Source organism: Nonomuraea sp. NPDC052129, from assembly GCF_040680095.1.
Classification (GTDB): domain Bacteria; phylum Actinomycetota; class Actinomycetes; order Streptosporangiales; family Streptosporangiaceae; genus Nonomuraea.
Map to the genome: position 1 here is coordinate 1 of NZ_JBFAVX010000057.1, position 40869 is coordinate 40869.

A 40869-nucleotide genomic window follows, 5' to 3' on the forward strand; every position below is an offset into this window, starting at 1 on the left:
GACAGCCGGGCCAACGCGCTGACCACACCCAGGAAATCAACCGCCAGCCGAACCGCTCAGCCGACCAAACGAAGATCGTGAAAGATCGAGGCTAGCGACGGCCGCGTCAGCGCGACAGGCTCGGCAAGAACCGGCTTAACAGCCCCGATACGACACCATTACCTGGCACGGCCAGGCATGAGGTATCGAGTTCGCCTCAGATCGCGAAGTCCTGGATTAATAATGGCCCATGACGAACGTCGACACGCATGGACCGAAGGACTGTGTTGACGTTCACGTCCATATAGAAGCATGACCCATTTGGTAATGTCTCTAGGGGTAACCCGCCTTGCCTGCGGGCACTCTCTCATTGCTGCCGTTGCGGAGTCCTCGAATAATTGATCATTAGAGAAGGGATGTATGAGTGGAATGCATGAAACTAGAGATCCCATGAGTGGGCGCACGATTAAGGAGCACCTTGACCAATTTGTCGTTGGACAGGAGGATCCTAAACTCCAATTGAGTACACTGCTTTCGATGCACCTAGACTGGTTCCAGCAGCCATCGGGCATTCATAGATCACCCAATGCACTACTGATTGGAGCGACTGGTACCGGTAAGACCCACACGATTAGATCTGCTAGCGAGATTCTTCGCATACCATTTATTGTTACAGATGCAACATCTCTTGTCCCCTCCGGATTTGTTGGCGAGCAGATTGAGGATGTGCTAAAGAATCTCGTGGGTGCTGCCCAGGAAGTTCTCCGATCATCTGGCGAGGAGCCTAGCGATCACGCGGATATCGAATTGGCGAGACGCGGAGTTCTCTTTATCGATGAATTTGACAAGCTAGCCGCTCCCGTGGAGCGCTATAGCGAGGAAGGCGCCTCTAAGAGAGTTGTGCAACGTCGTCTCTTGAAACTCATAGAGGGCTCAGTCCTACGCGTAGGAGTTAAGTATCACACGAGCGATCCTGATCGATTCATCGATACATCCGGGATTCTGGTGATCGCCAGTGGAGCGTTTACGGGCATAGATGCTCCAGAAATACGAGGGAAGCGTCCCCCGGTCCTGCTTGACGCGCTTTTGAATCCGAACGAAGTGATAACTGCGGACCTAATTTCGTATGGCTTTATCCCTGAGCTTGTGGCGCGGATGCCAGTGCTTATTAGATATGCGGAACTCGCGGCCGGCGAGCTTCTGGAAATTCTATCCAGGGCGGACATCAGTCCGCTCACAGTTTGGCGCGAATATTTCAGAAAAAGGAATAAAACGATTAGTGTTACGGATGAGGCCATGGCCGTCGTGGCAGATCAAGCATCCAAATTGAAGATGGGGGCACGAGGTCTTCAACAGATCTTGTTTCCAAGGCTTGCTCGCATTGCATATGAATTTGAAGTATCGGCCGAGGATACATATGTACTTACTGTCGATGACTTCGAGCGACCGCGACCCAAAATCGAAGAAGTCGACGGGTCATAGGAATCTGGCGAATAGCGGTAATCACTTCAACTGCCCGCGGGAGAGATAAAATGGACACCGACTTTGAGCAATACGCGAATCACCCTTTCTTTCGCTACCTAGACAATATCAACGAATTTGCTATTACGGCAGCAGTGCCCCCAGTCGGAGCTCCGTTGTGGAATGACCCAAAATTCATATCTGTCGTAACAGAGAAGGCCTACGATTATTTGCGTGAGGTAATTAAGGGGTCGGACTTCTATTACGAATCTGAATTGTCTCTCTATCGCGATGCCTCAGGATTTGGAGTTAGATATGCCGATGACGAGTACGGATTCCGAGTTCTGTTTCGTGAGGGCCAGATTCTGATCCGCCGTGCAGGGTCCAACTTCAGAACTTTTCATGACTGGTTTACGCGATTCATGTCGGCCGGGCAAGGTATCGTCACTAAAGCGACAGGTATATTGAGCGAAAGCTGTGAGAGGCGTATCGACGTACTACAAGCTTCGTTTGACTTCGAGTTTATTGTATATGACATCACTCCAGAGGGAAGCAATGCTAGCGTTCGTAATCCGGAGATCATGAAGACCCTTATTAAGACCTGGCCTGGCACGACTGGAGTCGTTAGTGACGATCTCGATGTCTTGAATACCGTAGCTCGAGCTGATTTTGCGGTTCATCGCTGGGCTGATGTGCGTGACATGAAGTGTCTAGAGAGATATTCCATTTCGGCCCCTGCAAACAATCGGTGGAACAGTCTTTGGTTTGAGTTTCAGCTTCGTGGTGAAAGTTATACGGATCCCGAAAACGGCAAGCGGACCGCATTCAACCCTACGGCCTTTCTGAATGCTTACGATGATGCCTATATTACCTTCCTGCGCGGTAAGGCAATACTCGGCTTTATGAACTCATTGCTGGCCGGGCATCGCTTTAAGAGCACTCCATCTTCCCTCCCGTAATATTGCGGAATTATAATGGAGAGGGGATGCTCTGTGTTGGAGTGGATCACTGCGGTCAGCACAATCGCTCTGGTGATCATCACGGCTCGGTATGTAATTCTAACTGGACGGATTAGCATATCAAATGCTGAGGTTGCGCAGGCTGCGGTCCGTCAACGCCTAGATGCGGTTCAACCATTGGTACTGCCTGTCCAGTGCGAGTGGGCAGTTGCAGCCAATCTGCCGAAGGTAGTTAGACTTACTGTCACGAATGCTGGGAGCGGTCCGGCACTTATGCCAAGAGCTGACCTATCGTTTGGCGATCTAAAATACTCTGGGCCGATCGATCAACACGCAGGTCGCGGCATGGATGCATGGGCGATGAGTGTCGCCCTACCTGCTGGTGCGACCGCCAGTTATGACCTCTCTATCGAAAGCAAAACTGTCGATCAGTCCAACAGCGTTTTTCTGTCAAATGCGAGCGGTTGGATTGAAATATCGTATGAAGATATTTTTGGTCGCATATTTGTCGTGAAAGTAAACGCCCTTGCCAAATCGGGTATACTCGATTTTAGTGGCAATCTAAATGTTTCCGTCGGTAAGCCAAGACTAGAGGCTTCGCCCGATGCAGACATTCTCCAGCGTCGGGGCTCGGCATCGGGTGACGATGTCTGAGATGACACAGCGCTGACAGCAACATTCACTTAGGTCAGCGTATTCGAGCTGCCATCCACATGGTTCTGACCGCAACCGCTTCTGGCGGGTCAACGGAACATGGGCTGATAAAGGGGAAGGGGTGGCCTTCCGCGCACCTCGTGATCCGTGTCTGCGTAGTCGCAGTTGTATTGCAATGCAGCGCTGTATCGTGCTGTTCCTGGTCGACCAGCCGTACGCGTTAGGCGAGGTTCGGCCTAGCGGGACGGGCAAACCTCGAGCTACTAATGCGGTTTGGCTCACTCTATGACACCGCCGTACAGACATGCCAGGCTTCCGATCGCCTAGCTGTGGCTGAGTCACCGTAGGGCGTCAGAGCCGATCGATGAGCAGGTGCCTCGTTCCTCGAGGCCAGCTCAACAGACAACCTGATTGCTCTGGAAGGGCAATCGAATTTAATCATGTGATCGTAGATGGCGGCACGTTTGCCGCATATAGACCGGATTCCAAGATCCGGGATATGCGCGGGATGCTTTTGACGTACGGACCTAAGATGGGTGACCATCGGCAGGTCGTAGGCATGAGTGCCGCTGTAACATCGATCCCCTGTAAAACCGTCGGCTCTCGGAGCGTGTTTCGGGGGTTGCAGTTTGGGCAGCCACTCACGGCTCGTATCTAGAAGCGCGCCTCAATTGAGGCCTCTGCCATCGTGCGATGGCTCAATTAGGCTGACCAGCGCCACCGGTCGAGCTCGGTCCACCTTGCTTCGAGGGCGGCGGCGAGTTGGCCACCGAAGGCGACTGTTCCCCCGTGGGAGGCGAACGCGATCCAGGTAAGCGTGTCATCGCTCCACACGCCCTCAGCGCCGGTGTACTGGGGTGCGAACACCTCTACATCTACGAGGTAGTCCGCGCCGTACTCGCGTAGCTCTGTCACGCGGCCGCCGCTCATGTCGCGCAGTGCGGCGCGCACCTGGGCGAGTCCCTGTTCGTCCCACATCGATGCCTCCGACAGCACAAGAACGTCGGGTGGAGTTGGCCCGGCGAGCATGGGGTGCCACGACCTGCCCTCCAGCCCCCACCGCTGCTCCAACTGTTTCTGTCGTTCGAACGACTCGGCGGGCATCAACACGCGTCGGTACGGCAGCGGTTCCACCGGAAGGTCGGCCCGCCTTACCCAGTCTCGCAAGGTCGACTGAAACAGCTGGCGCTCCTCAGCCATCGCCTTTGCCTCGGTCTCGTTCGATGCCGGTTGTGTGAACGGCGACTGGGCCGTGTCGGCAGCCTCGGATAGGGCGTCGACGAGGTCGGAGAACTCGGGCAGCCGGTCTGGATCGAGCCGCTCCACGTGTTCCAGGATCGCTGCGATCACGTTGTAGCGGGGGAAGATGCGCCAGGCTTCGGGACGGTAGTTGTACCCGAATGCGGACCGTCCCTCGTTGGGCAGTGCGGCGTACTTGTCGGTCAGCTCGTCGTACCGCTCCATCAGGTACCATCGTGCCGCCGTGTGCAGCGTTACCGAGTCCATGCCACAAACTCCCCATGATTCAGCCGCCGGCGCACTCTGATGCCTGGCAACGGACGTTTCAGTCCAGCACCTGGCCCAGGTTCATGAAGAGGTTATCGGCGACGGATGACCTGTCTGTCGACCAGTCACCGGTGAGGCCCTGACGATCGCCGGCCTCGGTTCCCGTAGTCGAGGGCCGGGGCGATTGCTGCAGCGGCCCTTCTTCGTCGCCTCCCGATGGCCATGGGAGAGGTGACAGCAGCGCTGACAGCAACGTCCCCACACGCCGACGCATCCGCGCCACCGTCCACACGCACCTGACCATGGTCTTGATCACTGGAGCAGGGTGGTTGTTCCGCCTGAAAAGCGGAAGGTCAGGTCGCCACACTGCTCTAATTATTGGGCAGCAAGCAGGCGTTTCGGTGTTGATCATCCGCGATCTAGAATAACGGCCATTGTCGCTGCTAAGGCAGATCCCGTTGCGCCCAGGCAAGACAGAGTCGCCATTGTGTCCTTGGGTGTCGCCCAGAGGCCTCGATTCAACCGGCGCCACCGCTCCCGCCCCAGCCGGCGAGCAAGGTTCTGCCGCTTGTGCTCGCGGACCTGGTTGCAACCGAATAGGAGGCCCTGAGCGTTATTTCTGCATGCACCTTGGCGTCCTGCGGCCCCACAAGTCCGGGGCACTCTGAAAAGGAAATAAATGATCGCAAGCACGGACGCTGCAATCAAGAGAGGGGCGACTTTTCCTTTGTCGTCTACGATCCACCAAGCAGCAGCGATAGCCGCAAGCAAACCGTAGCCCCAGTATTTTTTTATAATGCTCTTTTTTCCTCGCGCCACATCAGTAACGTAATGACCACATGAGTCGTCGGCTAGGGGAGACTTCCTTCTCTTCGGAGCACGTGAATCTGTATTGACGGGGTGTGCCGTTTCGGATAGGGCGGAAGACAGTCGGTTGTCATCGCCGTATCGGCCGAGCGTACGGCTTGGCTGCCACGGGGGTTCTACTCCTGGGCCTGTCGGCTCTCCGGTACGGCCTTCTCGCCATCAGATACCTGGGCTGGTCACCCTACTGCGTTGCTGTACAGCAGCGGGTACAGCAACGCCGTCTTACTCGATCGCACATCACCAGTCTTCATCTGCCGCTTGACCAGGTCGAAGACGTCTACACGTCATGACTGGCTCCCGTTTGCAAGCAGGAAGTCAGGAGTTCGAATCTCCTAGGCTCCACCATTTCCTTCGTGTAGGTGGGCCGGGTGGCACCTACCCGTTGCCCATCTGGGTGGTTAACCGTGGAAGCCCGCCCCGAGCGGTCCTCGCTATCGCTCGGGCTGTTCTTCCTGGGGCGCCTTCGGCGCACAACGGTCTTCTCGATGGGGTGCTTCGCGCATGAGGGGCTCAGGCGCTTCTTCCAGTCGGGCCGCAGCCCCGACCCCTGGAGGACTTCGCTCCGCTCAGACGCCTTATTTTATTGACACGCAGGCTTCGCCTGCGCGTTCTACGTGGTCGTTCATATGGAGTGAACTGGAAGGTGCCTCCTGGCGCTGCGGTTCCAGTTCTAGGAAAGCCAAATTGGTAGGTCAAGTGACTAGATGACAGTGGTCTAAGGCTGACTGACAGACGCTGCCACTCGTCATCATTTGCCACAATCACGCGTCAATCTAGCCAGGTAACGCGAACGATCAGCGCAAGGCGCAGATGCTCCGCGACGATGAAGTTGAGGAACCCGCGGCCGCCGAACAGATCGAGCGTTCGAAGACCTCCCCCATGCAACGGGCCTCTACCGGCGCGGACCGCATCCCTCCCGAGAACTGCGAGTTGGTCAGCAAGCCGCTCAACCTCAAGGATGACTGTCGGCGGGAGCCCGGCAATGACATGCTCGGCGTCGGGGTTGTACTCCCAGGTCCAGGCGTCACTCACCGACGACCTCTCGGCGCGCGGATGCCGTGATCTCATTGATTTCGGCCAAGGCCGAGTCCAACTTGACTCTGTCGGTCGCGGTGGCGACCTCTGTCTCCAACGCGTGCAGGCGGGCCGCTCGGGCGGGATAGCGCTGAATCGCCACGAACTCACCCCATTGCTGCAAGAAGTTCTGCAGAGGTGCCACCGTGCTCTGTCGCGCCGCCTGCTCTGTCGCCTGGTCGAGGTGGTCGACAAACTGGCTGAGGTAGGCCGGAGCGATCTGGGCAACTGCTGCCCTGAGGGCGGCGGTGGTCAGTGGCGGCTGAGGGATCAGCGACTCGCTGTCTTGATGCGGGGTGGACATCGTTGACCTCCAAGCTGTTACACCTCCACGCTACCGATACAACTGAACCCTTATCCACCTTGGAACCGCAGGTAAAAGCCCTGTGTCGGGCGGCTGGCGTCCTCGTGTCGCTGGCGGCGGATTCCGGAGCGCGTAATCGTCAGGATAGACCTCTGCTGGATGTCGAGTCCGGTCTTCGGCTCAGGCGTCACCACCGTGCCGCCGGACGATCGGCGCCCGGAAGTCATGACTTGTCATCCGTTCGGTGGGCGCTCCGTCTGGGACCTGTAGCCCTGGCTCGCGCCCCATGCGGATGGGTCAATGGCAGATGGGATGATCAGGCGGGCGGGTGCACGCCTCGCATGGAAGCGACCAGGTAACAGACATGATCGTCGTGCCATTAGCGTGCCATTAAGGGCGGCCAACAGCCGTCAGTCACGGTCACTCGCGGAGCATAGACGGCCCAGGTCGAGGCCGTTTCGCCTGGAGATCAGGCCGATTTGCAAGCAGGAAGTCAGGAGTTCGAATCTCCTGGCTCCACCACCCACCCTCTATCCAATTCGGTGGCTGCCCGTTTGATGCCCGCCCCTGCTCAAAGGGCCTCCGCTTCGCTCCGGGCTGTTCTTCCTTGGGCACACCTTCGGCGCGCCAGGTCTTCGCTGTGGGCGCTTCACGCATGAGGGGCTCAGGCGCTGCTTCCAGTCGGGCCGGAGCCCCGGCCCCTGCAGGCCCTCGCTTCGCTCGGACGCCTTCCCTGAGCGCAGGCTTCGCCTGCGCACCCTTAACCGGCCAGGTCCCAGCAGGGACGAGAACATTGCACAGCAACTTCTACGTTCTGAGCAAGGTTCCTCGGAACCGGCAGTAGAGGGCCGCCGCGTTGTCGACGGTCTCGCCGCGTGGCCAGCGGATGCCGTTCAGGTCGGAACAGTCAGAGCTCAAGCATCATCAGGATTTCGTCGCGATCATCGCCGCGCGCGAGCCGCAGCGCGCCAGGCCAACGGCCGATCTCTTTCCAGCCCTGCCGCCTATAGAAGTCTTCGAGCCCCACTCCGCCACGGGCGGCGAGGTGGAGTTGTTCGAGTCCCATCTCTTCGCGGGCCAGATGGCGTACGTGGTGCATCAGTGCGGCTCCGATCCCCCTACCGCGGAAGTCGGTGAGGGTTTGGACGTGATGGACCGTACCCCAGTGGGCGATCAATGGGTTGGTGTCTCTGCGCACGTTCAGCCAGCCAGCGAGCATCCCGTCGACGAGAGCCAAGAGGAAGCGGCTGCGGTGCGAGTCCAGGCTGGCGATGAGCTGATCAGCCACTTCCGCCACCTGATCGAAGGTGACAGGGGGAAACGGGAAACCGGCCGCGCCCCCGGCATTTGTCACCGTGACCCAGCACTCGACCAGCTCCCGCCGCAGTTCGGGCGGCATCTCGTCCTGGCTGGTGACCTGGAGAAACTCTGTGACTCCCTCATGCGGCATGGCCACAGCCTGGCAGACGGCTCCGACAGGAGGGAGAAAGGATCAGCTCCGGCGGGAGACTCCGGCTTCGGGATCCTCGCCAAGCGCCGGCGAGGTCGTAGGTGGCTGATGTGGACCGGATCTTCCCGTCGCAGTCGTCCCAGGACAAGCCGCCGTTAGTCTGAAGCCGGACGCTCTGCGAGGTTACGAGCGAGGTCGAGTAGGTGGGGCAGGCGCAGGGTTCGGCCGCCGCTGCCGGGTAGCGGGACGTGTAAGGGCTCGGTCCAGGTGGTTGGAATTGCTGCTGGCCCGTATATGGCTCCGGCCAGGCCGCCGGTGACCGCGGCAACGGTGTCGGTGTCGCCGCCCAGATCGATCGCGGCCCGGATGGCATCCTCAAAGCTGCGGGTGGTGCGCAGCGCCCATACGGCTGAGCCGAGGCATGGCCAGACGGCGCCGTTGAACTCGGTGGCGTGGTCGGGATGCCAGCTGGGGGCGAGGACAGCGGCGTAGCGTTGACGATGGTCGGGGTGGGCAACAGCGAGGGTCTGGGAGAGCTGGTTCAAGGGGTCCGCACCGTCCAGGGCGACACGTATCAGGTCGTGAAAGATCGCGGTGCCTTCCCACGCCGCCGGGTCGCCGTGGGTGAGGGCGGCGATGTGCCGGGCGGCGTCCATGGTGGCCTGCTGTCCATCGCGGGCGAAGTACACCGCCGACGGGGTGGCCCGCATCAGCGCGCCGTTACCTGCGGCTCGGTGGCTGCTTCGGTAATGGGCGGCGGCGGCCTGGTCCCAGGGCAGTCCGCGGGTCAGTACGTCTTCGGTCTGTAGGCCGATGTCCTTGGGATCATCGGCCGCCCACCGCTGGAAGCGGGCGAAGATATCCGGCAGGTCCAGGCCGCCATGCTCCAACAGCGACTCAGCTACGTGAAAGGCCATCTGCGTATCGTCGGTGGCCTCGCCCGCGTCCCAGCCGCCGCCTCCACTCATCTCGCCGCCGGCACTTGGTACCGGGAAGCGGGAGGAGAACGCTCCCGCCGGGCCGAACTCGAATGGCGCACCCAGCGCATCGCCGACAGCCGAGCCGACGACCGCGCCGACGGCACGCTGCACAAGATTCACTCCAGCAGGCTACCGAGCTGATCGAAGGAGAGGGCGAACGTCGCAATCAGGACGGGTCAGATTGCTGGACAGAGCGCCGTGTACAGCAACATCACCTCACACGAAAGGCTTGGTGCCTACATAGAGTGACGGCCACTGGTCAGGCTGGTACCTGCCGCATCGCGAGCACTTTCCATTCATGCCCTGGCCCACTGCGGACGGGTCACTGGGACCACGGCAAGCAGATGATCAAGTCCTTTGAAATCCCTGGTATTGCAGGTGTACAGAGGAAGCCGGTTCGCGATCGCCACGCAGGCGATCATCAGGTCCGCAGTGCGGGGGCGTGGTTTGCGCCCTGAGGCGATGACCGCCGTCCACAACTGGCCGTACTCGCGGGCTGCGGTGTCGTCGAAGGGGAGTGGGTCGAATTCGGGCTTCGGTGGTCTGAAGGATCTTCATTCGCTGGGCGAGTTCCTGCGGTCCCGTCGCCGCCAGGACGCCGGCCGAGAGCTCCGCGGTGGTGATGGCACTGATCATCATCTCATCGGGGAGTTCGTCGGGATCGAGGCCAGCACGCAGGATGAGGATGTCGGTGTCGAGCAGCCCCAGGGCGTGGGTCATCCCCCGTCCTCTGCGGATTCCCGCCTGCCGTATGCGCGATCGTAAGGGTTGTAGAGATCGTCGTTGGCGTGGCGGTCCATGTCCTCGCGATATTTGGAGTCGTCCAGTCGTGGCATGCCACACGACACAGCGGCGAACTCGGCGCGTGACACGGCCCGGCGCCGGCGGCGGAGAGGGACCAGATCGCCGATGTGATGGCCATTACGGGTAACGGCGTATCGCTCCCCACGTTCCAGACCATCCATGATCTCCGCTGACCGATTGCGCAGGTCGCGTTGAGAGATCTCATGGGAGTGGTCAGGCTCAGAAGTACTCACATCCGAAGTCTGCGGCGTAGTGCCATCTGGTGCTACAAGGTGCCACGATCGAACAGCTTCCTCTTCCGCAACCCCTGAGTACAGGACATGGAGATACTCGCGGTCACGCCGCTCACGTCTGACTCGTCCGTAAGCTGAGGGTGTGTCCCCCGCTCTGGTCCTGCTCGACGGCGTCCGCTGGCAGGGTGTGCCCGTAATCGGCGATCGCGCGCAGACCCTGCTGTCCATGCTCGCCATGCACGGGCGTGCAGGGGTCAGTGACGAGCGCCTGGTCGAGGAGCTGTGGCCCGACGAGGTGCCGGCCAATCCGACGAAGGCGCTGCAGGTGGTCGTCTCGCGGACCAGGGCGGCGACCTGTGCTGATGTCGTGGTGCGGATGTCGCGTGGTTACCGGCTTGGGCTGGCCGCCGATCAGGTGGACGCGCTGCTGGTCGGCGTGCTGGTGAAGGAGGCGCGGGCCGCGCTGGGCGAGGACGACGTGGCGCTCGCGCGTCGCCGCGCCGAAGAGGCAATGGCTCTCGTGGCCGGCGGCTCGGATGGTGCCACGGGCGGGCTCGCTGAGCTGAAGGGCTCGGATGGTGCCACGGGCGCGCTGGCTGAGCCGATGGGCTCGGATGGTGCGACGGGCGCGCTCGCTGAGCTGAGGGGCATGGCGGCGAAGTGGGTGGCCGAGGCGCGGCGGGTGGCGGCGATCGCGCGGGGCCGGAGCGGCGCTCACGAGGCCGCGCTGCCGCTGCTGGAGGAGGCCGCGGCCGATTGGCCGCACGACGAGGAGTTGCTGCTCTGCCTGCTGCGGAGCGAGGCCGCCGTACGAGGTGCCGCCGCCGCTCTGGAGCGCTACGAGCGGTATCGCGCGGGCCTGGTGGCGCGGCTCGGCACCGGACCAGGGCCTGAGCTCGCCCGCGTGTACGCCGAACTCCTCATCGCGGATCGGCCGGTGCGTACCGGCATCCTTTTCGACGGCTCCTCGTTGCTCGGCCGCGACGGCGACATCCGTGCGGTGCACGCCCTGTTACAGACCAACCGGGTGGTCTCCATCATCGGCCCTGGTGGGCTGGGCAAGACGCGGCTGGCTCATGTCGTCGGCAGAGACGTCGCGCAGCCCGTCGCTCACTTCGTCGAGCTCGTCGGCGTGTCCTCGCCCGAGGGCGTGGTGGGCGAGGTGGGCTCGGCGCTCGGGGTTCGGGATTCGGTCAGCGGGCGTCGTGTCCTGACCGCTGAGCAGCGCTCAGACGTTCGCGCCCGGATCGCCCAACATCTCGATCAGGCTCCGGCGCTGCTGATCCTGGACAACTGCGAGCACGTGATCGAGGCCGTCGCCGACCTGGTGGCGTTCCTGACCGTGACGACCCGCGACCTGCGGGTGCTCATCACCTCGCGCGCCCCCTTGTCGATCCCCGCCGAACGCGTCTACCTGCTCGGCGAGCTGCCCACGGGCGACGCGGTGGAGTTGTTCCGCCAGCGCGCCACGGCCGCCCGACCGGGTGTGCGGATCGACGAGGGAGTGGTCGAGGAGGTCGTCGCCCGCCTCGACGGGTTGCCGCTCGCGATCGAGCTGGCCGCGGCCAAAGCGCGGGTGATGTCGGTGGAGGAGATCGCGCGGCGCCTGGCGGACCGGTTCGCCCTACTGCGTGGAGGGAACCGTACGGCCCCCGACCGGCACCAGACGCTGCTCGCGGTAATCGACTGGTCATGGAATCTGCTGGAGGAGCCAGAACGGCGGGCGTTGCGGTGGTTGTCGCTGTTCGGCGATGGTTTCACGCTGGCGACGGCCGAGCACGTACTCGGCCCGGACACCCTGCGCGCCGTGGACGCGCTGACCGAGCAGTCGATGCTGAGCGTCCACGAGACGACATACGGCCTCCGCTACCGGATGCTGGAGACCGTCAGGGAGTTCGGGCGGATGCGGCTGAAGGAGGCCGGCGAGGAGGCGCCCGCCCGGGCGGCGCAGCGGGCCTGGGCGACGGCGTACGCCCTCGAACACGCCTCCGCCCTGTTCAGCCCTGCGCAGTTCGCGGCGGCCGACGCGTTGCACGCTGAGGAGGGCAACCTCGCCGAACTGCTCCGGCAGGCTCTCGGCGAGCCCGATCCCGTCACGATGGTCCAGTTGCTGGCCGGCGTCGGCGGGCTGTGGTCGATCCGTGGTGACCACTCCAGGGTGTTCGTTCACCGGGACGCGATCGCCCAGGTGATCACCGGCTGGGTGCCGCCGCCGTACCTCGTCGAGGTGACCAGGGGCGCCATGCTGATCACACTCGCGAACATCATGATCGTCACCGACCGCAGTGGCGATCCACTGCGCGATCTCCTCCGTACGCTGCCCACCAGTGACACGACGGATCCCCGCCTGGCGGCGATGGCCACGGTGGTGCTCGCGTGCGACGTGCCTGATGGCGCCGACGTGCGCCGCCGGCTGGCGGAGTTGTGCCGGAGTGCCGACCGTGACGTGGCCTTGGCGGCGATGCAGACGAGCGTCCACGTCTTGGAGAACGCGGGAGACGTGACCGGGGCGATCGAGGCCGCTGAGCGAACCCTGACGATGTTCCGCGAGGACGAGGGGCCGTGGTTCGCCGCGATCATGCACGCCCTGCTGGCCCACCTGGTCATGCAGCTCGGCGATCGCCGGCGGGCGGTCGGACACGCGCGGATCGCCATCCCGGTGCTGAGCCGGCTCGGCACCACAGACGATGAGAGCCAGCTCCGCTCGCTGCTGCTGGTCTCCGCGCTCGCCGACGGCGACCTCGACACCGCGGCGGCCGAGCTCGCCGAGATCACCCGGATCAACGACAACGAGGCAGTGCTCGGCGGGGTGGCGATCGTCTCGTTGTGCGCGGCCGAGCTCGCCCTCGCCCGCGGCGAGACGGCCGCCGCGCTCGCGGAATACCGCCTGGCCGTCCAGCGGGCGCGCGACTTGCGCCTGCCCGGTGTGGCGCACACGGAATTCATGCCGTGGACGCTGATGGCGGAGGCGGTCACCCTGACGGCGTACGCGTACCACGCCTCGCCGGAGGACGTCCGGTACGGCGAGGAACTGTTCTCCACCGCCCGAGGCTACGACCTGCTGGCCGCCGAAAACCCCATCCTCGACTACCCGATGTGCGGCTCGATGCTCTTCGGGCTCGGTGCCTGGGGGCTGCTGCGGGGAGCCATGGCCCCCCGCGACGCGATCAGGTTGCTGGTGCTGGCCGAGCGATTCGCGTACAGCGGCAACATGCCCTGCATGAGCTTCGAGCGGATCGAACCGTACGCGGAGCGGGCCGAGCCCGGACTGCTCGCGGCCGTGCGGGCCGAGTACGGCGATCGGCGCGGCTCCGACCTGCTCGACGAGGCGCGCGGTCTCGTCGAGCGGGTCTCCGGTCGTGACGGGCGCGGGTCACATGTGCCGCTTGTAGCTGCGTACCGACAGCGGCGCGAAGATCGCGATGACGATCAGGCACGCCAGGAGCGTCCAGGCCACCTCTGCGCTGACGAGGGCGCTGTTGGCGAGGTCGCGGGCGGCCGTGACCAGGTGTGAGACCGGGTTGATCCGTACGAACGCGGCCAGCCAGCCGGGCAGGGTCTCGACGGGGACGAACGCGTTCGACAGGAATGTCAGCGGGAACAAGATCATCATGGAGATGCTCTGGACGGCCTGGGCGCTCCGGGCGATGGTGCCGACCCACGTGAAGACCCAGGCCAGCGACCAGCCCGTGATGATCGCCAGCAGGATCGCGGCGAGCACGCCGCCCGCTCCGCCGCCCGGGCGGTAGCCCATCACCAGGCCCATGCCAAAGGTCAGAGTGGCCGCGATCGTGTAACGCAGCAGGTCGGCCACCATGGGGCCGGCGAGCGGCGCGATCCGGGCGATCGGCAACGACTTGAACCGGTCGAAGACGCCCTTCTCCATGTCCTCGCGGAGTTGCGTACCCGTGGCCATGCACGTCGTCAGTACGGTCTGGGCGAGGATGCCGGGGATCATCAGGGGGAGGTAGCTCTCCACGTCGCCGGCGATGGCGCCACCGAAGATGAAGGCGAACATCGCGGTGAACAGGATGGGCTGCAGCGCCACGTCGAAGAACTGCTCCGGGTTGCGGCGCATCTTCTTGAGCGCCCGCCACGCCATCGTCAGGGTCTGGACGATCGTCTCCCCCGTGGAGACGCGCCGCCGGGCGGCCGCCACGCGGTCGGCGGCCCGTACCGCCTCGCGGGCGGGTGCGGTCATGGTGCTCATCGGTTCTCCTTCGTGCCGGTCTCGTCCGTTCCTGTCTGGTCGTCCCTGTCCGTCTCGTGGCCGGTGAGGGCGAGGAACACCTCGTCCAGGCTGGGCTTGGCCACGCTCACCGAGGAGATCGACACCCCGGCGGTACGCAGTGCGATCAGTACATCCGCGGCCAGGTCGGCCTGGTCGAGAGCGACGTTGAGGCGGCCCTGCTCCGGGCTGAGCACCGGATCGGAGCCGAGGACGCGCCGCACGACCTCCACGGCCGCGGGCACCTCGCCCGGCTCGGCGAGCAGCAACTGGAGGGTGGAGTTGCCGACCGCTGTCTTCAACTCGTCGGGGGTGCCCTCGGCGACTTTGCGGCCGTGGTCGATGACGGCGACGCGATCGGCGAGCTGATCGGCCTCGTCCAGATATTGCGTGGTCAGCAGTACGGTGCAGCCCTCAGCGACCAGACCGCGGATGGTGTCCCACATCTGGCCGCGAGTGCGCGGATCGAGACCGGTGGTCGGCTCGTCGAGGAAGATCAGCGGTGGCCTGGTGATCAGGCTGGCCGCCAGGTCGAGGCGCCGGCGCATGCCACCGGAGAACTGCGCGATCGGTCTGTCGGCGGCCTCCTCCAGGTCGAACTGGCCCAGCAATTCGACGGCGATGCGCCGGGCGCGCGGCGCGGTGACGCCCTGCAGGCGACTGAAGAGCCAGAGGTTCTCGCGGGCGGTCAGGTTCTCGTCGACCGATGCGTACTGTCCGGTGACGCCGACCAGCTGGCGGATCATGTGCGGGTTGCCGGCCACGTCGACCCCGAAGATCTCGGCACGACCCGCGTCGATCTTCAACAGGGTGGCCAGCATCCGCAGCATGGTGGTCTTGCCGGCGCCGTTCGGGCCGAGGACGCCGAAGATCTCACCGGGGCGTACGTTCAGGTCGATCCCGTTGACGGCGCGGTGCTCGCCGAACGTCTTCACCAGCCCTTGCGCAAGTACGGCCAGATCGGTTCCTCCGCCGGAGGCCGGGCCGCCCCCGGTACGTCCGAGTTCTGTGATGCTCATGGCTCCACTCTCGGCGGTGCCGGTTTCACGGCACCCTCGGCCGGTTTCACCGGTTGCCGGGAGCGGCGTTTGTGGCAGCGGTAGACAGGCTGGCGGCGGCTTGATGTGCGCCTTCATCCCCCAGTTCGACAGGCGGAGGTCATCCACGATGGCGTAGTACCGGTCGTCGCTGGCGGATCTGTCGAGGCTGTCGTTCGGCTCGCGCCAGGTACTCCACGCTCTACGGACGAGTTGGTCGCCACCGATCCACAACCGCCAGGACACCTTCCAGGTGCCGTACTTGCCAGTGGGCTCGCTCCGGAAGCCGATGGGTAGGCCTGGATTCGCCTTGCCGGGCTGCGCGAAGGTGATGCTGCCCTGGTAGAGGGTGGTGCGCACCCCGTCCCTGTCCGTGGTGGTGGCCAGTCGCCGGTCTTGTGGGTCGCCCAGTCGGTGAACCTGCCAAGATGAAGCCCCATCCGCGATCAGTGCTGCGAGCGTGCGTGATGACCGATGTTCGGCCGGATGAGGCCGTACTGATCGGGGACTCGGCGTTCGACATGGAAGCCGCGATAAACGCGGGAGCCCGCAGCACGTCTGTGCAGGTCGATCAAGATCGGCAGCTGCAAAGTACAGCTACACGCTCAGCTGAGGTAGCACAGCAACCAATCAGTCCACGATCATGTGTACGTGGCGATGCTCCGGTTATTGGCGATCGGCCTTCTCAGCGGTGTCGTAGCGGTGCCGTTCTGGTCGGTGCCACGTGGCGACGGTTTCGAACACGCGCGGTTCGCCGTGCTCACGGCCCTGGGCATGGGCCAGTTCCTAACGGTTCCCGTCGGGTTGGCGGCCGGGTTCGTGCTGGCCGTCATGGGCTCGTGGACGCGCCCTCCTGGTCATGTCTTGGGTGCGATCACGGCTGCGTTCGGAGCGATCGTCGCCACCCAGGCATGGCCCACGATGAGCTGGATCGACGGACGACCGTCCGGACTCGGCGATCCAGACGGCGAGTCTGTCATTGCGTTTCTGGCCTTCGCTTCTGGTGCGATCACAATCCTCGTCGGTCTCTCCATCGTCTTGATTCGATGGTCTGGCTACGATCCGCAAGCCGCCCCGGTGCGTCAACGGGGTCCACGTAGATACGGTAGGAAGAGACGATCCGGCAGGACGAGTCGTCGGCGTTTGCCCCACGCCGAAGGCCATTCCCCGTGATCGAGGGAATGCCCTCGTTGACCTTCGCTGATGCTGGATCTACGACTCCAACTGATTACCGAGCTTCTGAGCGCTCGGCGCGTCTCTGCGGACGAGACTTCGCTGTACGCGTTCATGGTCACGGAAATCTGTGAGTGGCGGAGGATCTGCACGGCGACGCGCGGGTGGACGTCGAGGCATCGAAGGGTGGCGGCCTCAGGAGCGAGGTCCGTTCGCACGTGATCGCGCAAGCACTGGCTGGTATTTCAGTCGTGATCCAGGCACGCGATCAATAATGTGTCCCTCATGCGAGGCCGAATCGGGAGAAGTCGGAAGGCAGGCGTTGCGAGGCTGCGTCATCATGCGGACTTGGCTCCACTATCCCAAGGCGCGGAGCTGGTGAGTACGGCGGCAGGTCCCGAGGGAGAACTGGTCGTTGTGTGGGCCTCGCAGGAGAACGCTGATGCGCTGACCGCACGGACTGTCACACCCGCTGGGGCATCTTTTGCCGATTCACGTACGGCCGCCCCCGTCTCGGTGCATGTCGCCACGTACCGTCCCCATCTGGCGAGGTCGGTTTCCATCGTCGGACAGTCACTACTCGCGCACAGCCATGTCCAGCCGCTGCCGGGCGGGGGCGTGCTCTCGGTGGGTGCGCGGTGCCGTTGGCGTAACGGAGCGGCCGAGCCCAACGCTGCCATCTTCGATGCCGACGGGAAGCTCCTGCGGGAGGGCGTGCTGGGAGACGGAATCGCTGACGTGCAGACGACGCTTTCCGGCGACATATGGGTGAGCTATTTCGACGAAGGCGTGTACGGCAACTTCGGATGGGGTGAGGCAGGCAGCCCTGCACCCATCGGCTCCCCTGGGCTTATCCGCTTTCGGTCTGACCTGGATCTCACGTGGCGTTACCCGTATGACGGCGAGTTCGGTGCGATCTCCGACTGTTACGCGTTAAACGTGACGGGGGATGAAGCGTGGGCCTACTACTACACCGACTTCCCGATTGTGCGGATCCGAGCTGCCGCGGTTGCCGGCTGGTCTACGGAGGTGCGCGGCGCTCATGCGCTCGTTGTTGCCGATGACCGGGTGGCGCTCGTTGGCGGGTATAACGAGCATCGGCACCGGGTGGTCGCGGGGAGCATTCAGGGAGAAGCCTTTTCGGCGGATCGTGCCACCCGGCTGGTAATGCCCGACGGAAGACCGGTTCCCAAGACAGCGACCATACTGGGCCGAGGCAGTGAGCTTCACGTCGTCGCGGGCCCGAGTTGGCTGAAGCTGGGTTTCGAGGACCTGGCGACAGGATGAGTGTCCAGCTGGGTGACAACCGCTGGGATCGCCAGTGAGCCTCCGCGAACCGCAACGGGCGGTTGGTAGGCCTTCGAACCTTATCTAGTGTTCTTGAGCGAAGTAGCAGGTCAGTCGCTCGAAGGTCTGTAAGGCACGTCAGGCAAGCAGGCTGCTCGCGTTCGGTGTGCCGATGGATCGTCGAGAGGTCCCTGTCCGGCTGATGGTGCGCCGAGGGGACCCAGGCGGAACGTTCTGGAGGCCAGCCAGGTGCGCATCAACACCACGGGCGCGGGCAACCACCTACGTGGACTACCCCGGTCATGCCGGTCGACAACGACACCACCCACACCAGCGGCATCACCGCAAGACAGCTCTCGGCCTGGTCGCCAACTGCGACCGTGACTTGACCATGACACGGCGCGGACAAGATGGCGACACGGCTGGTCGACAGTGGATTGCGGTTGACCGGCGGGCGAGTTGCCGAGCGTGCTGCGAGACCCGGCGGCGTGTCACGCGTGTTGTTGATGGTGATCCCTGGCATCTCCGACGCCTCCGTGGCGTCCATCGGCGAGACGGCACGAGAGGTCATCGCGTGATCCGCCCGCGCGCCTTGTCGACCCCTTCTCGTCACCTCGAAGGAGTTGTTGTCTTGAAGCACATGTCCGTGGCCGCCGCGACCGCGGCAGCCCTGCTGCTGGCCACCGCCTCGCCCGCGACGGCCGCCGGCGCCGCTGGCGCCACCGCGGTCGGCGACGCCCAGCAGGCCATGGAGAACCTCGCCAAGACGCCCGGCGTCGTGGGCGCGATCGGCGGCGCGTACGTGGACGGCAAGGCCGCCGGCCAGGGCACCGCCGGGTCGCGGCTGCTCAACGGCGAAGGCGGCACGATCCCAGCCGACTCTCGCTTCTACATCGGCTCACAGACCAAGGCGATGGTGGCCACCGTGCTCCTCCAACTCGTCGAGAAGGGCAAGCTCGGCCTGGACGACAAACTCGCTGACCTGCTGCCGGAGGTGGCCGCCGACGGGCTGGTGGAACGAGCCGGCGAGATCACCGTCCAGCAACTGATCCAGCACACCTCCGGCATCCCCGACTGGTGGTCCCGGAGCGGCTCGACCGAACCGGCGTTCGACGTCTTCGACTTCACCACCTACTACCGGCCCATCGACATCGTGGAGACGACGCGCGGCTTGCCGCGCACCGGCGAGCCGGGTGAGAAGTTCACCTACTCCAACACCAACTACACCCTCATCGGCATGCTCATCGAGCAGGTGACAGGTCACACCCTGGCCGACGAACTCGACCGGCGCCTGTTCCGCCCGCTCGGCATGACCCGGACCTACGCGCTCACCAAGCCCCCGGAGGGCATCAAGGGCCCGCACGGGCACGGCTATTACGCTGACTCCACCGGCACCCTGCGCGACATGCACCGCGCCAACGCCAGCTGGGGCTTTGGCGCCGGCAATGTCGTCTCGACCACGCGTGACGTCAGCACCTTCCAGCGGGCCTTCGACCAGGGCAGGCTGCTGCCACCGTCGCTGCGGAAGATCCTCGCCGGTGGCTCTGCCGGTGGCGATGGCAGCGGCAGCGCACGGCAGGGCACGGAAAAGTGCGAAGAAAATCTGAACATGCAGGGCGGCTCGGGACTCGGCTACACCACGCTGATCCTCTACTCGACCGATGGCCGGCGGCAGTTCGAGATCTCCGTCACGCGGAGCACCACCGACGACGCCATCATCCCCGAAATGATCAAAGCCGGCCAAGGCGTCCTGTGCCCGACGGGTTGAGGCTCTCCGCGTCGACGACTATCTCACGCCGGGTGCATCTCCTACCCGCCCGGGCATCTCTCCGAAGTTCGACAAAGACCGGATCGCCCAGCCAGGCCAGGCGTGGCGGATGAATTCCTGGATACCTGAGGTCCACACCCACTCCTCGTCCGCCCCGTCCGATACGAGCACGGCTCGGCACGCAGGGCCTCTGCCCGCTACCACCTGAGCATCAGACCTACCCCTGACCCTGACGGAAAGACCCCACCCGATGGCCGGCCGTCCGGCCGGGCGCCGACGGCATTACCCAGGCATGCGGGCATCCTGCATGCCTGGACTCTTTGGCCGGCTCCCTTGATCCGGTACGCCTTGGCCACGCTGACTCCCTCCTCCGAGCAGAATCGTGCGCCCAACGCGTAGCTCCCAGAACCGCCTGACCTGCGCAGACTCCGCGCGCTGCGGTACGAAAAAGATGCAATGTACGAAATCAGCAGGCCGGTGCACAACCTCAGACCGCTGTTTGTGGCCATCCTGAAACCTTGCGATAACAGCTTAATAACGACCCATCTACACGAGTTGCACCTGCGGATTCCCTGACCGAATACTGCATCAACACGAGTAGATGGGACTTCCTAGTGGTCACACGCCGCGATGTGGCGCGGCTGGCCGGCACCTCAGACGCCGTCGTCAGCTATGTGCTCAACAACGGGCCGAGGAACGTCGCCCCGCACACCCGCGAACGGGTGCTGCGCGCGATCGACGAGCTCGGCTACCGGCCGAACGCCGTGGCCCGCTCGTTGCGTACCAGCCGCACGCACACCATCGGGCTCGTCGTCCCCGACAACGCCAACCCCTTCTTCGCCGAGCTGGCCCGCGAGATCGAGGACGTCGCCTTCGAGCACGGCCTGACGCTGCTGCTCGGCAACGCGATGGACGACGACGATCGCGAGGCCGCCTACGTGCGGACCCTGATCGACCGCCAGGTCGACGGGCTGATCCTGATTCCCGCCCACGGCCCGCACGCCTGGCGGTCCCAGCTGGCCGCCTCCAAGGTGCCGTGCATCGTGCTCGACCGCGCGCTCGACGACGCCCCGGCCAGCCACCTGCTGCTCGACAACGAGGGCGGTGCGTACGAGGCGACCGGCCACCTGCTCGCGCACGGGCAGCGGCGTATCGGCTGCGTGGCGGGGCCGGAGAACATCCATCCGACCGTCGACCGTGTCGCCGGCTGGTCGCGGGCGCTGACTGAAGCCGGCCTCGACCCGGCCTCGATGCCGCTGGCCCATGGCCCGTTCGGGCGGCGGCAGGGTTACCTCAGCGGCCGCCGGCTTCTGTCGCAGGAGGACCGGCCCACCGCGCTCTTCGTGACCAGCGACGAGCAGGCGATCGGCGTCATGCGCGCCGCGGCCGAGCTGGGGCTGAGCGTGCCCGGCGACGTCGCGCTGTGCTCGTTCGACGGCGTCGCCGCCTCCTCCTACACCGTGCCCGCGCTCACCACCATGCGCCAGCCGATCGAGGTAATGGCCAGGCGCGCGGTGGAGCTGCTGATGGCACAGATCGGTGACTCATCGGGAGGCGAACGTGTCGTCCTGTCCGCCATGCTGATCAGGCGCGGCTCATGCGGTTGTCCTGACCCGGTCGGTGGGCTCGACGATGCGTGAGCTGGAGCTGGTCGTCGTCGGCAGTCTCAACATGGATCTCACGGTTCCGGTGACGCGCCTGCCCGGCAGGGGCGAGACCGTCGCGGGCGCCGCCGCGGTGCGGGCCGCCGGAGGCAAGGGCGCCAACCAGGCGGTGGCAGCCGCCCGGCTGGGCGCGCGGGTCCGCCTGGTGGGCCAGGTCGGCGACGACGCGCTGGGCCGCGAGCTGCTCGCCGCCGTAGCGCGCGAGGGCGTGGACGTCTCAGGCGTACGGCAGGTGCCCGCCGCCACCGGGCTGGCGATGATCGTGGTCGAGGACGGTGGCGAGAACATGATCACCGTCGCCAGGGGCGCCAACGGGCTGCTCCGCCTCACGGACCTCGACCTCACCGGCGCCGACGCGCTCCTGATGCAGTTGGAGATCCCGGTGGCCGCCTGCCTCGCCGCCGCCCGTCAGGCCAGAGCGCACGGCGTGCCGGTGATCCTCAACGCCGCGCCGTACACGCAGGGTCTTGAAGAGCTGCTCACCCAGGTGGATTTGCTGATCGTCAACGAGGGTGAGGCGGCCGCCCTGTGCGGCGGCACCGACCCCGCCGCGCTGCTCGCACTCGGGCCGCGCGCCGCGGTGGTGACGTTGGGCGAGCACGGGGCGCGCGGCCAGGACGCCTCCGGCGCCTGCCAGGTGCCCTCCTTCCCGGTGCCCGCGGTGGACGCGGTCGGCGCCGGGGACACCTTCTGCGCGCAGCTCGCGCTCGCCCACGCGGCCGGCCTGCCCCTCGACCAGGCGGTACGGCGGGCCTGCGCGGCCGGCGCGCTGGCCACCACCGGCCACGGGGCCCAAACCGCCATGCCCACCGGCGATCAAGTGGAAAGGCTGCTCGCCCGTGCGTCATGACGGCCTTTGGCATCCCCGCCTGCTGCAGATCCTGTCCGCGGCGGGACACACCGACCTCATTGTGGTGGCCGACCCCGGCCTGCCCGTCCCACCCGGCGTCGAGACGGTCGACCTCGTCTGGCGCAGGGGCGAGCCTGCCTTCCTACCCGTACTCGAAGCGGTGCTCGGCGAGCTCGTCGTCGAGACCGCCTATGTCGCCGAGGAGTCGCCGCCCGGCTTCCTCGACGGCCTGCTGACAAGAACAGAACGCATTCCTCACACCCAGCTCAAAGAGCTCACCGGCCGGGCCCGCGCAGTCGTGCGGACCGGCGAGGCGACACCGTACGCGAATGTCGTCCTCCAAGCGGGCGTTCCCTTCTGAAGGAGAAACACCGAATGAACAAGAAGATCGTCGCCGTGGCCGGTCTGGCCCTCGCGCTGACCGCCTGCGGCAAGGAGGGCGGCACCACCACCGGCCAGACCGCCGCCGCCCCCAAGCCGGGCGAGAAGCCGGGAATCTGCCTGGTGATGAAGTCGCTGGCCAACGAGTTCTTCCAGCAGATGCAGAAGGGCGCCGAGGAGCACGCCGCCAAGCGCGGCGACCTCACGCTCAGCGTCGTCGGCATCCAGAACGAGACCGACATCGACAACCAGGTCGCCGCCGTCGAGAAGTGCGTCACCCAGCAGGCCAAGGCGGTCGTGATCGCCCCTGCGGACTCCCGCGCGCTGGTCGCGCCGATCAAGCGCGCCGTCGACGCGGGTGTGAAGGTCGTCAACATCGACGTCCAGCTCGACGAGGGTGCGATGAAGGCCGCCGGTATCGGCGACAAGGTGCCCTTCGTCGGCCCCGACAACCGCGAGGGCGCCAAGCAGTCGGGCATGGAGCTGGTCAAGGCCGTCGGCAAGGACGCCGAGGTCGTCATCCTGGAAGGCAACCCCGGCGCGGCCAACGCCACCCAGCGCAAGGCCGGCTTCGAGGACGCGATCAAGGAGGGCGGGCTCAAGCTCGTCGACTCCAAGACCGCGCATTGGGAGACCGACGAAGCGCACACCGTCTTCGGCAACATGCTCAGCGCGCACCCGAACATCAAGGGCGTGCTGGCCGGCAACGACAACATGGCGCTCGGCGCGTTGAAGGCGATCGAGGAGCAGGGCAAGAAGGGCCAGATCAAGGTCGCCGCGTTCGACAACATCCCGGCCATCGCCCAGTACGTCAAGGACGGCTCCGTCGTGTCCACGCTCGACCAGTACGGCGCGCAGCAGGCCTCCAACGGCATCGACTACGCCATGAAGATGATCGCCGGCGAGAACTTCGGCGGCTGGCAGAAGACCGAGATCAAGCTCATCACCAAGGACAACGTCGGATGATGACGGTCAGCGGCCTCGTCAAGCGCTTCCCCGGTGTGGTGGCGCTCGACGGGGTCGACCTCGACATCCGCGCAGGCGAGATCCACGCCCTCGTGGGCGAGAACGGCGCGGGCAAGTCCACCCTGGTCAAGGCTCTGGCCGGGATCCACGCGCCGGACGGCGGCACGATGACCTTCGACGGCGCGCCGTACACCCCCGCCAATGCGGCCGACGGTCTGGCCGCCGGGATTTCGGTGGTCCACCAGGAGCTGGCGCTGCTGCCCTACCTCACCGTGGCGGAGAACCTGTTCCTGCGCGAGCTGCCGCGCACGGCGGGCGTCGTCGACAGGAAGCGGCTGCGCGTGGACGCCGCGCGGCTGTTGACCGAGATCGGGCTGGATGTCTCGCCCGACACCCTGGTCGAGCGGCTCGGCATCGCGCAGATGCAGCTGGTGGAGATCGCGAAGGCGATCTCCACCGACAGCAAGCTGCTGATCATGGACGAGCCGACCGCCACGCTCACCTCGCGCGAGGCGGGACGCCTGTTCGACATCCTGCGGGCATTGCGCGAGCGCGGCGTGGCCATCGTCTACATCTCCCACCACCTGCAGGAGGTGCTGGACCTGGCCGACCGGGTCACCGTGCTGCGCAACGGACGCAGCATCGAGACCCGCGAGATGGCCGGCGTGACCGCGCCCGACCTGGTCAGGTTGATGGTGGGGCGCGATCTGGAGCGGGAGTTCCCGGCCAAGCCGCCGACGGAGCTGGGCGAGGTGGCGCTGAAGGTGGACGATCTCAAGGTCTCGGGTTTCGAAGGGCCGCTCTCCTTCTCGGTACGGCGCGGCGAGGTCGTGGGCCTCGCCGGGCTGGTCGGCTCCGGTCGTACGGAGGCGATGCGCGCGATCTTCGGCGCCGACCCCGCCTTGGCCGGAAAAATCGAGCTTTACGGCGAGAAGGTACACATTCGGCATCCCAAAGACGCCGTACGGCACGGCATCAGCTTGCTCACCGAGGACCGCAAGTCGCAGGGCCTGGTCCTCGACCTGCCGATCAGCGCCAACGTCACCCTCGCCAAGCTGCGTGGACTCCTGGTGCGCTTCGGTCAGGAACGCTCGCTCGCCGAGGCCCTCGGGCGGCGCCTGCACCTGCGCTCCTCGGGCGTCGGCCAGCACGTACGTACCCTGTCGGGCGGCAACCAGCAGAAGGTCGTGCTGGCCAAGTGGCTCAACGCCGGATCCGACATTCTGATCGTGGACGAGCCCACCCGCGGCATCGACGTCGGCGCCAAGTACGAGATCCACGAGCTACTGCTCGGCCTGGTCGCAGAGGGCAAGGCCCTGCTCGTCGTCTCCTCGGACCTACCGGAGCTGATGGGCATCTGCGACCGCGTCCTGGTCTTCTCCCGGGGCAAGATCGCCGGAGAGGTCACCCGGGCGGACTTCGACGCCGAGCGCATCCTCACGCTGGCCTACTCGGGCTACCTCAAGAACGGTGAAACACAATGATCAAAAGGCTCGTGCTCGGCGAAGCCGGCATCGGCGTCGCCTTGGTAGTGCTCGCGGGCTTCTTCGTCATCCTCGCACCGAACTTCGCGACCGAGCAGAACCTGCGCAACATCATGACCCAGATCACGCTGAACACCGTGCTCGCCGTGGGCATGACGTTCGTGATCCTGGTCGGCGGCATCGACCTGTCGGTCGGCTCGGCGATGGCGCTGTGCGCGGTCGTGTCGGGCACCATGATGGCCGGATCCGGCTCCGCCTTGACGCTGGTCGGCGGGATCCTGGTGAGCATGCTCGTCGGCGGCGTGGTCGGCTGGGTCAACGGGTTCGTGTCAGAACAGTGGCGGGTGCCGTCGTTCATCGTCACCCTGGCCATGCTCAACATCGCGCGCGGCGGCGCCGAACGGTATACCAACGCAGCCACCATCTACAACCTGCCTGCCGCGCTCAACGACTTCGGCACCCTCACGCTCATGGGCATCCCCGCAGTGTTCTGGGTGGCGCTGCTGCTGGCAGGGGCCGGCTGGTTCGTGCTGTCGCGCACCGTCTTCGGGCGGCTGATCTACGCCACCGGCAACAACGAGGAAGCCGTCCGCCTGTCCGGCCACAAGACGTCCCGCATCAAGATCGCCGCCTTCATGATCGCCGGTTTGACCGTGGGCATCGCGGCCGTCCTGTACATGGCCAGGCTCAACATCGCCAGCCCGATCCTGGGCCAGGGCTACGAGCTCAACGCGATCGCCGCCGTGGTCATCGGCGGAGCCAGCCTGATGGGCGGGCGCGGCTCCATGGTCGGCACGTTCCTCGGGGCATGTCTGCTCGGCGTGCTCACCAACGGGCTGCTGCTCATGGGCGTCTCCGACTTCGAACGGCAGATCATCACCGGGCTGGTGATCCTGGTCGCCGTGGTGCTGGACGCGTACCGGCTCCGCCTGGCCCGCAAGCTGGCTGTCACCCAACCCGCGCAGGCACTCACGCCGGCGACGATCCCCTCCTGACCACATCCGAGGCGGCGCCTTTGCATGAGACCGCCGTGGCTTTACGGCCAGTTGTCACGTGTGGTGTAGGTGGGGTGCAAGTGACGATCAAGAGCCGGTCCATATGTTCCTCTCGTTAGGAAAACCTATGAAAAGGACGGTCCCTTGCCCCGCTCCTACGGCGAGTCCAAGCTCGTCGTCCGCTACCGAGCCGGTCTACGGCTGCGGCGCTCGGGCTCTCTGCCCGCGCGAGTGGTGAGTGTCATGGGACTTCTCTCCTCAGGCAATCAGTCGAGACACATCCGGAGAATCGCTGTGAAGAGCATCAAGAGAATCGCCCTCGTCTCCGCCATCTCTGCCTCCCTGGTCGCAGTCATGGGCGGTGCCGCCAACGCCTCGATGTCCGCGGACACCGGCTCGACGTACGTGGCCTACGAAGGGCCGGGCTTCACCGGCCAGACACAGGTCATCGACAGGTGCGGCACGACCAACCTCCGCTACCGCGGGTCGTACAAGTGGTACGGCTCCGGCCAGTCCGGCCGGATGCACAACCAGATCAACAACAGAGGGCCGGTGCACTTCGTGCTGCCCACCAACGGCAACGCGAAGCAGGCGACGGGCGTCGGCTGGAAGAGCATCTTCGTGGTGTGCTGACGCCCACATCTTGACGCGGCGGCCTCGCCCCGGGGATCGGTGCCGTTGATGCCCTGCGGTACACCGGAACGTGCCGGGTGTGACCAGAGATCGGGACGTTAAGGATCGGGACGTTAAGGATCGGGACGTTAAGGATCAGGACAAGGTGTCCTTGACCGCGATCTGGCCATCCTCGACGACGAACTTCTGGTTGGCGTTGTTGGGGTCGCACTGCCACAGGTACACCTGGATGCCGTTGCCGCGGCCGTTGGTGGCGTCCAGGCATAGGCGGTTGGCTGAGTTCAGGGTGGACTTGAGGATGATCTGGCCGCCCTGGATGACCCAGAGCTGGTTAGCGTTACCCAGGCACTGCCACTGGTAGACCCGGGTGCCGTTGGTTCGGCCGTTGGAGGAGTCCAGGCACATCATCTGGCTCGTGCCGATGGTGTCTTCCACCTTGATGAGGCCGTCCTCGACGACGAACTTCTGGTTGGTGTTGTTGGGGTCGCACTGCCACTGGTACATCAAGATGCCGTTGCCGCGGTAGTTGTTGACGTCGACGCACATTGCGGTCCCGACCGGGACGGTGCGGTTGGCGGGCCCTTGCCCGGCGGCCACCGCAGGCAGAGCGGTGACCGCGCTCATGGTGGCGGAGATGACGGCGGCGGCCAGCAGATGGCGAGCAAGCATGGGTGCCTCCAGAAGAGTTGATCAAGACTCCAGCACCATGACACAACCGAACGTAGTTGATCAATCACCGTCCGCACAAAGCTCTGTGCGTCGCGATGTGATGCCCGCCAGAGGCGAAGCTGCGGTGGGCGTCGGGCATCCGCGATTGCAGATCAGGATGATCCAGAACGTACAGACTGGATCACATCGCACGTCACACCCGGACGGAGGCCGCCGTCGCGGGAGGCGTCCCAAGCTCTTCGACGGGTATGTCGATAGCAGGCTGAGCGGTGAGACTCGCGCGTTCGATCCGATCGAGGCGGAACCATCGGATGGCCTCGCGGCGCTGGCAGTGCGCCACGAGGAACCAGTGCCCGGCCGTGAACGCGAGCAGCTGGGGGTCCACCCGGCGCGTTGTCGGCGTACCGTGACGATCGCGGTAGTGCAGCGAGAGGACCTTGCGCTCCTGAAGAGCATGTTCGATCGCGTCGCGTCGGCGCGGATCAGCTGCCTCGGTGGCGCTGTGGTCGATCCAGATGCGCTCGGTCAAGTCGTCCGCGTGCCGTCGCGCCCGCGGGTCCATCACCGCCAGTACTTTCACCAGGGCAGCTCGGGCCTGCCCGTCGAACGGTTGTCCACGGTGTGCCGCGATCGCCGCGGCGAGCGCGCAGGCTTCGGTGGCGGTGAAGTTCACCGGCGGCAGGGTGGCGGCACGATCGACGACATATCCACCGAGCCGGCCCGTGCGTGCCCAGACCGGGAAGCCGCCCTGTTGCAGCGCGGAGATGTCGCGCTTGACGGTACGGACACTGATCTCGAATGCGGTGGCGAGCTGTTGGGCGGTGCGGCCTCGGGGACCCGCACGGCGGAGATCTTCGCGGATCGCGTAGAGCCGGTCGGTGCGGTTCATCCATAAATGGTGCCATAACGGTGACATCCAGCACCTCCAGAATCGGAGCATGACGAACTCGCGAGAACCCATCCTGTTGCTGAGCGGTGCCGGTCTTCCCGTCTGGATCTGGGATCAGGTGCGCGAAGAACTGGCCGCATCGCACCAGACGGTGGTCGCTGAGCGACCACGTCATGACCGCGCTTCGCTCACGGAGTACGCCGCCGCGGCGCTGGATTCGGCACCGTGGGAGCGATTCGCGGTCGTCGCGCACTCCAGTGGCGGGACTGTCGCGGCGGAAATCATGACCCTCGCGCCTGACCGGGTGGGCGCGTTCCTGGCGGTCACGGCCGTCGTGCCGAAGCCGGGACACAGCTTCGTCGCGTCGATGCCGTTGCCGAACCGGCTCGTGCTGAGCCTGGCGATGCGGCTGGCCGGCACCCGACCGCCCGATGCCGCTATCCGGCGTGGCGTGGCCAGCCGCGTCGACACGAAGACGGCCGATCGCATCGTGGCGGAGTTCAACCCCGAGTCTGTACGTCTCTACCGGGACACGCCGCAAGGCGGCGTTTTTCCCGAACGTCGAGGCTACCTCTCCACCAGCCAAGACACTGAGCTCTCGATCGGACTGCAACAGCGATTCGCGCGCAACCTCGACACGAGCTGGAACGAATCCCTCGACAGCGGACACCTGCCGATGCTCGAAGCGCCCGACGCTCTCGCCCGGCGAATCGCGAACTTCCTCGCCGACAGACCCAATTGACCGAGAGGCGCACGAAGGCCACCCCCATAGTCGGGAGTGGCCCTTCTAGCTCAGCTCCTATGAAGCGAATGCGTACGCCGGGCGGCGGTGGCGGCTCAGTTGTAGGGGTTGTCGTAGGTCACGGATTTGGTGCGACTGTTGTAAGTGTTGCCGGGATAGAACCAGCCGCCCGTCACGTACAAGGTGACATTCGTGAGGGTAGTGGAGTGGGTGTATTCACCGTCGTAGAAGAATAGGGCCACCTGGCACCCGGGGGGAGCAGGTGCAGTGCCCGTCTGGCTCGGATAGAAAATAGTGCTGCCGTTGACGGAGACGTAGAAGTTCGGCATGGGGTAGGACCCGCTCCCCCAGCACAGCCGGAGCGCATACCTGAACTTCGTGTTCCCGTCGTCGAACGCCAGCGTGCCGGTCAGCTGGGCGAGCATGATCGACGGGCCGGCGTTCGAGGTCACCGTGAGGGATACGGCCTGGTCTGGACCGTAGGCGGCGTGCGCGGGAGTGACGGGCACCAGGATTGCCGCGAGTGTTGCGATGACGACGGCGACAGAGCTAGCCGCGCGACGTACCTTGGAACGTGTCAATTCCAACCTCATCTCTCGCATGATGTCGGCGGAGCGCGCACGGAGACTATTTTCGGGGCTTCCAGGTGTCCAGAGAGACGATCGAGAGCCACTGATTCGGCCGGCATTAACTTGCGCCATAGCGGCTCTCGCGAGAGTGAACCAGGCGTGCCACCAGGTCGGGGATTAGCCTGCGGAGCCGTAATACCGACCTGACGGGTGAAAGTTTCATTCCACCGGGACGACCCTGCGCGCCGACCTCCCGACACAGCGTCGGCGGTCGTCGAGGAGATCGTGCGCCACGACCCGCCCGTTCAGCTCACTGCGCCTCCTGGTTGAACCAGTTGCCCCAGCGGGCGATCGCCTGCCCGAACGCGATGCCGGGCGCGATCGTGTCGCCCACGGCGCCGAGGGACAGTCCCCGGCGGCGGCAGGCCAGCCACACGCCCACGCCTCCCAGAGCGACCGCGCCCCAGATGCCCAGCCCGCCTTCCCAGATGAACAGCGCCCGGTAGGGCTCTTTGATCGCGCGCGGGCCGAAGTGGATCTGCCAGTCGACGATGACGTGGTAGAGGCGGCCGCCGATCAGGCCGAAGATCACCGCAGGAACCGCGATGTCGCTGATCGTGCCTTTCTCGCCGCCCCGGGCACGCCAGCGGCGCTCACTCAGCCAGACGCCGACGGCGATTCCGACAATGAAGCACAATGCGTAAGCCCGGATCGGAATGAATCCAAGATGCCAGACCCCTTGAGAAGGGCTGGGAATCAAGGCGAGAGGCATGCCGGTGACGCTAGCGGATTTGGGCTCACTTGGCCGCATGCGTGACCCTATTATGCATTTCTACGGCATGAGAGCTTCGCGCTCGCTCGGCCATCGCGGGGGCCTCACCAGCGCCCTGGATGTCTCGCCGCAGCGTGCCGAACAGGGCTTGCCGTCCTGGAGAGGTCTGGCAGCCCTGACTCGCAAGTACGGGAGCGGACGCAAGGACTACCCCGCCCGCCTTTATCGAGGGCTATCACCACCACTTGGGTTCACCGGTCTACACAGAATCGTTACAGGAAATCCCTTATCTCGCCAACGCCACCCTCTTACTCTTTTCCCTGCTATATCCTCCCAAGCAAGGACACTGATGAAGCTCCTATTCGCAGGCCTCGTAGCAACGGCAGCGACCGTGTGCGCGGTGGCCGCACCCGCTCAGGCGGCATCCGTCGCATCCGTGCAGGCCGCTCCAGTGGACCCGGTGAAAGCCCTGAAGGCCCAGCTGACCCCGGGCAAGGGCGTAAAAATCACCGAATCAAGCAGCATTACCGTCGATTTCACCACCAACGACCAGGCTATGCAGGTACGGGTGAACACCCGCACAGCCGGCACCCTGGCTTTCGGCAAAGGCAATGTAGCGGCTGCCGACCTCCGTGTCCGCATGTCCTCACGCCAGCAAGGGCCCAACCCTCCCTACCGGGTCATCGCTGAGGGCAGAAACGCCTACGTGACCAACGCCGGCATCGCCAAGGCGCTGCCTTCCGGCCGTTCCTGGATCCAGTCGAGGGCCAGCGGCCAGGAAAATTCCGTCCTCGGCATGGGCGTCACCTCAGCGGAACTGCAGTACATGGTGAAAAACGCATCAGAAGTGGCGACCGGCGAATATCAGGGCACCGCCAAACTCACTGACTTCCGGCACGACAAGTCCGCCGGGGAAGGCAACGTCGAGTTCCACCTGTACTTCGATCAACACAACCTGCTCACCCGCACGGTCGTCGACTCGACGGCCTACCCGGACGACGACAGTACGGCCTACGACCAGATGGTCTTCCACACCGATACCAAGTATTCGGGCTGGGGCACCAAGGTGAAGATCACCGCACCGGCGGCCAGCAAGGTCATCAGCGAGAAGAAGCTCGACACGAAGACCCGCAAGGCCGTCATAAAGGCCGGCTATCCGGAGAGCGGTCCCTTCTAACCAGCGCCGTAACTAGCGCCGTTCGAGCGTGAGCAGCGGCTCAGCGAACACCGGCGCTGGCGCGGCGGGATTCGCGGCAACCGCCTCCTCCAGGCGGCGGAAGCCGGCCTCCAGCTCGTCCGTACTGAGTTGAGCGAAGAACGAAAGGGTGCGCAGGCGCAGCCGTTGAAGCATGTCACCGAGGGTGCCGACGGACGGCTCGGTAACCGTGCCGAAGGCGGTAACGCGCCAGCCGTCCGACGTGAACATCTCGATGACCTCGTGCAGCGGCTGAAACAGCGCGGCGTCCGCCGCGAAGCCGCGGGGGAAGTGCTCCAGCCACCACGGCCTGGGATGGTGGTCGCTGAAATTCGCGCGCAGTAGCAGCCGCCCGCCGGGCCTGAGCACCCTGGCCAGTTCCCGTACCGCCCGCGGTTTGGCCTGGACGTGATGCCAGGACAAGAACATGAGAGCGTAGTCGGCACTGGCGGACGGCACCGGCATGTCCTCGGCGGAGCCCGCCAGATATCGCACATCGGGATGCGGGGACTGCGCCTGTGCTATCTCGCGCATGCGGACCGACGGCTCGACGCCAGTGACCGGCCCGAACGCTCGCGCCAGCGCGGGGGTGAACCTGCCGGTCCCTGCACCGACGTCCAGCCCCACCAGCGGACGTCCCTTGGGCAGCACCGCTCCGAAGGCACTGATCCATGTCTGCTGCTGCCGCTCGGTAAGCGCGCGGCCACGCGCGTAGTCCTGGTACTGCTCCGTGTCGTAGTCGATCCGCCTCATCGCCGCTCCCGCGTCAGCCGGGCCATGGCGAACCATCGACCCGATATATCGACTGGATACATCGGCACGATATGCGGTGTCGTGTCATGCCTCAAGTGGCGGTCAGGCGCACAGGCTTCGCCCGGCGAAGCCGGCTGGGATGTGGACAGTTCCCGACCGGAGACTAACCCGAGCCCGTCCTGCCTGCCAGTTCCGTGAGCCGGCGTTCGAGGAAGCGCCGTTCGGCGCCGTCGTCGGTGAGTTGTCTCGCACGTCGATAGGCGTCACGCGCCTCCTCGGTACGCCCGAGGCGTCGCAAGAGTTCGGCCCTGGTCGAGTGCAGGTAGCGGAAGTCGTCGAGCCCCAGTTGGTCGACGACGCGCAGACCGGCCTCGGGGCCTTCGGTCTCGGCGACGGCGATGGCGCGGTTGAGCTCCACGATGGGCGAGCCGGTCAGGCGGCCGAGCCGGCGACGAGCAGGCCGAATTTGGTGGTGAGGGCCCGGTCGCGGCGGATGCGGTCCGTCGCTCGGTTCCGAGCCGTCGTCATCAGCCAGGCGCGCGGGTTGCTGGGGACGCCGTCGCGTGGCCACCGGTCGGCGGCGACGGCGAACGCCTCCTGCGCGGCCTCCTCGGCGATGTCGAAGTCGCCGAGGAAGCCGATCAAGGTGGCCAGGACGCGGCCCCACTCCTCGCGGAAGACCTGTTCGAGCGTGGCTACCAATACACCTCCGAGGGGCGGATCTCGATGGCGCCACCGTAGCGCGCTGCGGGGTGGCGGGCGGCCTGCGTCCGATTGAACCCTTGGTAGTCGGCGTAGACCTGCTTCTGCTCCTCCTCGGACAACGCGGCCTGTCCCTCAAGCGCGGTGCCCTGAAAGATCAGCATGACGTACTTCATCGTTTCCTCCTCGTTGCTACCAGGTTGGTCGCGCAGTAAGACGAACGGCGAGTCACGAAATCGACAGGTCGGCACTGAGGTCTTTTGCTGGGAAAGAGGCGACCATGATCAGGCGTCGGGGTCAGGGAGCGGTGAGGTGGGCGCGGATGGCGGCGGCGCCGGATTCGGTGAGCCAGTCGGTGAGGGTACGCAGTCCGGGGTGGATGACGCGCAGCGACTCGATGTCGGCGTGCCATTGGTGACCGGTGTGCCAGTGTTTCCTGATCGCGGCGACCTCTGAGCTGATCGCGGCGGCCTCTTCATCGGTGACCCGCTCGTACCGGACCGGAATGCCCGTGGCCTCGGTGATCGCGGCGGCGGCCTCGACCGGGGTCGGTTCGTCGCCGGCCAGTTCCAGGGTTCTTCCGGCGAACCGGGTCGGCTCCGCGAACGCGAGCGCGGCGAATTCGGCGATGTCCTCCAGCGCGATGATCTGCATGGGCTCGTGCGGGGGAAACAGGTGGCGGTGTACGCCGTTGGAAATGCCGTCGATGCCGATCGCCCCGTCGCTGAGATAGTTCGTCATGAAACGCACTGGACGCAGCACGGTAGGCAGCGCGATGTGGTCGTGCAGGTACTGTTCGATCAGCGCTTTCCCCGCTGAACCTGGCACTTCTGTCGATGTCGAGGCGAGGGTGCTGAATACCACCTGCTTGATTCCCGCCGCGGCTGCCGCGTCGATCAGCGCCCGACCGCGGGCCACTTCGAGATCTGTGGTGGATCCGACGGGTGTGAAGGACAGGGGCGGTACGCCGAACAGGGCGGCGGCGCCATCGAGTGCCGGCGGCAGACTGGCCGGATCGTCGAAGTCGCCGCGTACGAGTTGGGCACCCGCGGCGGCCAGCGCGGCGGCGGCGGGTGTGGTCAGGTCGCGCACCAGGGCTCGCACCGGCCACCCTCCGGCGAGCAGCCGCCGGGCGGTGGCGCCGCCCTGCTTGCCAGTGGCGCCAGTGACGAGGATGGGGGAGTCGGGATTTGCCGGCGTCACGGTGGTCATGGCGTCCTTTTCGGAGACGACGGATTCGGAGATGGTGGATACTGACACGATCCGGAATGCTCCACCCACTTCCACGCCACAGACAAGGATTACGTGACATGACGGCAGCACCGGCGCCAGTACCGGATGCGGCACGTTCCGGGCGGGCCGATGCCCGCCGCAACCGAGAGATCGTGCTGCGCACCGCGATGCGCGTGTTCGCCGAGGAAGGGCTGGAGGTGTCGCTTGGCCAAATCGCGCATCGCGCCGGGGTCGGCGCCGGGACCGTCTATCGGCACTTCCCGAGCAAGGAGATCCTGGTCGAGGCGGTGCTCGCCGAACACGTCCAGGGATTCGTGGTCTCCGCGGGTGAATGGGCGGGCCGCGCGGCGCCCGGCGACGCGCTGTTCGGGTTCCTGCTCGAAGTGATCGAGAAGCTGGCCGGCCGCAAGCACGTCTGCGATGCCCTTACCGCTGACAAGGGTTGGCCGCGCGCCATGCTGACCGCCGCGGCGCAGCGGTTCCACGAGGCACTGGCTCGCTTGCTGCGCGACGCGAAACAGGCCGGTGCTATACGCGCCGATGTGCGGGTCGACGATCTGGCCGCGCTGGCCGTCGGCGGCGCCGCACTGCGTTCGGCACACCGGGACCTGGCCCGCGGTACGCGACTGGTGCGGCTGCTGCTGGACGGATTGCGTACCCCTACTGTCACGAAAGCCAGTGAATTACGTGACGCGCCTTCCCCTCGCCGTCACGAAACCGCCGCCCCCAGCGAGAGACGCTGCGAGGAATGCGGTGCTCGGCTGCGTGTCCGGGCTACCGGACGGCCACCCCGCTACTGCGGTCCGACCTGCCGCCAGCGCGCCCGCCGCCGCCGCGTCGCCGGCGGCGGAAAGGAAGGCCGGAGTGTCGAATCCTCGGTCACCAGTACGAGCCGTCATCCTGGCCTCGATCAATGACGGAACAGGACATTGAGTTCGCTGAAGTCCAGTGAGCCGTCCAGTGCCGTGAGACCTCCCGTGCCGAGCAGTTCCGCGGCGGCTCTGAGGGCCGCGGTGTAGGCAGCCTGGGCCAGCCCAGTGCCCAGGCTGATCCTGCGCACCCCGGCCTGCGCGAGCTCGGTGACACTCGGTCCACCAGCGACAGCCATCGCGTTGACCGGCAGTGGCGACTCGGCACAGAGAGCGCTCAGCATCTCCAGATCGAGCAGGCCGGGAACAAAGATGCCGTCGGCGCCCGCCTCAGCGTATGCCGCCGTTCGCGCCAGCACCTCGCCCAGTCGGCCATCGGATGCACCGATCGCGAACAGGAAGACGTCGGTCCGCGCGTTGATGAACAGTTCCGGCAGGCCCGCCGCGGCTGCGGCGTCCCTGGCGGCGAGCAGCCTGGCGCTCTGCTCGGCGACGCCGAACACAGGACCGCCGACGGCCGAGGAGTCCTCCAGATTGACCCCCACCGCACCGGCCTCCACCACCGCACGCACGGTCGCGGCGACATCCGCCGGAGCCGGCCCGTACCCTCCCTCTACGTCGACCGTCACCGGCAAGTCGACGGAGTCCACGATGCGCCGCGCGGCCTCTACCATCTCACCCCGGCTGAGCTGTTGCCCGTCCCCACGGCCGAGGGACCACGACACACCGCCGCTGGTCGTGGCGATCGCCGTGGCTCCGGCCGCGGCGATCACCGTCGCGCTGGCAGCGTCCCAGGCGTTCGGCAGCACGAGCACGGATTCGGTGCTCAGAGTGCGGAACAGCCGGGCCTTCCCCTTGGCCGCGGCATCGGTGGAAGGGGAGATGTCTACAGACATGTGCATGACCGCCTTAGCGTTGTTCTGGTTCCCGAGGCACCTGCTCCCGGGATGCTGCCGGGCGGGGGAACGAGCGTCCACTGATTAAGCTCGGACCGAATCGTGGAAGTAGTGGGGGCGGCATGAAGGCGCGGCTGACCTTTTCGGTGAACGATCTGGCCGAGACCCGGTTCGCCATCTCGCCAATGTGGGAAGTCGTCACCAGCTTCAGAGCGCTGGCCGCCGCTGCGGTGCCGGACCCGCACCGCGGCTGGGCCGACCAGGTACGCCCGCGGCTCGCGGCGGCGGGTCTCGATCGCGGTTGGCTGGCCGACATGATTCCGCCCATCGGTCACCTCCCCGACTTTCTCAACCCGGCGCCGGCGACGGCGTCCCCCGGCCTCGCCGACGAGTTGGCCGCCATCGAGGCCACCGACCCCGAGCAGGTGCGGCGAGACCTCGACTGTCTGGGCGCCGACCGCGACGCCCCTCTTTCCCTCCGGCTACGGAGCCTTCGCCGGACCCCTTGGGCATACCTGCCGCGGATCGTCGCGGAGATCGAGGTCTACTGGGGGCTCGCGATAGCGCCCTACTGGGCCAGGATCCGCTCGGTGCTGGAGGCGGACATCTTCTACCGAGGCCAACAGGTGGCCGAGCAGGGTACGGCCCAAGCGCTCGACGAGCTGCATCACACGGTGCGCTGGGCCGACGGCAGTCTCCGCCTCGTTCAGCGGCATTGCGCCATCACCAGGATCGAGACGGGAGCCGGGTTGCTCCTGGTGCCGTCGGTCTTCGCCTGGCCGCGGGTGCTCACCCGGTCCGTCGTATCGGAACCACCTCAGCTGGCCTACCCGGCCCGCGGGATCGGCACGTTGTGGGAGCGCCGGACATATGACCGCATGGAAGCTCTCGCCGCCGTGATCGGCCGATCCCGGGCGCTGATCTTGGCCGAACTGGACTCACCCGCCTCGACCACCGAACTCGCCCACCGTTCGGGCATATCCGCGGCGGGCGTGTCCCAGCACCTCACCGCACTGCGGGCCGCCGGCCTGACCAGCGCCCACCGAGCGGGCCGCTCGGTGCTCTACGCCCGCACCAGCCTCGCCGACGCCCTGCTCACCGCACAGACGTGAAACCCGCTGGGTGACTTCATTGGGTGTCGGCCCCGGGCGTGCGGTAGGCGGCGAGGAAGACCCGGACGGCGGCATCGGCGTAGTGGTCGAGCTCGGATGGGGCGAAGCGGATGTCGTCGCCGCAGAGCATGACCTTGTTGACCGGGATCGAGGAGACGAGCCAGGTGAAGTGGTTGGCCGCGAGGACGGGATCGTCGATACGCAGCAGTCCGCGGCCGGTCAGCTGCTCGAGGCAGGACGCCAGCGCGGTGTGCACGCGCTCGGGGCCGGCCTCGAAGTAGGCGTGGCCCAGTTTCGGGAAACGGCCGGCTTCGGCGATGACGAGGCGGCGTACGCGCAGGTGCGAAGGCTGCGTGAGGGCGTGGACGAACTGGCGCGCGACCGCCCGCAGGGTGGTCTCGACATCGTCCGTGGCCGCCAGGTCGCCCATGGCGTTGCGGAAGATCTGATCGATGCCGACGAGGCGGTCGAGCACGATCTGCTCGAACAAGCTCTCCTTCGGCCCGAAATGCTTGTAGATCGTCTGCTTTGACGCGCCCGCGGCAGAGGCGATCTCGTCGGTCTTGGCCCCGACGTAGCCGTCACGGAGAAACACCTCCAGCGCCGCATCCATGATCCGGCGCCGTGTCTGCGCGTGCGTGTCTGCGGCTTGCGGCATTTAGGCCCTCCAGGGTTCGCGCTGGGGCGAACGTTGACAGCCTCTGGAGTGTACCGTACGGTACTGTTCACCGTTTCGGTACAGTACCGTACGGTACGACTTGGAGGAACCAAGGTGGGCACTGTCCAGTCCAAGGACGGCACTGAGATCGCCTTCGACGTCTGGGGCGACGGCCAGCCACTGATCATGATCGACGGGGCCACCGCCCATCGCATGGTCAACCCGACCAATGGTGAGGTGGGGCAGCTGCTGCGCGAGGAGTTCCGGGTCTACGCCTACGACCGCCGTGGTCGCGGCGAGAGCACCGACACCGCACCGTACGCGGTGGAGCGCGAGTTCGAGGACCTTGCCGCCCTGATCGACCACGCCGGCGGGTCGGCCATGGTGTTCGGCTGGTCCTCAGGGGCCGTGCTGGCCCTGCACGCCGCCGCCGCCGGCCTGCCGATCACCCGGCTGGCGCTGTTCGAGCCGCCGTTCGTCGTCGACGACAGCCGCCCGCCGCTGCCGGCCGACTACGTCGAGCGGCTCGACGCCTGCGTCGCAGATGGCCGTCCTGGCGACGCGGTGGAGCTGTTCATGACCGCGGCGGCCGGCGTTCCCGCCGAGGCCGTCGCCGGTATGCGACAGGCCCCGTTCTGGCCCGCCGTGGAAGAGGTGGCGCACACCATCGCCTACGACGGGCGGATCATGGGCACCACCATGTCCGGCGCTCCGCTGCCCCGCGACCGCTGGGCCGCGGTGACCGTTCCCGTCCTGGTCATGCACGGCACCGGCACCATGCCGTGGCTGATCACCGGGGCCCGGGCGCTGGCCGATCTCCTGCCCACCGCGACTCTGCGCGCCGTACCGGGCGAGAACCACGGCACCACTGCCGACGTGCTCGCTCCCGCGCTGCGGCAGTTCGCCGAAGGTCGCTAGGAAACGCAGACCTTCGCCCCCTATTAGGACAGCATGGACAGCGAAAAGACCCCTGAACGTCTCGCGACGACCACCGCGGTTCCCGCCCACGACACCGGCGACGAGGACCGACGGCACGTGCGGGACCGGGTGATCTTCTTCTCGGACGCGGTGATCGCGATCGCGCTCACCCTGCTCGCGCTGGAGCTACCGGTGCCCGAGGGCCGGACCGAGAGCGAGATCTGGCACTCCTTCCTGGACCTCCTGTCTCCCGACTACCTGATCTTCGTGATCAGCTTCGTGGTGGCTGCCCGGCTCTGGTACAGCCACCAGCAGCTCTTCCGGTACGTTCACCGGGTCGACGCCCGCCTGACCGTGCTCAACCTGAGCTGGCTGCTCATGATCGTGCTGCTGCCGTTCGCGACCCGCGTCCTCGGCGCCACCGATCTCCGGTTCGGCACGATTTTGTACTCTGTCCTGATCGCCGGGATCTCCTTCGTGCTGGCTCTGATGGTTCACCACTGCGCCCGCCACGGCCTGTTCGACCAGGAGCGGGCCACCCCCCGATGGGTCCGCTCCTTTACCCTCGGCACGATCGCCGCGACCGCCGTCTTCCTCCTGTCCATCCCGGTGGCCTTCGTCGACGTCACCGCCGCGAAGTTCTTCTGGCTGCTGCTGTTCGTCGCGGCACGTGTGATAAAGCCCCTGATCATGCGCGGGCTGCCGAATGGACCGTCGACCCCGCTGCCGTGAACTGGGCTGCGGAAGCAAGCCACGATCGCGACGGTGTACAACCGCAGCACATCGGTGGCGGGGATGACGGTGGCGGCGGTGGCGATCGGCCTTAGCACCTCGAAGTTGGCGTCCACCGCTCTCTTTAGTGCTGATAGCAAGAGAGGCCGCTCCGCCGCTCGGCATCCATGTCCTCGGCCCATTCGCTAAAATCACTAAACCTCTGAAGGAGGCAACTGCTCCGTGCGTGGGTCCGGCGAGTTTCTGGCTTCTCGATCGTGTTTCAGGCTGCGCGGGCATGTGGTGACGGCTTGCGGCGACATCACATGATCGCGGCTGCATGGCGTGGACCGATTCTGCTGGTGCTGGGGCTTGTGCTTTCAGCGGTTTACACGGTCGGCCTCCATATCGCGATTCAGTACGCCGTCGGTGGGACCGTCGAGCACAACATGGAGATGAACACCAGGTCCGGCGCGGACCTGATCATGGATCCCGGGGGCCTGGCAGAGGATCTGGTCGGGATCCGAGGCACAGTACAACAGCTGACATTTCCAGCAGGCGCTGTCACAGTCTTCCTCAGCGTCATCACCCTTCTGCTGCCCTGGTCACGAGGGCGGATCAAGATCGGGATGCTGGTTCTGTCGGGCGCCTTGTGGGTGATGTATCCGCTCACCGTCCTGGTCACCCTGAGCAGGTGGGTGTCGACCATGGTCGGTGACGGCGGTGCCACCGGGCTCCCTCATCGGTTCGCCGGGTGGCTTCCGCTCGGAGCGCTCATCTTGTGCGTTGCCGCGACGCTGCAAGCGATCGGCCTCGTCCTGCTGGCCCGCCGAGGGACGACCAATTCCCGCGTAGACAATATCCCGCGCCATTAGCCTGCGATCAAGACAGCGGCCAAAGCACCCCAGCCCGGCTGACCGGCTGGCCGCAGGGTGATCGGCCCAGCCGGGAGACGGCCCTGGCGATCCTGCGCCGGGGCGGTCGAACTCGGGGTGAATTACATCGACAGTGGTGGCGAAGTGCGGTTCATCGCGCCTGACCATCCGAGTCTTCTCGGTGGGCAGTCGTAGAAAGGTCAAGCGAATGAAGCGGACAGCGGGCCTGTTTCAAGATTCGCCGCTGACTGCGCCATGGGTGTGGGCGCCGGCTTCCGGGTGCCTGCTGACCGGCCTAAACTCTAAAATCAGCCCTGTTCGAGGAGTCGTCCGGGGACGACTGCAAGAGCGCCAGGGCGTAGAGAGCAGCCCAGCAAGCGGCGTGGCCGCCGGCTGTTTGTTGACCTCATGAATCCTGTGTGCGCGTGCTCGGCGGCCGGTTCGAGGACATGCCGTGGTTAGGCACGGCCCGCAGTATCCATTCACGCCTGGCGTTGAGCCTTGAGTCTGATTTGGGGTAGACGCGCCGGTTCTGCGGAATACAGGGATCTTGTAATGGTTCGTCGTAG

40 protein-coding genes and 2 pseudogenes are annotated in these 40869 nt (G+C 65.5%); 22 read left to right on the top strand and 20 right to left on the bottom strand.

Features of this window, described 5'->3' with window-relative positions; translation table 11 throughout:
• The first annotated feature begins 516 nt into the window (after positions 1-516).
• The 3 genes from AB0L53_RS57130 (at position 517) to AB0L53_RS57140 (ending at position 3053) form a co-directional block, all read left to right on the top strand.
• On the top strand, positions 517-1461 hold the full coding sequence (locus AB0L53_RS57130; RefSeq protein ID WP_364014837.1) for an AAA family ATPase: 945 nt from the start codon (positions 517-519) through the stop codon (positions 1459-1461).
• 50 nt (positions 1462-1511) lie between these two features.
• A complete protein-coding gene (locus tag AB0L53_RS57135) occupies positions 1512-2399 on the top strand; it encodes a hypothetical protein (protein WP_364014840.1) in 888 nt (295 codons plus the stop codon).
• A gap of 72 nt (positions 2400-2471) precedes the next feature.
• A complete protein-coding gene (locus AB0L53_RS57140) occupies positions 2472-3053 on the top strand; it encodes a hypothetical protein (RefSeq protein WP_364014842.1) in 582 nt (193 codons plus the stop codon).
• 702 nt (positions 3054-3755) lie between these two features.
• Here the strand turns inward: AB0L53_RS57140 and AB0L53_RS57145 are convergent.
• The 7 genes from AB0L53_RS57145 to AB0L53_RS57175 all read right to left on the bottom strand — a co-directional run bounded on the left by AB0L53_RS57145 (position 3756) and on the right by AB0L53_RS57175 (position 9954).
• Positions 3756-4559 carry a hypothetical protein gene (locus AB0L53_RS57145; protein ID WP_364014844.1) on the bottom strand — a complete coding sequence of 268 codons (804 nt, stop codon included), beginning with the start codon at positions 4557-4559 and terminating at the stop codon, positions 3756-3758.
• Positions 4560-4617: 58 nt separating this feature from the next.
• Positions 4618-4875 carry a hypothetical protein gene (locus AB0L53_RS57150; protein ID WP_364014847.1) on the bottom strand — a complete coding sequence of 86 codons (258 nt, stop codon included), beginning with the start codon at positions 4873-4875 and terminating at the stop codon, positions 4618-4620.
• Positions 4876-6194: 1319 nt separating this feature from the next.
• Positions 6195-6458 (bottom strand): hypothetical protein, encoded by a 264-nt coding sequence (locus AB0L53_RS57155; protein ID WP_364014850.1) that lies wholly within the window; start codon positions 6456-6458, stop codon positions 6195-6197.
• On the bottom strand, positions 6451-6804 hold the full coding sequence (locus tag AB0L53_RS57160) for a DUF6247 family protein (protein ID WP_358430554.1): 354 nt from the start codon (positions 6802-6804) through the stop codon (positions 6451-6453). Before AB0L53_RS57160 ends, AB0L53_RS57155 begins: the two co-directional genes overlap by 8 nt.
• A gap of 907 nt (positions 6805-7711) precedes the next feature.
• Positions 7712-8254: a GNAT family N-acetyltransferase gene (locus tag AB0L53_RS57165; RefSeq protein ID WP_364014853.1), complete on the bottom strand. Its 543-nt coding sequence runs from the start codon at positions 8252-8254 to the stop codon at positions 7712-7714.
• Positions 8255-8409: 155 nt separating this feature from the next.
• Positions 8410-9345, bottom strand: coding sequence for an ADP-ribosylglycohydrolase family protein (locus AB0L53_RS57170; RefSeq protein ID WP_364014856.1), 936 nt, complete (start codon positions 9343-9345; stop codon positions 8410-8412).
• A 237-nt stretch (positions 9346-9582) separates the two neighbouring features.
• Entirely contained in the window at positions 9583-9954 is a 372-nt protein-coding gene (locus AB0L53_RS57175; protein ID WP_364014859.1) for a hypothetical protein, read from the bottom strand.
• 693 nt (positions 9955-10647) lie between these two features.
• On the opposite strand from AB0L53_RS57175, the pseudogene AB0L53_RS57180 reads away from it, so the two are divergent.
• Positions 10648-11955, top strand: a pseudogene (locus AB0L53_RS57180) (BTAD domain-containing putative transcriptional regulator); the annotation flags it as partial.
• 1689 nt (positions 11956-13644) lie between these two features.
• Here AB0L53_RS57180 and AB0L53_RS57185 read toward each other — a convergent pair.
• Positions 13645-14481 carry an ABC transporter permease gene (locus tag AB0L53_RS57185; RefSeq protein WP_364014862.1) on the bottom strand — a complete coding sequence of 279 codons (837 nt, stop codon included), beginning with the start codon at positions 14479-14481 and terminating at the stop codon, positions 13645-13647.
• On the bottom strand, positions 14478-15518 hold the full coding sequence (locus AB0L53_RS57190) for an ATP-binding cassette domain-containing protein (protein ID WP_364014865.1): 1041 nt from the start codon (positions 15516-15518) through the stop codon (positions 14478-14480). The genes AB0L53_RS57185 and AB0L53_RS57190 overlap by 4 nt, the downstream gene beginning before the upstream one ends.
• 446 nt (positions 15519-15964) lie before the next feature.
• On the opposite strand from AB0L53_RS57190, the pseudogene AB0L53_RS57195 reads away from it, so the two are divergent.
• From AB0L53_RS57195 to AB0L53_RS57245, 11 genes and pseudogenes are all read left to right on the top strand, one after another.
• Positions 15965-16132, top strand: a pseudogene (locus AB0L53_RS57195) (HAD hydrolase-like protein); the annotation flags it as partial.
• 55 nt (positions 16133-16187) lie between these two features.
• A complete protein-coding gene (locus AB0L53_RS57200) occupies positions 16188-16709 on the top strand; it encodes a hypothetical protein (RefSeq protein ID WP_364014941.1) in 522 nt (173 codons plus the stop codon).
• Between the two features lie 378 nt (positions 16710-17087).
• On the top strand, positions 17088-17996 hold the full coding sequence (locus tag AB0L53_RS57205; protein ID WP_364014868.1) for a hypothetical protein: 909 nt from the start codon (positions 17088-17090) through the stop codon (positions 17994-17996).
• A 640-nt stretch (positions 17997-18636) separates the two neighbouring features.
• Positions 18637-19764 carry a serine hydrolase domain-containing protein gene (locus AB0L53_RS57210; protein ID WP_364014939.1) on the top strand — a complete coding sequence of 376 codons (1128 nt, stop codon included), beginning with the start codon at positions 18637-18639 and terminating at the stop codon, positions 19762-19764.
• Between the two features lie 614 nt (positions 19765-20378).
• Positions 20379-21404 carry a LacI family DNA-binding transcriptional regulator gene (locus tag AB0L53_RS57215; RefSeq protein WP_358534820.1) on the top strand — a complete coding sequence of 342 codons (1026 nt, stop codon included), beginning with the start codon at positions 20379-20381 and terminating at the stop codon, positions 21402-21404.
• The gene (locus AB0L53_RS57220) at positions 21397-22278 is read left to right on the top strand and encodes a ribokinase (RefSeq protein ID WP_364014871.1); all 882 of its coding nucleotides are present in this window, start codon (positions 21397-21399) and stop codon (positions 22276-22278) included. Before AB0L53_RS57215 ends, AB0L53_RS57220 begins: the two co-directional genes overlap by 8 nt.
• Positions 22268-22639, top strand: coding sequence for an RbsD/FucU domain-containing protein (locus tag AB0L53_RS57225; protein WP_358534191.1), 372 nt, complete (start codon positions 22268-22270; stop codon positions 22637-22639). The genes AB0L53_RS57220 and AB0L53_RS57225 overlap by 11 nt, the downstream gene beginning before the upstream one ends.
• A 14-nt stretch (positions 22640-22653) precedes the next feature.
• Complete coding sequence (locus tag AB0L53_RS57230) at positions 22654-23625, top strand: sugar ABC transporter substrate-binding protein (protein WP_364014874.1); 972 nt, start codon at positions 22654-22656, stop codon at positions 23623-23625.
• Positions 23622-25109, top strand: coding sequence for a sugar ABC transporter ATP-binding protein (locus AB0L53_RS57235; protein WP_364014877.1), 1488 nt, complete (start codon positions 23622-23624; stop codon positions 25107-25109). Before AB0L53_RS57230 ends, AB0L53_RS57235 begins: the two co-directional genes overlap by 4 nt.
• On the top strand, positions 25106-26104 hold the full coding sequence (locus tag AB0L53_RS57240) for an ABC transporter permease (protein WP_364014880.1): 999 nt from the start codon (positions 25106-25108) through the stop codon (positions 26102-26104). Before AB0L53_RS57235 ends, AB0L53_RS57240 begins: the two co-directional genes overlap by 4 nt.
• A gap of 294 nt (positions 26105-26398) precedes the next feature.
• Positions 26399-26737: a MiAMP1 family antimicrobial peptide gene (locus tag AB0L53_RS57245; protein WP_364014883.1), complete on the top strand. Its 339-nt coding sequence runs from the start codon at positions 26399-26401 to the stop codon at positions 26735-26737.
• Between the two features lie 135 nt (positions 26738-26872).
• Here the strand turns inward: AB0L53_RS57245 and AB0L53_RS57250 are convergent, their stop codons facing one another.
• Together AB0L53_RS57250 and AB0L53_RS57255 are read right to left on the bottom strand one after the other, a co-directional pair.
• Positions 26873-27406 carry an RICIN domain-containing protein gene (locus tag AB0L53_RS57250; protein WP_364014886.1) on the bottom strand — a complete coding sequence of 178 codons (534 nt, stop codon included), beginning with the start codon at positions 27404-27406 and terminating at the stop codon, positions 26873-26875.
• A 193-nt stretch (positions 27407-27599) separates the two neighbouring features.
• Positions 27600-28295, bottom strand: coding sequence for a WYL domain-containing protein (locus AB0L53_RS57255; protein ID WP_364014889.1), 696 nt, complete (start codon positions 28293-28295; stop codon positions 27600-27602).
• Positions 28296-28344: 49 nt separating this feature from the next.
• Between AB0L53_RS57255 and AB0L53_RS57260 the strand changes: the two genes are divergently transcribed.
• Positions 28345-29037 carry an alpha/beta hydrolase gene (locus tag AB0L53_RS57260; RefSeq protein ID WP_364014892.1) on the top strand — a complete coding sequence of 231 codons (693 nt, stop codon included), beginning with the start codon at positions 28345-28347 and terminating at the stop codon, positions 29035-29037.
• 95 nt (positions 29038-29132) lie between these two features.
• Here AB0L53_RS57260 and AB0L53_RS57265 read toward each other — a convergent pair whose 3' ends face one another.
• Both AB0L53_RS57265 and AB0L53_RS57270 read right to left on the bottom strand, forming a co-directional pair.
• Positions 29133-29630 carry a hypothetical protein gene (locus AB0L53_RS57265; protein WP_364014895.1) on the bottom strand — a complete coding sequence of 166 codons (498 nt, stop codon included), beginning with the start codon at positions 29628-29630 and terminating at the stop codon, positions 29133-29135.
• A gap of 286 nt (positions 29631-29916) precedes the next feature.
• Positions 29917-30417 carry a prolipoprotein diacylglyceryl transferase family protein gene (locus AB0L53_RS57270; protein WP_364014898.1) on the bottom strand — a complete coding sequence of 167 codons (501 nt, stop codon included), beginning with the start codon at positions 30415-30417 and terminating at the stop codon, positions 29917-29919.
• 310 nt (positions 30418-30727) lie between these two features.
• On the opposite strand from AB0L53_RS57270, the gene AB0L53_RS57275 reads away from it, so the two are divergent.
• Positions 30728-31555 (top strand): hypothetical protein, encoded by an 828-nt coding sequence (locus AB0L53_RS57275; RefSeq protein ID WP_364014901.1) that lies wholly within the window; start codon positions 30728-30730, stop codon positions 31553-31555.
• Between the two features lie 12 nt (positions 31556-31567).
• Here the strand turns inward: AB0L53_RS57275 and AB0L53_RS57280 are convergent, their stop codons facing one another.
• From AB0L53_RS57280 to AB0L53_RS57300, 5 genes are all read right to left on the bottom strand, one after another.
• Positions 31568-32326: a class I SAM-dependent methyltransferase gene (locus AB0L53_RS57280; protein ID WP_364014904.1), complete on the bottom strand. Its 759-nt coding sequence runs from the start codon at positions 32324-32326 to the stop codon at positions 31568-31570.
• A 163-nt stretch (positions 32327-32489) separates the two neighbouring features.
• On the bottom strand, positions 32490-32744 hold the full coding sequence (locus AB0L53_RS57285; RefSeq protein ID WP_364014907.1) for a hypothetical protein: 255 nt from the start codon (positions 32742-32744) through the stop codon (positions 32490-32492).
• 14 nt (positions 32745-32758) lie between these two features.
• Positions 32759-33028, bottom strand: coding sequence for a sigma factor (locus AB0L53_RS57290; protein WP_364014909.1), 270 nt, complete (start codon positions 33026-33028; stop codon positions 32759-32761).
• Entirely contained in the window at positions 33022-33204 is a 183-nt protein-coding gene (locus AB0L53_RS57295) for a hypothetical protein (protein WP_364014912.1), read from the bottom strand. Before AB0L53_RS57295 ends, AB0L53_RS57290 begins: the two co-directional genes overlap by 7 nt.
• A 121-nt stretch (positions 33205-33325) precedes the next feature.
• Positions 33326-34288: an NmrA family NAD(P)-binding protein gene (locus AB0L53_RS57300; RefSeq protein ID WP_364014915.1), complete on the bottom strand. Its 963-nt coding sequence runs from the start codon at positions 34286-34288 to the stop codon at positions 33326-33328.
• Between the two features lie 50 nt (positions 34289-34338).
• On the opposite strand from AB0L53_RS57300, the gene AB0L53_RS57305 reads away from it, so the two are divergent.
• Positions 34339-35178, top strand: a complete 840-nt coding sequence (locus tag AB0L53_RS57305) for a helix-turn-helix domain-containing protein (RefSeq protein WP_364014918.1) — start codon at positions 34339-34341, stop codon at positions 35176-35178.
• Here the strand turns inward: AB0L53_RS57305 and AB0L53_RS57310 are convergent.
• Positions 35172-36026, bottom strand: a complete 855-nt coding sequence (locus AB0L53_RS57310; protein WP_364014921.1) for an isocitrate lyase/phosphoenolpyruvate mutase family protein — start codon at positions 36024-36026, stop codon at positions 35172-35174. The two genes, AB0L53_RS57305 and AB0L53_RS57310, sit on opposite strands and share 7 nt — an antisense overlap.
• 122 nt (positions 36027-36148) lie before the next feature.
• Here AB0L53_RS57310 and AB0L53_RS57315 point away from each other — a divergent pair, with 122 nt between their 5' ends.
• Positions 36149-37138: a DUF5937 family protein gene (locus tag AB0L53_RS57315; RefSeq protein WP_364014924.1), complete on the top strand. Its 990-nt coding sequence runs from the start codon at positions 36149-36151 to the stop codon at positions 37136-37138.
• Between the two features lie 16 nt (positions 37139-37154).
• Here AB0L53_RS57315 and AB0L53_RS57320 read toward each other — a convergent pair whose 3' ends face one another.
• Entirely contained in the window at positions 37155-37796 is a 642-nt protein-coding gene (locus AB0L53_RS57320; RefSeq protein WP_364014927.1) for a TetR/AcrR family transcriptional regulator, read from the bottom strand.
• A 114-nt stretch (positions 37797-37910) separates the two neighbouring features.
• Between AB0L53_RS57320 and AB0L53_RS57325 the strand changes: the two genes are divergently transcribed.
• From AB0L53_RS57325 to AB0L53_RS57335, 3 genes are all read left to right on the top strand, one after another.
• Complete coding sequence (locus AB0L53_RS57325; protein ID WP_364014930.1) at positions 37911-38714, top strand: alpha/beta hydrolase; 804 nt, start codon at positions 37911-37913, stop codon at positions 38712-38714.
• Positions 38715-38747: 33 nt separating this feature from the next.
• Complete coding sequence (locus AB0L53_RS57330; RefSeq protein WP_364014933.1) at positions 38748-39446, top strand: TMEM175 family protein; 699 nt, start codon at positions 38748-38750, stop codon at positions 39444-39446.
• Between the two features lie 305 nt (positions 39447-39751).
• Positions 39752-40300, top strand: coding sequence for a hypothetical protein (locus tag AB0L53_RS57335; RefSeq protein WP_364014936.1), 549 nt, complete (start codon positions 39752-39754; stop codon positions 40298-40300).
• Positions 40301-40869 lie beyond the last annotated feature (569 nt).

Coding starts and splice junctions, on each gene's coding strand:
- AB0L53_RS57265 (WP_364014895.1), bottom strand. CDS start 29,630: ATGAGGTTGGAATTGACACGTTCCAAGGTACGTCGCGCGGCTAGCTCT.
- AB0L53_RS57250 (WP_364014886.1), bottom strand. CDS start 27,406: ATGCTTGCTCGCCATCTGCTGGCCGCCGCCGTCATCTCCGCCACCATG.
- AB0L53_RS57330 (WP_364014933.1), top strand. CDS start 38,748: ATGGACAGCGAAAAGACCCCTGAACGTCTCGCGACGACCACCGCGGTT.
- AB0L53_RS57275 (WP_364014901.1), top strand. CDS start 30,728: ATGAAGCTCCTATTCGCAGGCCTCGTAGCAACGGCAGCGACCGTGTGC.
- AB0L53_RS57135 (WP_364014840.1), top strand. CDS start 1,512: ATGGACACCGACTTTGAGCAATACGCGAATCACCCTTTCTTTCGCTAC.
- AB0L53_RS57335 (WP_364014936.1), top strand. CDS start 39,752: ATGATCGCGGCTGCATGGCGTGGACCGATTCTGCTGGTGCTGGGGCTT.
- AB0L53_RS57310 (WP_364014921.1), bottom strand. CDS start 36,026: ATGTCTGTAGACATCTCCCCTTCCACCGATGCCGCGGCCAAGGGGAAG.
- AB0L53_RS57165 (WP_364014853.1), bottom strand. CDS start 8,254: ATGCCGCATGAGGGAGTCACAGAGTTTCTCCAGGTCACCAGCCAGGAC.
- AB0L53_RS57130 (WP_364014837.1), top strand. CDS start 517: ATGCACCTAGACTGGTTCCAGCAGCCATCGGGCATTCATAGATCACCC.
- AB0L53_RS57280 (WP_364014904.1), bottom strand. CDS start 32,326: ATGAGGCGGATCGACTACGACACGGAGCAGTACCAGGACTACGCGCGT.
- AB0L53_RS57305 (WP_364014918.1), top strand. CDS start 34,339: ATGACGGCAGCACCGGCGCCAGTACCGGATGCGGCACGTTCCGGGCGG.
- AB0L53_RS57295 (WP_364014912.1), bottom strand. CDS start 33,204: ATGAAGTACGTCATGCTGATCTTTCAGGGCACCGCGCTTGAGGGACAG.
- AB0L53_RS57160 (WP_358430554.1), bottom strand. CDS start 6,804: ATGTCCACCCCGCATCAAGACAGCGAGTCGCTGATCCCTCAGCCGCCA.
- AB0L53_RS57260 (WP_364014892.1), top strand. CDS start 28,345: ATGACGAACTCGCGAGAACCCATCCTGTTGCTGAGCGGTGCCGGTCTT.
- AB0L53_RS57320 (WP_364014927.1), bottom strand. CDS start 37,796: ATGCCGCAAGCCGCAGACACGCACGCGCAGACACGGCGCCGGATCATG.
- AB0L53_RS57220 (WP_364014871.1), top strand. CDS start 21,397: ATGCGTGAGCTGGAGCTGGTCGTCGTCGGCAGTCTCAACATGGATCTC.
- AB0L53_RS57240 (WP_364014880.1), top strand. CDS start 25,106: ATGATCAAAAGGCTCGTGCTCGGCGAAGCCGGCATCGGCGTCGCCTTG.
- AB0L53_RS57315 (WP_364014924.1), top strand. CDS start 36,149: ATGAAGGCGCGGCTGACCTTTTCGGTGAACGATCTGGCCGAGACCCGG.
- AB0L53_RS57230 (WP_364014874.1), top strand. CDS start 22,654: ATGAACAAGAAGATCGTCGCCGTGGCCGGTCTGGCCCTCGCGCTGACC.
- AB0L53_RS57270 (WP_364014898.1), bottom strand. CDS start 30,417: ATGCGGCCAAGTGAGCCCAAATCCGCTAGCGTCACCGGCATGCCTCTC.
- AB0L53_RS57190 (WP_364014865.1), bottom strand. CDS start 15,518: ATGAGCATCACAGAACTCGGACGTACCGGGGGCGGCCCGGCCTCCGGC.
- AB0L53_RS57255 (WP_364014889.1), bottom strand. CDS start 28,295: ATGAACCGCACCGACCGGCTCTACGCGATCCGCGAAGATCTCCGCCGT.
- AB0L53_RS57175 (WP_364014859.1), bottom strand. CDS start 9,954: ATGACCCACGCCCTGGGGCTGCTCGACACCGACATCCTCATCCTGCGT.
- AB0L53_RS57235 (WP_364014877.1), top strand. CDS start 23,622: ATGATGACGGTCAGCGGCCTCGTCAAGCGCTTCCCCGGTGTGGTGGCG.
- AB0L53_RS57145 (WP_364014844.1), bottom strand. CDS start 4,559: ATGGACTCGGTAACGCTGCACACGGCGGCACGATGGTACCTGATGGAG.
- AB0L53_RS57185 (WP_364014862.1), bottom strand. CDS start 14,481: ATGAGCACCATGACCGCACCCGCCCGCGAGGCGGTACGGGCCGCCGAC.
- AB0L53_RS57210 (WP_364014939.1), top strand. CDS start 18,637: ATGTCCGTGGCCGCCGCGACCGCGGCAGCCCTGCTGCTGGCCACCGCC.